The 57,671-nt window shown below is 46.7% G+C and carries 45 protein-coding genes and 1 pseudogene (2 of these 46 cut by a window edge); 21 read left to right on the top strand and 25 right to left on the bottom strand.

All coding sequences use genetic code 11. The annotated features are described in order from the left end of the window. Positions 1-2,305 carry the 5' portion of a glycoside hydrolase family 2 protein gene (locus ACOCLE_RS02110; protein ID WP_419535315.1) on the bottom strand. It extends 161 nt beyond the left edge of the window, so 2,305 of the gene's 2,466 nt are visible here — the first part of the coding sequence; its start codon is at positions 2,303-2,305; the stop codon falls past the left edge of the window. 357 nt (positions 2,306-2,662) lie between these two features. Continuing rightward, the gene (locus tag ACOCLE_RS02105; protein WP_419535314.1) at positions 2,663-3,733 is read right to left on the bottom strand and encodes a hypothetical protein; all 1,071 of its coding nucleotides are present in this window, start codon (positions 3,731-3,733) and stop codon (positions 2,663-2,665) included. 260 nt (positions 3,734-3,993) lie between these two features. Between ACOCLE_RS02105 and ACOCLE_RS02100 the strand changes: the two genes are divergently transcribed. After that, positions 3,994-5,250, top strand: coding sequence for an IS66 family transposase (locus tag ACOCLE_RS02100; RefSeq protein ID WP_419533436.1), 1,257 nt, complete (start codon positions 3,994-3,996; stop codon positions 5,248-5,250). Here ACOCLE_RS02100 and tnpC (ACOCLE_RS02095) read toward each other — a convergent pair whose 3' ends face one another. Further along, positions 5,251-6,756, bottom strand: coding sequence for an IS66 family transposase (tnpC, locus tag ACOCLE_RS02095; protein WP_419532963.1), 1,506 nt, complete (start codon positions 6,754-6,756; stop codon positions 5,251-5,253). It abuts the gene before it with no gap. A gap of 74 nt (positions 6,757-6,830) precedes the next feature. Here tnpC (ACOCLE_RS02095) and ACOCLE_RS02090 point away from each other — a divergent pair, with 74 nt between their 5' ends. Then, entirely contained in the window at positions 6,831-7,106 is a 276-nt protein-coding gene (locus ACOCLE_RS02090) for an IS66 family transposase (protein ID WP_419535313.1), read from the top strand. A gap of 80 nt (positions 7,107-7,186) precedes the next feature. Here ACOCLE_RS02090 and ACOCLE_RS02085 read toward each other — a convergent pair whose 3' ends face one another. After that, positions 7,187-8,617, bottom strand: a complete 1,431-nt coding sequence (locus ACOCLE_RS02085; RefSeq protein WP_419535312.1) for an NAD-dependent succinate-semialdehyde dehydrogenase — start codon at positions 8,615-8,617, stop codon at positions 7,187-7,189. 300 nt (positions 8,618-8,917) lie between these two features. On the opposite strand from ACOCLE_RS02085, the gene tnpC (ACOCLE_RS02080) reads away from it, so the two are divergent. Further along, a complete protein-coding gene (gene tnpC, locus ACOCLE_RS02080) occupies positions 8,918-10,423 on the top strand; it encodes an IS66 family transposase (protein ID WP_419532963.1) in 1,506 nt (501 codons plus the stop codon). A gap of 45 nt (positions 10,424-10,468) precedes the next feature. After that, positions 10,469-11,488 carry an alcohol dehydrogenase AdhP gene (adhP, locus tag ACOCLE_RS02075; RefSeq protein ID WP_419535311.1) on the top strand — a complete coding sequence of 340 codons (1,020 nt, stop codon included), beginning with the start codon at positions 10,469-10,471 and terminating at the stop codon, positions 11,486-11,488. Positions 11,489-11,560: 72 nt separating this feature from the next. On the opposite strand, the gene ACOCLE_RS02070 is transcribed toward adhP, so the two are convergent. The 3 genes from ACOCLE_RS02070 to ACOCLE_RS02060 form a co-directional block, all read right to left on the bottom strand. After that, a complete protein-coding gene (locus ACOCLE_RS02070) occupies positions 11,561-12,991 on the bottom strand; it encodes an MBL fold metallo-hydrolase (protein WP_419535310.1) in 1,431 nt (476 codons plus the stop codon). Positions 12,992-13,281: 290 nt separating this feature from the next. After that, positions 13,282-14,058, bottom strand: a complete 777-nt coding sequence (locus ACOCLE_RS02065) for a ferredoxin--NADP reductase (protein WP_419535309.1) — start codon at positions 14,056-14,058, stop codon at positions 13,282-13,284. Continuing rightward, positions 14,045-15,829 carry a cytochrome P450 gene (locus ACOCLE_RS02060; protein WP_419535308.1) on the bottom strand — a complete coding sequence of 595 codons (1,785 nt, stop codon included), beginning with the start codon at positions 15,827-15,829 and terminating at the stop codon, positions 14,045-14,047. The genes ACOCLE_RS02065 and ACOCLE_RS02060 overlap by 14 nt, the downstream gene beginning before the upstream one ends. Positions 15,830-16,008: 179 nt before the next feature. On the opposite strand from ACOCLE_RS02060, the gene ACOCLE_RS02055 reads away from it, so the two are divergent. Continuing rightward, positions 16,009-16,653: a TetR/AcrR family transcriptional regulator gene (locus tag ACOCLE_RS02055; RefSeq protein WP_419535307.1), complete on the top strand. Its 645-nt coding sequence runs from the start codon at positions 16,009-16,011 to the stop codon at positions 16,651-16,653. Between the two features lie 21 nt (positions 16,654-16,674). On the opposite strand, the gene ACOCLE_RS02050 is transcribed toward ACOCLE_RS02055, so the two are convergent. The 5 genes from ACOCLE_RS02050 to ACOCLE_RS02030 all read right to left on the bottom strand — a co-directional run bounded on the left by ACOCLE_RS02050 (position 16,675) and on the right by ACOCLE_RS02030 (position 21,470). Next, positions 16,675-17,355 (bottom strand): hypothetical protein, encoded by a 681-nt coding sequence (locus tag ACOCLE_RS02050; protein WP_419535306.1) that lies wholly within the window; start codon positions 17,353-17,355, stop codon positions 16,675-16,677. Positions 17,356-17,600: 245 nt separating this feature from the next. Further along, entirely contained in the window at positions 17,601-18,776 is a 1,176-nt protein-coding gene (locus ACOCLE_RS02045) for a lipid-transfer protein (RefSeq protein WP_419535305.1), read from the bottom strand. A gap of 3 nt (positions 18,777-18,779) precedes the next feature. Then, positions 18,780-19,256, bottom strand: coding sequence for a MaoC family dehydratase (locus tag ACOCLE_RS02040; RefSeq protein WP_419535304.1), 477 nt, complete (start codon positions 19,254-19,256; stop codon positions 18,780-18,782). Next, entirely contained in the window at positions 19,253-20,392 is a 1,140-nt protein-coding gene (locus tag ACOCLE_RS02035; RefSeq protein ID WP_419535303.1) for an acyl-CoA dehydrogenase family protein, read from the bottom strand. Before ACOCLE_RS02035 ends, ACOCLE_RS02040 begins: the two co-directional genes overlap by 4 nt. Before the next feature lie 97 nt (positions 20,393-20,489). After that, complete coding sequence (locus ACOCLE_RS02030) at positions 20,490-21,470, bottom strand: bifunctional MaoC family dehydratase N-terminal/OB-fold nucleic acid binding domain-containing protein (protein WP_419535302.1); 981 nt, start codon at positions 21,468-21,470, stop codon at positions 20,490-20,492. A gap of 322 nt (positions 21,471-21,792) precedes the next feature. Here ACOCLE_RS02030 and ACOCLE_RS02025 point away from each other — a divergent pair, with 322 nt between their 5' ends. From ACOCLE_RS02025 to ACOCLE_RS02010, 4 genes are all read left to right on the top strand, one after another. Next, positions 21,793-22,347, top strand: a complete 555-nt coding sequence (locus ACOCLE_RS02025) for an AraC family transcriptional regulator (RefSeq protein WP_419535301.1) — start codon at positions 21,793-21,795, stop codon at positions 22,345-22,347. A 63-nt stretch (positions 22,348-22,410) separates the two neighbouring features. Next, positions 22,411-23,454 carry a transposase gene (locus tag ACOCLE_RS02020; protein WP_419533005.1) on the top strand — a complete coding sequence of 348 codons (1,044 nt, stop codon included), beginning with the start codon at positions 22,411-22,413 and terminating at the stop codon, positions 23,452-23,454. A 23-nt stretch (positions 23,455-23,477) separates the two neighbouring features. Then, the gene (locus ACOCLE_RS02015; RefSeq protein WP_419535300.1) at positions 23,478-23,621 is read left to right on the top strand and encodes a helix-turn-helix domain-containing protein; all 144 of its coding nucleotides are present in this window, start codon (positions 23,478-23,480) and stop codon (positions 23,619-23,621) included. Between the two features lie 111 nt (positions 23,622-23,732). Next, on the top strand, positions 23,733-24,686 hold the full coding sequence (locus ACOCLE_RS02010; protein WP_419535299.1) for a DMT family transporter: 954 nt from the start codon (positions 23,733-23,735) through the stop codon (positions 24,684-24,686). 46 nt (positions 24,687-24,732) lie between these two features. Here ACOCLE_RS02010 and ACOCLE_RS02005 read toward each other — a convergent pair whose 3' ends face one another. From ACOCLE_RS02005 to ACOCLE_RS01995, 3 genes are read right to left on the bottom strand one after another with little or no spacing between them, the layout of a single operon-like run. Next, the gene (locus ACOCLE_RS02005) at positions 24,733-25,596 is read right to left on the bottom strand and encodes an SDR family NAD(P)-dependent oxidoreductase (protein WP_419535298.1); all 864 of its coding nucleotides are present in this window, start codon (positions 25,594-25,596) and stop codon (positions 24,733-24,735) included. Beyond that, the gene (locus tag ACOCLE_RS02000; protein ID WP_419535297.1) at positions 25,580-27,364 is read right to left on the bottom strand and encodes an FAD-binding protein; all 1,785 of its coding nucleotides are present in this window, start codon (positions 27,362-27,364) and stop codon (positions 25,580-25,582) included. Before ACOCLE_RS02000 ends, ACOCLE_RS02005 begins: the two co-directional genes overlap by 17 nt. 53 nt (positions 27,365-27,417) lie before the next feature. After that, entirely contained in the window at positions 27,418-28,194 is a 777-nt protein-coding gene (locus ACOCLE_RS01995) for an SDR family NAD(P)-dependent oxidoreductase (RefSeq protein ID WP_419535296.1), read from the bottom strand. A 284-nt stretch (positions 28,195-28,478) separates the two neighbouring features. Here ACOCLE_RS01995 and ACOCLE_RS01990 point away from each other — a divergent pair, with 284 nt between their 5' ends. The 3 genes from ACOCLE_RS01990 (at position 28,479) to ACOCLE_RS01980 (ending at position 33,547) form a co-directional block, all read left to right on the top strand. Then, positions 28,479-29,612, top strand: a complete 1,134-nt coding sequence (locus ACOCLE_RS01990) for a helix-turn-helix transcriptional regulator (protein WP_419535295.1) — start codon at positions 28,479-28,481, stop codon at positions 29,610-29,612. 135 nt (positions 29,613-29,747) lie between these two features. Then, on the top strand, positions 29,748-32,228 hold the full coding sequence (locus ACOCLE_RS01985) for a ubiquitin carboxyl-terminal hydrolase (RefSeq protein WP_419535294.1): 2,481 nt from the start codon (positions 29,748-29,750) through the stop codon (positions 32,226-32,228). A gap of 275 nt (positions 32,229-32,503) precedes the next feature. After that, a complete protein-coding gene (locus ACOCLE_RS01980) occupies positions 32,504-33,547 on the top strand; it encodes a Rieske 2Fe-2S domain-containing protein (RefSeq protein WP_419535293.1) in 1,044 nt (347 codons plus the stop codon). A gap of 65 nt (positions 33,548-33,612) precedes the next feature. Here ACOCLE_RS01980 and ACOCLE_RS01975 read toward each other — a convergent pair whose 3' ends face one another. Next, entirely contained in the window at positions 33,613-34,092 is a 480-nt protein-coding gene (locus tag ACOCLE_RS01975; protein ID WP_419535292.1) for a BLUF domain-containing protein, read from the bottom strand. Positions 34,093-34,692: 600 nt separating this feature from the next. On the opposite strand from ACOCLE_RS01975, the gene tnpC (ACOCLE_RS01970) reads away from it, so the two are divergent. Beyond that, the gene (tnpC, locus tag ACOCLE_RS01970; protein ID WP_419532963.1) at positions 34,693-36,198 is read left to right on the top strand and encodes an IS66 family transposase; all 1,506 of its coding nucleotides are present in this window, start codon (positions 34,693-34,695) and stop codon (positions 36,196-36,198) included. Next, complete coding sequence (locus tag ACOCLE_RS01965; protein WP_419535291.1) at positions 36,188-37,384, top strand: hypothetical protein; 1,197 nt, start codon at positions 36,188-36,190, stop codon at positions 37,382-37,384. Before tnpC (ACOCLE_RS01970) ends, ACOCLE_RS01965 begins: the two co-directional genes overlap by 11 nt. Before the next feature lie 159 nt (positions 37,385-37,543). On the opposite strand, the gene rplT is transcribed toward ACOCLE_RS01965, so the two are convergent. The 4 genes from rplT to thrS all read right to left on the bottom strand — a co-directional run bounded on the left by rplT (position 37,544) and on the right by thrS (position 40,841). Continuing rightward, the gene (rplT, locus tag ACOCLE_RS01960) at positions 37,544-37,900 is read right to left on the bottom strand and encodes a 50S ribosomal protein L20 (protein WP_419535290.1); all 357 of its coding nucleotides are present in this window, start codon (positions 37,898-37,900) and stop codon (positions 37,544-37,546) included. A 35-nt stretch (positions 37,901-37,935) separates the two neighbouring features. Then, positions 37,936-38,127: a 50S ribosomal protein L35 gene (gene rpmI / locus ACOCLE_RS01955; protein WP_066018013.1), complete on the bottom strand. Its 192-nt coding sequence runs from the start codon at positions 38,125-38,127 to the stop codon at positions 37,936-37,938. 143 nt (positions 38,128-38,270) lie between these two features. After that, on the bottom strand, positions 38,271-38,813 hold the full coding sequence (infC, locus tag ACOCLE_RS01950) for a translation initiation factor IF-3 (protein WP_066018012.1): 543 nt from the start codon (positions 38,811-38,813) through the stop codon (positions 38,271-38,273). Positions 38,814-38,918: 105 nt separating this feature from the next. Continuing rightward, positions 38,919-40,841, bottom strand: a complete 1,923-nt coding sequence (thrS, locus tag ACOCLE_RS01945; RefSeq protein ID WP_419535289.1) for a threonine--tRNA ligase — start codon at positions 40,839-40,841, stop codon at positions 38,919-38,921. A gap of 530 nt (positions 40,842-41,371) precedes the next feature. Here thrS and ACOCLE_RS01940 point away from each other — a divergent pair. Then, a complete protein-coding gene (locus ACOCLE_RS01940) occupies positions 41,372-45,922 on the top strand; it encodes a hypothetical protein (RefSeq protein WP_419535288.1) in 4,551 nt (1,516 codons plus the stop codon). Positions 45,923-45,964: 42 nt separating this feature from the next. Here ACOCLE_RS01940 and ACOCLE_RS01935 read toward each other — a convergent pair whose 3' ends face one another. Together ACOCLE_RS01935 and ACOCLE_RS01930 are read right to left on the bottom strand one after the other, a co-directional pair. Continuing rightward, positions 45,965-47,239 (bottom strand): HlyD family type I secretion periplasmic adaptor subunit, encoded by a 1,275-nt coding sequence (locus tag ACOCLE_RS01935; protein WP_419535287.1) that lies wholly within the window; start codon positions 47,237-47,239, stop codon positions 45,965-45,967. A 62-nt stretch (positions 47,240-47,301) separates the two neighbouring features. Continuing rightward, on the bottom strand, positions 47,302-49,038 hold the full coding sequence (locus ACOCLE_RS01930; RefSeq protein ID WP_419537278.1) for a type I secretion system permease/ATPase: 1,737 nt from the start codon (positions 49,036-49,038) through the stop codon (positions 47,302-47,304). A gap of 235 nt (positions 49,039-49,273) precedes the next feature. On the opposite strand from ACOCLE_RS01930, the gene ACOCLE_RS01925 reads away from it, so the two are divergent. After that, a complete protein-coding gene (locus ACOCLE_RS01925) occupies positions 49,274-49,420 on the top strand; it encodes a hypothetical protein (RefSeq protein ID WP_419535286.1) in 147 nt (48 codons plus the stop codon). A 264-nt stretch (positions 49,421-49,684) separates the two neighbouring features. Further along, positions 49,685-49,876, top strand: a pseudogene (locus ACOCLE_RS01920) (hypothetical protein); the annotation flags it as partial. Positions 49,877-49,882: 6 nt separating this feature from the next. On the opposite strand, the gene tnpC (ACOCLE_RS01915) reads toward ACOCLE_RS01920, so the two are convergent. Beyond that, entirely contained in the window at positions 49,883-51,388 is a 1,506-nt protein-coding gene (gene tnpC, locus ACOCLE_RS01915; RefSeq protein ID WP_419532963.1) for an IS66 family transposase, read from the bottom strand. A gap of 85 nt (positions 51,389-51,473) precedes the next feature. Beyond that, entirely contained in the window at positions 51,474-51,923 is a 450-nt protein-coding gene (locus ACOCLE_RS01910) for a hypothetical protein (RefSeq protein ID WP_419535285.1), read from the bottom strand. A 262-nt stretch (positions 51,924-52,185) separates the two neighbouring features. Between ACOCLE_RS01910 and ACOCLE_RS01905 the strand changes: the two genes are divergently transcribed. The 3 genes from ACOCLE_RS01905 to ACOCLE_RS01895 are packed head-to-tail and all read left to right on the top strand — an operon-like array spanning position 52,186 to position 54,754. Then, on the top strand, positions 52,186-53,592 hold the full coding sequence (locus tag ACOCLE_RS01905) for a TolC family outer membrane protein (RefSeq protein WP_419535284.1): 1,407 nt from the start codon (positions 52,186-52,188) through the stop codon (positions 53,590-53,592). Beyond that, entirely contained in the window at positions 53,534-54,094 is a 561-nt protein-coding gene (locus ACOCLE_RS01900) for an OmpA family protein (protein WP_419535283.1), read from the top strand. Before ACOCLE_RS01905 ends, ACOCLE_RS01900 begins: the two co-directional genes overlap by 59 nt. 12 nt (positions 54,095-54,106) lie before the next feature. Beyond that, a complete protein-coding gene (locus ACOCLE_RS01895) occupies positions 54,107-54,754 on the top strand; it encodes a hypothetical protein (RefSeq protein ID WP_419535282.1) in 648 nt (215 codons plus the stop codon). Here the strand turns inward: ACOCLE_RS01895 and ACOCLE_RS01890 are convergent. Beyond that, a protein-coding gene (locus ACOCLE_RS01890; RefSeq protein ID WP_419534371.1) for an IS1 family transposase occupies positions 54,742-55,445 on the bottom strand; the annotation gives its coding sequence in 2 pieces (ribosomal slippage) (positions 54,742-55,202 and positions 55,202-55,445; 705 coding nt in all). The two genes, ACOCLE_RS01895 and ACOCLE_RS01890, sit on opposite strands and share 13 nt — an antisense overlap. 95 nt (positions 55,446-55,540) lie before the next feature. Between ACOCLE_RS01890 and ACOCLE_RS01885 the strand changes: the two genes are divergently transcribed. Continuing rightward, positions 55,541-57,671, top strand: the start of a protein-coding gene (locus ACOCLE_RS01885) for an Ig-like domain-containing protein (protein ID WP_419535281.1). The gene runs 3,221 nt beyond the window's last position; the window shows 2,131 of its 5,352 coding nt (coding positions 1-2,131); its start codon is at positions 55,541-55,543; its stop codon lies off the right edge, out of view.

The following is a 57,671-nucleotide window of genomic DNA, read 5'->3' as shown; positions in this document are numbered from 1 at the left end:
CACCACCCACCAGTGAAATACTTTTCGGGCCAATCACATCAACCGGCCCTTCGGTTTCGATATTAAGCGTATCGCTGGCGTAGGTCAGCACATTATCTCCCTCATCAAGGCAGCGAATTACAAAACGTGTTGTGTCGTAGGTTTCATCTTCCAGAAGTTCAACATCATCAACCTGAACATCCAGTCGCTGCTCAAAGGATTGCTGACAGCTTTGCGTACATACCAGCTCACTGCCCCGATAGCCTTCGATACGGAAAGTGGTTGCTGAATCCCCCCAGCCACCGACGTATTTGCCATAGAGGGCAACCCCATCACTGAGCTTCATACGGTTCTTTTTCAACAGATAGAGCATCTTCAGCTTGCTGAACAGCGAAAGTCCTTCCAGCCCAACCCTGCTGACCTCAATTAACAGTGACTTCATCAGGCGACAATCCGATTTACTGAAAGACTCATTCTCTTCAATCAGGTTACCAATAAAGTTATCAATGATAATGGGCGGATTAGGTATATGGGGATACTGCTCCCTGGACGGATAAAAAGTCTCAATATAGTGATCGTTTTTATACAGTTTGATGTAATCGCAGTTCGTAAACACATGAACATCGCTGAGCTCGCTGCCTGGGTAGTCCCCCATTCGCATATTGCTGAGTACTTTCAGATACGGTGTTTGACTCTGCTGGGAAGCGTAGGTGGCCGCGGCATATTTTGGAATACGGAACATATCCATAACGCCGTGATAACAGATCCGGTCACCACTGCCAAAATCTTTGTGGGTATTGTAATCAAACATACACCAGCCAATGGCCCCACCAATACCATCATCCCCATACATGGCATCCAACACCCTCAGGTGTCGGAGCGCATGCTCAAGACGGTGCTCCTGGGAGTCAAACTGCTTGGTGGGAAACATATGGCCGTTGTGCTCTGTCACCAGATAAGGCGCATCGAAGCCAATAACGTCTTTTGGCCGGTCGAGGCCATGGGCTTTACCGTTATGCACAAAATCGTTGAAGGTATAGACATCCTCGATCAGATTACTGTCTTTACGGCACCGTACACCGCCCGTTGGCCGGGTATCATCCAGTGATTTAGCCAGACGATTGGTTGCCTGATAAAGCGCGTCACAATCCTCTGACTCATTGATCCGGACGCCCCAGATAAAGATACTGGGCCTGTTCCAGTCCTTTTTTATCATCTCCTCAACATGCTGCAGGGTAATATCCCACCACTCGCCTTTCTCACCAATGTGCTGCCAGCCGGGAATTTCATCAAACACCAGCAAGCCCAGTTCATCGCACCGATCAAGAAAGTGATTGCTTTGCGGGTAGTGAGAAAGACGAACCGTGTTCAGCCCCAGTTCCTGCTTGAGTATCTCAGCATCCTTCTGCTGCGCACGTTTGGGCATGGCATAGCCAACATAAGGGAAAGACTGATGACGATTAAGACCGCGAATTTTCAGACGGTTACCATTCAGGAAGAAGCCGTCATTTTTAAACTCAACCTGACGAAAACCAAACCGGAAAGACGATTGATCAATCAAGTGACCATGGTCATTTATTTTAACGTCAAGCATATAGAGATTAGGGTTTTCGGTATCCCATAGCTTCACACCACTAATAGCCTGCTGAATATTGAGCTGTTGATAACTGTCCTCCGTCAGATCAACCGTTTCCTGAAACGTCAGAACGGGTTGATCTTCTTTGAGTACCGAAAACTCCAGATTAACCGTGGAGGTGCGTTGAGCAAAGTTGGTCAGATAGAGGTCTAGATCAAGAAGTTTCTCTGAGCTGAGCACATGACGGGTACGGACATGGCAGTTTTCTACAATCACCTGTTCAGTAAATTCCAGCCAGACCTCCCGATAGATACCGCCATACGTCAGATAATCCACCACATAGCCAAAAGGAGGAATTTCCTTTCTCTCACTGGAGTCAACATAAACCACCAGTTGGTTGTCTGCGCCGTACTTCAGGTATCGTGATACATCGGCTTTAAAAGGGGTATATCCACCCTTATGCTCCATCAGCTGATGGCCATTCAAAAAGACCTTTGCGTAGGTCATCACCCCTTCAAAGTGGAGAATGGCAGGCTTGCCCTTAAGCTCACTCTCAACATAAAGCGACTTTCGATAGCAGCTCTCAAACTGGTAACGCTTTTCATCAAAGTTGTTATAAGGCAGCTCTGTATTGGCATGAGGAATCTGAACAACCTCAAATTTACTGTCGTCAAAGCCAGAGTCGACAAATTCCTGCCTGAACTCGGGACAGTACTTCCAGTCAAAGTTAAGGTGTCTCACTTCTCTCATGGTACAAACCTGCCTTGGATTTATTCTTATTACCTGTCCACTGACGGACATACCTTTTGACCATCCACTTCAGTTGAAGTAAACAACGTCGGTCAGTACGAACCCACACTATTAGAGCCGAGTGCTCGTTAAAGCTCGAAGCTCTTATTGAACAGGGCTTTAATATCAGGGATAAAAGCAACGAGATCAACCAAAACGTGAATTTTTTTCACGTTTTGGTTGAATAAGTAATAGCAGAGGGATTAATGAAAGACTCTGGTTTTTTCGCTTAAAAGGTCAGTTTTTTGTTTAACAGAGAAATACTTCTTTTCAAAAATAAGCACCGAGAGTACTGAAAAATTTGATACTCTCTATTGCTTATTTCTCTCTGAACTCTTCCTTTAACCGCACGTTTAATCTGAACTTACCATTTAATTGCAATGCCTCAAGGCTCATGGAGAGATTATCTCCAGTGAAAGGCACACGAGGGAACCCGTTAAATATATCCCACTCTGTTGGTGGGAAATTTTTGCTATGAATGTAGTTCACCACGTCAGCCGCAGTATGCGTAGGCAAAAAGTAACGTGCAGGCAGCAGATTTGGAGCGGTACCACCCGAAATTTGAAAGTGAATTTCCACTGCTCCCGGAGTATCAGGGGGAACATCATCTTTTACTCTCTCAGAAGCCACTCTTAAAGCGTTTTCGGCCTCTCTTCGAGCGTTTTCGGCCTCTCTTCGAGCGTTTTCTTGGGCGTCTCTGATAAGTTGCTGCGCATGTTCACGTTCTAACTGCAGCCTACGCTCTTCAGCTTGCCTTTCCTCCATCACTGGAACCATATGAGTTCTAAAATCACGGACCAGACCAAGTAAGGCTTCTTCATCGCGAGAGCGAATATCAAAAAATGTCCTCGTCGAAACAGTCCAGGTTTCAAGGAATCGGGAAAATTCAGGACCATTGATATCTGATTTTTCTTGTTGACTGAGCCCCAAACCATTAGCCTCTGTAACGTTTATGGCTACTTGCTCAACCGTAAAGCCTATTTCATTCCCCTGCCGCAATTGCTCGGTTACAATGTGGTCGTTAATGTTAAGCCTGAGATTAAAATCGATTTGAGGACGCGCTGGCTGATCAGAATTTACAGTCCTCCCAGAAGTTGGAGTTGAGTTTGCCAAAACGCGCCTAAGCGCTTCATCCTCATTAACATCCTGAAATCTTTGAAGACCCGCAGCATTGGGGTTTACACGTGGACGAACCACTGGCTCTTCACGAGTATTGCGCGCAAAAAGGCAGGTATTAATTTTATTGCAGACAAAAGCACAAGCATGATAAGTGGCTGAGCCAACAGTACAGGCAACTTTCCGAGTCGCCCATAATGCTATTAATGGCAGGTTACAGAACCCCAAAGGAGGTCTTTCTGGTGGAAAAACGGTATCGAAAGCTGCTTGCACTGTGAGTTCCCTCTATTAAGTTATTTATTCCACGTTTTGACCCATCCGCATTCCTCAAGTTCCTTAATCAGATAAAAAAATAGACATCCGTACAAGATAAATGAACATTCGGCTGGCACTCTTAAAGCCAAAGGGTTCCCACTCCTCTGGAACATCCTGAGAAATATCTTTGTAACTATTCAGCACCCTTCATATAAATCTGGAATTTTCTGATTTTTCGACCATCATCTTATACTCAATTTTTCTAACAAATCTCCAGTATGGAACCAGACTTCCCAGCTACTCCGTTTACCGAAGCTCTCCTTAAAGAGAATGAAGAGCTTCGGACCGAGAATGCGCTTTTACGGGAACGTTGCAGCGAACTGGAAGAAAGGGTTAATAAAAACAGTCAAAACAGTAGTAAGCCACCATCGTCAGATGGTTATCAAAAGCCCAGTAAAAAAGGGAGTGATAAAGGTGATACATCTTCCAAAGAAGCCCCCTGCTCCTCACAGGAAACACCGAACCCCAAAAGCCTTAGACCATCTTCAGGCAATAAACCAGGTGGCCAGAAAGGTCATCAAGGCTCTTGTTTGAGACGTGTCGCCTTACCCGATTATGTCAGGCATCTGAAGGTTGAAAAATGTTGCTGTTGCCAGTCTTCGCTTATCGATATTAAACCCACCAAATACATTGAGCGACAGGTTTTTGATCCAGGTAGACCCGGAGAATTTGAAGTTACCGCGTACTGGGCAGACGTTAAAGTATGTCCTTGTGGTAAACGGAACACCGCTGAGTTTCCCCAAGGAGTGAAAGCCGCTGCTCAATACGGAGAAGTGACTCAGGCAATGGCTGTTCATTTAAACCAGTATCACTTCATCCCATATCACCGGGTGTCTGAGTATTTCAATACTATTTATTGCATGAGTGTCAGCGCAGGCTCTGTTGCCAATTTTGTTGCCTATACCCATGAGAACCTGGCCTCTACTGAGCAGAGTATCCGCGATGCTTTACAAGAAAGTCCGGTTGCAGGAGCGGATGAAACTGGCATGCGGGTTGACGGTTCACTGTGGTGGTTACACATTATGCGAGATGACCAATGGACGCTTTACTACCTCTCAGAAAGGCGAGGTTGTGAAGCAATGGATGCAATGGGCATCCTGCTGACTTTTGCAGGCATTCTGGTTCACGATCATTGGAAGTCCTACTTTGCCTATGCGGCAGTGCATGTGCTTTGTAATGCCCATCATCTGAGAGAGCTTCAGGGAGTTGTCGATAGGGATGCGAATAAGCTGGCTCTGCGGCTGATGAAATTGCTTACGCTCTCCTGGCACTTCTGCAAGAAATACAAAGCAGCCGGTCTGACTCAAATGCCTGGTGCAATACAGCTTCGCATTGAGACGATATACGACCAAATCCTTCAAAGGGCTCTCACGAAGGAAACCGCTTATATGGAAAAACAACGACAGGTGCTTGGACGTAAGAAGGTCAGGAATACCAAGGCCTACAACCTGTTCAAAAGGCTTATTGAGTTGTAACTATTCAGCACCCAGCAAAGGCGTATTGTTGTAATTTCGAACCGCTTTAAGAAGCGCCTGAAATATGTTCAACCCCTGCTTTTTAGCAGATGATAAATAGCTTCGGATTCGGGTAAACATGGTACCTCCGTCTTCGCTTCTGAAGCAGCCTGAGATCTTCTGCTTAAGTTTGGCCATCCTGGCATCACGTTCACTGCCATTGTTATCGAAGGGAATTGAAAAGTCCGACATGAAGCGCAACGTTTCAACCTTAAACTCAATAAGCCTTTTGAACAGGTTGTAGGCCTTGGTATTCCTGACCTTCTTACGTCCAAGCACCTGTCGTTGTTTTTCCATATAAGCGGTTTCCTTCGTGAGAGCCCTTTGAAGGATTTGGTCGTATATCGTCTCAATGCGAAGCTGTATTGCACCAGGCATTTGAGTCAGACCGGCTGCTTTGTATTTCTTGCAGAAGTGCCAGGAGAGCGTAAGCAATTTCATCAGCCGCAGAGCCAGCTTATTCGCATCCCTATCGACAACTCCCTGAAGCTCTCTCAGATGATGGGCATTACAAAGCACATGCACTGCCGCATAGGCAAAGTAGGACTTCCAATGATCGTGAACCAGAATGCCTGCAAAAGTCAGCAGGATGCCCATTGCATCCATTGCTTCACAACCTCGCCTTTCTGAGAGGTAGTAAAGCGTCCATTGGTCATCTCGCATAATGTGTAACCACCACAGTGAACCGTCAACCCGCATGCCAGTTTCATCCGCTCCTGCAACCGGACTTTCTTGTAAAGCATCGCGGATACTCTGCTCAGTAGAGGCCAGGTTCTCATGGGTATAGGCAACAAAATTGGCAACAGAGCCTGCGCTGACACTCATGCAATAAATAGTATTGAAATACTCAGACACCCGGTGATATGGGATGAAGTGATACTGGTTTAAATGAACAGCCATTGCCTGAGTCACTTCTCCGTATTGAGCAGCGGCTTTCACTCCTTGGGGAAACTCAGCGGTGTTCCGTTTACCACAAGGACATACTTTAACGTCTGCCCAGTACGCGGTAACTTCAAATTCTCCGGGTCTACCTGGATCAAAAACCTGTCGCTCAATGTATTTGGTGGGTTTAATATCGATAAGCGAAGACTGGCAACAGCAACATTTTTCAACCTTCAGATGCCTGACATAATCGGGTAAGGCGACACGTCTCAAACAAGAGCCTTGATGACCTTTCTGGCCACCTGGTTTATTGCCTGAAGATGGTCTAAGGCTTTTGGGGTTCGGTGTTTCCTGTGAGGAGCAGGGGGCTTCTTTGGAAGATGTATCACCTTTATCACTCCCTTTTTTACTGGGCTTTTGATAACCATCTGACGATGGTGGCTTACTACTGTTTTGACTGTTTTTATTAACCCTTTCTTCCAGTTCGCTGCAACGTTCCCGTAAAAGCGCATTCTCGGTCCGAAGCTCTTCATTCTCTTTAAGGAGAGCTTCGGTAAACGGAGTAGCTGGGAAGTCTGGTTCCATACTGGAGATTTGTTAGAAAAATTGAGTATAAGATGATGGTCGAAAAATCAGAAAATTCCAGATTTATATGAAGGGTGCTGAATAGTTACATTGAGTTTAAGGTTGAAACGTTGCGCTTCATGTCGGACTTTTCAATTCCCTTCGATAACAATGGCAGTGAACGTGATGCCAGGATGGCCAAACTTAAGCAGAAGATCTCAGGCTGCTTCAGAAGCGAAGACGGAGGTACCATGTTTACCCGAATCCGAAGCTATTTATCATCTGCTAAAAAGCAGGGGTTGAACATATTTCAGGCGCTTCTTAAAGCGGTTCGAAATTACAACAATACGCCTTTGCTGGGTGCTGAATAGTTACATATCTTTTATAAAAATCAGAGAGTTAAAACCGACGCAAGATGAACGCACCTCATGAAAGAGGTGCTTTTTTGTAATTAGTTAACATTGCCAAAACAGAGATACTTAGTCTCCAGATACTCTTCCAGGCCTTCCTGTCCACCTTCCCGGCCAAATCCAGACTGTTTAACCCCTCCGAAAGGTGCCAGCTCTGTGGAAATAATGCCTTCATTAATGCCTACCATGCCATATTCCAGAGACTCGGCCACCTTCCAGATACGGTTAATATCCCGGCTGTAAAAATAAGCTGCCAGACCATAAATCGTATCATTGGCCTGCTGAATCAGCTCTTCATCAGTACTGAAGCGTACTATTGGGGCAACCGGACCAAACAACTCTTCCTGGATAAAGCTCATGGAGTGCTGAACATCGGTCAGAACCGTCGGCTCAACAAAACAACCATTCAAAGCTTTACCACCGGTTGCGACTGTCGCTCCCTGCTCTACGGCGAGGTTAACTTTCTCAAGAATCCGCTCTTTTGCCAGTGAATCAATAACCGGGCCAATCTGGACGCCGTCCTCCAGGCCATTACCAACCTTCAGACCTTTCACTGCCTCAATAAACTGGCTGACAAATTGATCATAAATACCATCATGCACATAAAACCGGTTAGCACAGACACAGGTTTGCCCGGCATTACGAAACTTTGAAGCCATTGCCCCCTGAACGGCCTGATCGATGTCCGCATCGTCAAAGACGATAAACGGGGCATTTCCACCCAGCTCCATCGAAGTATTCTTAATGGTTTCTGCAGATTGTGCGATCAAATGCCGCCCGACACGGGTAGAACCCGTAAACGACAACTTTCTGATCGTGGGGTGGTGGGTAAAGAGATCACCGACCGTTTCCGGCGAATGATGAACAACAACCTGCAACACAGCTTCAGGAATACCTGCCTGTCTGGCCAGCTCAACAACCGCGTAAGCAGAGAGCGGCGTTTGATTGGCAGGCTTGACAATAAAGCTGCAGCCGGCAGCCAGTGCAGGCGCTGCCTTACGGGTAATCATGGCAATAGGGAAGTTCCAGGGCGTGATGGCTGCGGCCACACCGACAGGCTGCTTGATGGTCATCAGCCGCCGATCCTCCGTATGCCCGGGAATCGTCGTGCCATAGGCGCGCTTGCCTTCTTCAGAAAACCACTGAATAAAAGACGCACCATAGGCCACTTCCCCCATAGACTCAGACAATGGTTTGCCCTGCTCAAGGGTCATCAACCGAGCCAGGTCGGCCTGATTCTCCATCACCAGTTCATACCATCGGTACAGGAGAGTTGAGCGCTCTTTTGCGGGTCTTTTCTGCCAGGCCTTCTGAGCCAGGCGTGACTTTTCAATACATTCGTCGATCTCTGACTCAGACTGCACAGGGATATAACCCACCACCGTACCATCAGCAGGGTTATCAACGGCCAGAGCATGATCTCCAGGTTCACACAGAATACTGAGCAATGATTTATTCTTGATTTTATCCATCAGCCAGCACCTCTCTACTTATACGACAAATTACGGTAACAGGAATAATTCACAATCCTTCCCATAGTAAACTAAATATCACCCAGAAGCAGTGACAAGCAGAGATGGTTTACCGATTTCATGAATCTGTAAACCTGAAGCTATTGTTCTGGTTTCCCCGCCTATTTCTCGTTAACATCTGTCTCCAAAGCACAGCACTCATAAGACAATTGTAACTATTCAGCACCCTTCATATAAATCTGGAATTTTCTGATTTTTCGACCATCATCTTATACTCAATTTTTCTAACAAATCTCCAGTATGGAACCAGACTTCCCAGCTACTCCGTTTACCGAAGCTCTCCTTAAAGAGAATGAAGAGCTTCGGACCGAGAATGCGCTTTTACGGGAACGTTGCAGCGAACTGGAAGAAAGGGTTAATAAAAACAGTCAAAACAGTAGTAAGCCACCATCGTCAGATGGTTATCAAAAGCCCAGTAAAAAAGGGAGTGATAAAGGTGATACATCTTCCAAAGAAGCCCCCTGCTCCTCACAGGAAACACCGAACCCCAAAAGCCTTAGACCATCTTCAGGCAATAAACCAGGTGGCCAGAAAGGTCATCAAGGCTCTTGTTTGAGACGTGTCGCCTTACCCGATTATGTCAGGCATCTGAAGGTTGAAAAATGTTGCTGTTGCCAGTCTTCGCTTATCGATATTAAACCCACCAAATACATTGAGCGACAGGTTTTTGATCCAGGTAGACCCGGAGAATTTGAAGTTACCGCGTACTGGGCAGACGTTAAAGTATGTCCTTGTGGTAAACGGAACACCGCTGAGTTTCCCCAAGGAGTGAAAGCCGCTGCTCAATACGGAGAAGTGACTCAGGCAATGGCTGTTCATTTAAACCAGTATCACTTCATCCCATATCACCGGGTGTCTGAGTATTTCAATACTATTTATTGCATGAGTGTCAGCGCAGGCTCTGTTGCCAATTTTGTTGCCTATACCCATGAGAACCTGGCCTCTACTGAGCAGAGTATCCGCGATGCTTTACAAGAAAGTCCGGTTGCAGGAGCGGATGAAACTGGCATGCGGGTTGACGGTTCACTGTGGTGGTTACACATTATGCGAGATGACCAATGGACGCTTTACTACCTCTCAGAAAGGCGAGGTTGTGAAGCAATGGATGCAATGGGCATCCTGCTGACTTTTGCAGGCATTCTGGTTCACGATCATTGGAAGTCCTACTTTGCCTATGCGGCAGTGCATGTGCTTTGTAATGCCCATCATCTGAGAGAGCTTCAGGGAGTTGTCGATAGGGATGCGAATAAGCTGGCTCTGCGGCTGATGAAATTGCTTACGCTCTCCTGGCACTTCTGCAAGAAATACAAAGCAGCCGGTCTGACTCAAATGCCTGGTGCAATACAGCTTCGCATTGAGACGATATACGACCAAATCCTTCAAAGGGCTCTCACGAAGGAAACCGCTTATATGGAAAAACAACGACAGGTGCTTGGACGTAAGAAGGTCAGGAATACCAAGGCCTACAACCTGTTCAAAAGGCTTATTGAGTTTAAGGTTGAAACGTTGCGCTTCATGTCGGACTTTTCAATTCCCTTCGATAACAATGGCAGTGAACGTGATGCCAGGATGGCCAAACTTAAGCAGAAGATCTCAGGCTGCTTCAGAAGCGAAGACGGAGGTACCATGTTTACCCGAATCCGAAGCTATTTATCATCTGCTAAAAAGCAGGGGTTGAACATATTTCAGGCGCTTCTTAAAGCGGTTCGAAATTACAACAATACGCCTTTGCTGGGTGCTGAATAGTTACTTTTCATTTAAATCTCTTCCATTCACAAACCGGAGTGAGTGATGAAAGCAGCCGTTGCCCATGAGTTTAATACACCACTGACCATCGATGATGTTGAAGTGCCGACCATTGGTGATAATGAGATTCTGGTCAGTATAAAAGCGTCAGGTGTCTGCCATACCGACATTCATGCTTGCCACGGTGACTGGCCGGTTAAACCCAATATGCCATTAATACCAGGCCATGAAGGGGTTGGGGTCATCACTGAAATTGGTGGTAACGTTAACCATTTAAAAAAAGGCGACCGGGTTGGCATTCCATTTCTCTATACCGCCTGTGGTTATTGCGACTATTGCCTTGAGGGTAAGGAGACATTGTGTCCGGACTGCCTTTATACCGGTTACCATATGAATGGCGGTTATGCAGACTTCTGTCGAGCCGATGCCCGTTATGTGGTTAAAATACCGGATGAACTGGGGTTTATTGAGGCCGCACCACTGTTCTGTGCCGGTGTGACAACCTATAAGGCGCTGAAAGTAAGTAATACAAAACCCGGTGACTGGGTTTCCTGTGTCGGTGTCGGTGGGCTAGGCCACCTGGCCATCCAATACGCTATCGCAATGGGGTTGAATGTGGTTGCGGTGGATACCGGAGAAGAACGAAAAGCATTATCTCTGAAGCTGGGTGCGAAGCACTTTATTGATTTCAAAAAGGATAAGCCGGAAGAAAGAATCCGTTCTTTACTGCGAACCGGTGTTCATGCAGCCATCTGTACCGCTGTATCCAAAGCAGGTTTTGACAGTGCCTATGCGTCGGTACGTCGAGGTGGAACAATGGTTCTCGTTGGGTTGCCTCCTGATGATATGCCTGTCCCCATTTTTGATACGGTTATTAATGGTATTACACTGGTAGGCTCTATCGTTGGGACCCGCAGAGACTTGGAAGAATGCCTTGATTTTGCAGCCATGGGAAAAGTGAAAACGGATATACAGATTCGAAAACTCGAAGAGATTAATCAAATCTTCGACGAGCTTGAAAAAGGTGAGGTAACCGGGCGTATTGTTATGGACTTTGAGTCCTGACAATGACTGCTGATAAAGGGGAACCAGTGATTAGCCTCCTTTATCAGCCCCCCTCGATCAATTAGATTTGCACTACAATGCTGCAATATCTTTTTCTGTTGTCGCTATACGAGCCTTCAGCCAGCCAGTTTCACTGAAGTTACTGCCATTCTCATAAGCATGAGCCAATAGCTGTTTCAGCGCCTGTAAACGCAGCTGGTAAGCAGATTTATGGTTTGGCTCACTGGCAAGCACCATTTCAATATAATGGAGCGCCTTAACAGGTTGGTTACTGCTTACCTGCTCTTCAGCCTTTACCATCAGAGGCTCAGCTCCACCAGCAAGCTCAGCCAGTTCCGGATAGAGCTGTCTTACTGGGGTCGTATATAGTTCAGTGGTGGACTCAAAATGAAACCAGGTGCTGTAGTACTCCCAGATACTGCGGACATTCCAGGAAACCTTGCCATGCCCCTGACTGATGTTGATTTCATCAGGCAGCTGAACCTCATCCATGAGTTGCCACAGGGTTTTACCCGCATTCATTCCGGCAATGGTCGCATCATGGATATAACGGGTGGCTTCCCGCATTTTCAACAGATCGCTCTGTAATTGCGCAGCATCCGTCAGAGGATCAAAGTGGCTGGGCAGAATAATTTCCGGCTTAAGATCAACCATGGTATCCAATGAGTTGATATAGGCGACAGGATCACGGAAACGCTCACCACGCAAAGTAAACAGGTTGGGAACCATCGGGAACAGCGGGCCAAATACATCTCCGGTAAACAGTGCCTTCTGCTCTGGCACCCACATCACCAGATTATCATCCCCTTCTGCACCGGGTGTTGGAATTACCTGAAACTGAACGCCACCCAGCTCAAATTCGTAGGTACTGCCATCTTCCACAACGATATCGCCAGTAATACCACCGTAGGCAAACATTGAGCCCTCTTTTGGCGGCTCCTCTGGCATAAAGGTATACAGCGTGCGATTCCGGTTCCAGAAATACTGTTCCAGATCTTTCAGATAACGCTGACCTTCCGAGAATCGTTCATGAACAATGACTTTGGCACCCGGGTATTCCGCCTGCCAGAATTTCAAACCGCCAATATGGTCGCCATGGGAGTGAGAGAGAACAATATAGGCAATATCACCACCGGCGGCTTCCTTCAGCAATCGTTTATGTTTTACCGCCTGAGTTGGAAGACCGGTATCAAACAGGACATTACCTTCTGAGGTTTTAATCAGAAAGGTGTTGGCAACGCCACTGGCCCGAAAGATATTCTCCTGAAAACGATCCACCTCAATGGGAATGTGATGCAATTTCGCAACTGTTTTTACCTTCAGGTTCGGATCATGCTCTGATTGTGATGCAATAAACTTGCTGGCCAGGTTACCAGCCACCTCCGCCTTACGTTCATCAATCATTCTGCCCGCATCAGTACCACTGATTCCCAAACCGATACCAACACCAATCAGCGCTGACAATGTGACCGTGAGCAAAAATTTTGTACTGCTTTTTTTCATAATGTGATGCCCCCAAAACAAGAGCTATTCGCTTTCTGATTATTGTTATGTTGTCAGGGATCTACCCAATTCCCCCTGAACTGGTAGGTATTTGATCATAACCAGCCAAATCAGGCTTACCAGCCGATCTTTCTGGTGTCTTTTTTTCTCCAAACGGATTGGATAGCACAAGAAAAACGATATATCGCTCAAAAAACGCACAAAAATACAGTTCGGGAAGTAATTGGCCAGAAAGAACTGGCCAATTCAGAGGAGGGAGTATTTTTCTGTTTTATTTGCTATTTCTCCAATTACTTCTCAACAAAAGCTCTCTCAATGACATAGTCAGCCAAATCACCGGTATGAGCCGATGCTGTAAAACCCAAACTGTCCAGAATGTCACAGGTGTCATTCAGCATGGCCTGACTGCCACAAATCATGGCCTTATCGGTTACCGGGTTCAGTGGTGGAAGATCAAGATCATTGCACAACTGGCCACTGGTAATCAGGTCCGTCAGCCGGCCGGTATTTCTGAATAACTCACGGGTAACGGTTGGGTAGTAGATCAGCTTTTGACGGATCTCTTCACCCAGGTATTCATGGCTGGGCAGGTCATCCAGCAGGTAGTCGTGATATGCCAGCTCACTGATGTAGCGAACCCCATGGACAAGAATGACCTTCTCAAACCGCTCATAGGTTTCAGGGTCTTTGATAATGCTCATAAACGGGGCAAGACCGGTTCCGGTAGCAAAAAGGAACAGGTTCTGGGCCGGCTTCAGATCACCTACCACAAGCGTCCCAACTGGCTTGCGACTGACCAGCACCGAATCCCCCTGCTGTAAATGCTGAAGCCTGGAAGTCAGAGGCCCATCAGGTACCTTGATGCTGAGGAACTCAAGGTGCTCCTCATAGTTGGCACTGGCGATACTGTATGCCCGCATCAACGGCTTTCCCTCAACCTCAAGGCCCAGCATGACGAAATGGCCATTATGAAACCTAAGCGATGAGTCACGGGTGGTGGTGAAGCTAAACAGCGTATCGTTCCAATGCTTCACGGTTAACACGGTTTCTTGATTAAATGCTGACATACTCTGCTTCTTTTTCGTTGTTTGCTTCCTTACCCAAGACGATTTCGGAATCCCTATCCGACTGAGGAGCCAGATCCTTTTTATCAGCGACCTCAAAAGCCAAGGGTAACTTTAGCAAAGTACGGGCAAAGATGCTGGCCTCATAAGGACTATCCCCCACAATGGCAAACCGACTGGTTTTCTCAAGCAGCTTCTTCAATACGATACGAATCTCCATTCGCGCCAGTTCCCGCCCGATACAGGCATGCATACCAAAGCCAAACGTCAGGTGTTTCTTCACATTCCGCCGGTTCATATCAAATACGTCAGGGTTATCCCAGAACCGCTCGTCCCGATTACCGGAAGCCCACATCAGAAAGACCTGAGCACCTGCTGGCATGGTGACGCCATGCATCTCCACTTCCCGTGTGGTAACCCGGAAGTGCCCCTGGAATGCCGACTCCGTCCGGAACACCTCTTCAATAAATAGCGGAATCTTATCCGGCTCAGCCCGGAGCTCCTTCTCCAGCTCAGGCTCCCTGGCCAGCACCCTGACCGCACTGCCCATGGAGCTGGCAGAGGAGTCACTGCCGGCAATCAGGAGCTGCAGAATAATGGCGATTGCCCTCTGATCATTGATAATGCTGTCCGGGTCAGCACTGTTTTTGATCAGCGTTCCGGTAAAGTTCGCGGGTGGATTCTTTTTGGCTTCAAGATAGTGCTTCCAGAGATAACGGGTAAACTGTGCACTGCTCACACCGATTTCAATCAATTCCACCCGGCTGGCGGTGCCGCTCAGAGAACGAATACCCTGCATACACCAGTATTTGATCTGCTCAAAATCGTCTTCCGGCAATCCCAGTAACCGGATAATCAGGCGCATAGGCAGACGCCAGGCAAAATCCTGCACAAACTCAACATTCCTCCTGGGCAGGAATTCATCCATCATCTCATCGCAGAGGTCTTCCACTTCCTTTTCCAGACTTTTCACAAAGTGCGCATTAAAACCACTGTGGCCAACCTTTCGCTCTTCTTTATGAATGGGTGGATCCTGCAAAGCCAGGACATCGACAGGTACCACACCCAGTTCACCAAGCCGTTCTGCCAGCGTTTTTCCTTTTTTATCCGGATTCCGGGAGCGGCCCCTGACCAGAATTTCCATTAGCTTGGAGGAAAAGGCTGCAGTGTCCTTACTCACAGCTTGAATATCTTCAAACCGGGAAATACAGTAAAAATCTTTTCCCGGCATTTTATAAACCGGATAGTGATCCCGAAGCATTCGATAATATTCGAACGGCTCCGTAAAATTACTCTGACTCAGAGGCTGAAACTCTTCCGGTGTTTTCGGATTCAGAATGGGCAATACTTCCCTTTTATGCTCCTGATCCCGCTGCTTCTGACGTTGTAAAACAGTCACAGTCTGATAAAACAGCAGGGACTCAATTACGACCAGTACACCATGAATGCTCATGACCGGCGCACCCTGAATAAAACCGATAATACGCCCTGCCGCAGAACCAATGGCAAAGCCGGCAATCACCATCAGTGCTACCCGTCCACCGGTTTCAGTTTTGCAGGCTGCCGCCAATACCACGCCCAGTGCAATGAGCATGGTTCCGTAATAGGACTGAATATCCGTTCTGGCAACCGCATCCAGATTATTGAAATGAAAAACGGCGGCCAGCGTATCCGGCCACACCGTAAAACCGATGCCACAGAGGATGCACGCCATGGAAAAATAGAGCACCAGCATAAAGGTTTTTTTAATACTTAACGCCCAACTCAGTGACATCAGGAAACCCTGATAGAGATAAGACAACAGAAGTCGTCGGCTATGAAAGAAAAGGGATTGCATTGGTAGACCCATCCGGAACCGTTGTTTTTATTGTTTTCGAATACTCTTTTCAAATTATAAGTATACACTGTATACAAAAACAAAGTTTACACCGTATACTTATTTTTGCAACACTTATGGAAAGCGTTAACGCAGTCAGGAAAACCATGAAAAGAGCAGCACTGAGCCAACAGCAAATTGTCGATATGGCTCTGATCCTCGCCTCCGAAGACAGTGTTCACAATGTCAGCTTTCGCAAACTTGCAGACCGCCTGTCAGTGACTCCCATGGCCATCTATCGCTATTTTGATGATAAAGAAGCACTTCAGGCGGCGATGCTGGATCAATTCATTATCAATGCCCGGGTCTTACCCGACAGCCTCCTTAACTGGGAGCAGTGGCTTTTGCACACATCGGATAAAATGTACGCGGCACTTTGCAGTGAGCCGGGCTGGATTACGCTCTTTGGTCAGATCCAGTTAAAACCCGGTGCGCTGGCCGTTATGGACGAATGCCTGATGACGTTGGAGAAAGCCGGGTTTTCCATAGAAACCGCTATCGAAAGCTTTTTTATCCTGTTTCAAAATCTGCTGGGTGCTGTTTGCCTGAATACGGCGTTTAACAATAGCAATGGTCAGGGTATAGTGATCGAGATGGAAAGTATTCAGCCATACACTTTAGTAAAAGACAATCTTATACGTCTGAATAAAGTGGATCATCAAGAAACGTTAAGAAGCAGTATCACACTGCTTGTTGAAAGCCTTAAAAAGAAAAGCCACTGAATCAGTGGCTGTAAAAAACAATTAATCCGATACGATATTCGAAGGTATTAAAATATTGGCAGGAGTGTAATATTCTGACCTAATGGAATGAACAAACCAGGTTTGATCATCACGTTCGGATTGTCGAATAAAATAGGGTAAATCAATACCATCTAAAAACTTCATTTTTACTTTACCCAATTGAACCGCATTACAGGTTCCTTTCTGAACCCGATATGTCGTTTCATTCGCTCCATCAATCTGAACGAGAGTTACGTCAACATCAATAGGATGAGTAAATACATAGGTCCTCGCAGTATCCGTGTACCCAGTAGCCTGTTTTACCTGAATAAAGCGGGTATTCTCAAATTTTGGTTTAAACGTTGAACGCCCATTGTCTCTGAATTGGAATTGATTCTGGATGGTTCCTTCATGTACTTTAACTGATTTTATTTTCCAGTCACCTTGAACCTGAATATTAACAGAACCACATACGTAGTCATTCGCATTGATAAGGTCTTGGGTTACCCTGAACAAGCCATCAATAATACGAATCTGATCTTCTTTATTATCTGAATCTGAGTCACTTTCGCTATCACGAGTTTCCAGAATCACCTCACGATCATTATCTAAGCCGTCATCACCTATGTCTGCATGCGCTAAAAAAGCAATAAAATGACTGGCTGTAATAATAGTGAAAAATTTGAGAATTTGTTTCATCATTAAATCCTTTGGTCTTTCAGGTCATCGTCCATAACATGGATGTGTGGCCGATAAAATATTTGAAACTATGGTTTCACAAAATGATAGACCAACTTATTTCCAAATGGTTCCCAAAGGATAAAATTCAGCAACCTTATTTCTCAGAGCATTTATTCACCACACCGTTTTTTAATGGAAATTAAATGATAGAAATTAATCATTTACCTTTTCCGGCAGAGCAGGTAAATGATCAATTTCACGGTCTTCTACTGACCCAGTATCAAGCCACTTGTTGGTACTCCAGTACCAGCTGATACCAACACATTATTCACCTGATCAACCTGGTTCACCGCACTGCCGCGAACCTGACGCACAGCCTCGGCAATACCATTCATGCCATGGATATAGGCTTCACCAATCTGCCCGCCATGAGTATTGATAGGCAGCCTTCCTCCCATGGTGATCTGACCATCACGGATAAAGTCCTTAGCCGTTCCCTTATCGCAGAACCCGAACTCTTCCAGCTGAGGCAGCACAAACGGTGTGAAGTGATCATAGATCACCGCCGTCTGGATATCGTCCGGAGTTAGACCCGCCTGGCGGTATAGCTGCTTGGCAACCAGCCCCACTTCGCTCAGTCGGGTGATATCCTTTCGGTAGAAATGAGTCATCATCTGGGGATCATCACAGGCACCCTGTGCCGCTCCCTTAATCAGGGCAGGCTTATGATTCAGCTTTTTCGCCCGCTCCGCAGAAGTAATGACCAGAGCCACACCTCCATCACTCTCCTGACAGCAATCGAGCAGACGCAGTGGCTCACAGATCCAGCGGGAGTTCTGATGATCATCCAGGGTGATGGGCTGTTCATAGAACCACGCATTGGGATTAGTAGCAGCAAATTGTCGTGCAGCAACCGCCACCCGCCCAAAGTCCTCTGTCGTGGCACCCGTTTCATACATATAACGCTGTGCACACATGGCTACCCATGAAGCAGGAGTAACCAGACCATGGGGGATATACCAGCCATAATGCGCCGTTTCAAAATCGGCCTGAGCCTGGGTATCCTGCATGCCGGCGCCGAAACGGTATTCCGAGCGCTCATTCATAGCACGGTAACAAACGACAACCTCACACACTCCACTGGCCACCGCCATCGCCGCCTGCTGTACGGTTGCACAGGCTGCGCCACCACCGTAGTGAATCCGACTGAAGAACTTGAGTTCTTCCCCACCGATCTCACGAAATATCTCTATTTCAGGGTTATTATCCAGAGTGAAGGTAACCAGACCATCCACTTCGGAGGGATGAATACCGGCATCTTCCAACGCTGAAGTTACGCATTCCACGGCCAGCGTCATTTCACTGCGGCCGGAGTTTTTGGAAAATTCGGTTGCACCAATACCGACAATTGCGGCCTGGCCACTGAGAGATCCTGCTGCCATTTCTTATTCTCCCTGGTCTACTGCCGGCAAGGCGACCACTACGGTACCCGTGACATGATTACCCATGCTGTTCTTACCAGTCACTGCAACTTCTACCAGGTTTTCTCCTGATACTTCCCGCTTGTCCTGCACCTTGCCCACCAGCTTCATGACATCACCGGCATAATTGGGCACACCCAGCTTTATCTTGACCGACTTCAGACGCCCTTTTGGTCCGGTCCAGTCCGTAATAAAACGGCCAACCAGACCATTGGTGGTCAGAATATTCATAAAGATATCCTGAGAACCCAGAGCCTGAGCCTGATCCCGGTCATGATGAACATTCTGATAATCACGAGAGGCCAGTGCCGCCGAAACAATAAGCCGCGTTGTAACGTCTATCTCCTGAACCGGAAGCTTCTGGCCAACGTCTACCTGATCGAAACACAGATCATTAAACTGCTGCGTCTTGTCCTGATTAGCAATCACGAGCCCGCTCATAATACATTGACCTCTGCTGATTCATCCGCCAGCAGTGCACCCAGTGTCGCCTGCTGATAGGTACCACCACCCAGGCTCAGCTCCAGCTGCTTGGCCCAAAGGAAGTAACGGTGGAGTGGATAGTCAATATCGGCACCAATACCACCATGCAGGTGCTGGGCGGTATGAACCACACGACCACCACCGATGCAAGCCCACCATTTAGCAGTGGCAACGGCCGGTGCAGCTGCCTTTTCTTCTTCAAGTTGCCAAAGCGCCTGCCAGTATGTGGAGCGCATGGCTTCAATATCGATGTAAGCGTCTGCACAACGCATGGTAGTGCTCTGGAATCCAGCAATGGCCTTACCAAATTGCTTACGCTCTGTCGTGTATTCAGCAGTACGCCGTAAAGCCTCTTCAGTCACACCAACCATTGTCGCAGCAGCAGCCACCTGACCTCGGGCAATGATCCACTCCAGTGCTTCTTCCCCACTCTCAGCACCCACCAGAACATCCTGTGGTCTAACAGCAACGTCGGCCATTTGCACGGTATAAAGGGGTTCGCCATGAGTACTGTTCTGCGGGGTCAGCTCAACACCCGCCGCCAGGGCATCCACCAGAAGCAATACCGTTTTACCTGAATCATCCGTTGCTGGCATCAAAATAGCCCTGGCTTCACCTGCGTACGGTACACACTCACGAGTGCCGTTCAGAAGCAGGCTGTCGCCATTGGTGGAGACTGTCGCTTCAGACCTGATGGCCTCAGGCATGCTCTGCTCGGCAAGTGCCGCTGTAAGAATGTGTTCACCACAGGCGAGTGGCTGCAGGTATCTTTCCTGCTGCTCTTTTGTGCCAAAGCGGGCAATCGGCAGCGCGGTCAGCACCAGGGAAGGAAGCAGTGGCATAGGGGCAACATGCCGCCCCTGCTCTTCAAGCATCAGGCAGAGCTCTGTTAAACCAAAACCACTGCCGCCTGACGATTCAGGAATGGCCATCCCCAGCAGCCCGGATTCTGCAAACTGGTACCAGAGGTTTTTATCAAACCCTTCACCTTCCGCTTTCAGCTGGTTCAGGCGGGTCTCGGTTGCCTGATCAGACAGAATCTGTTTTGCCAGATCCCGAATCGCTCCCTGATCTTCACTAAATGAAAAATCCATTACACTGACTCCACTATTCTCTTTTTATTCTTATAAAATGTTGCCTCAATCTCCGACCAACCATCGGAGCAACAACACCTGATCATGCTTTCCAGATTTATTCTGTTACCGGACTGAACAGAGCCAGTGTCAGCTCATCATCACACTGGGTAATTTCAGCCTTCACCGGCATACCAATACGGACGTCTTCCGGCTCAATATTGATCAACCCTGCGACCAGTCTTGTGCCTTCTTCCAGTTCCACCAGGGCAATAGGGTTCGGATCATCAAAGGCAGGCAGCGCCGGATGATGCAAATTGACAAAGCTGTGAATAACCCCCTTACCACTGGCTTCTACCACGTCTTTTTCCAGAGACTGGCAGCTTGGGCACATTGGGGAAGGCGGGTGTCTCAGAGTCTGACAGGAAGTACAGCGCTGGATTAATAGCTTGCCCTGCTTTAAGCCTTCCCAGAAAAATGCGTTGTCACGATTCAACCCTGGACGGGGGCGCTGGGGAGCCTTAGGCTTATTGCTCTGGCTGTCGGCACTTGCCGGACGCTGAGCCTGTTGGGGAGCTTTGAACTTCAACAGACGGAAGCGCATCTCTGCAACTTTTTCATTGTCCTGATTAATAAACGTCCACAGTTCAGTAACAAAATACCCTTCCCCCAGGGCCGTCTGTTTCAGTTCGGAGATCGACTCGATGGTCATGGTATGGGAGATATCATCACCGGGCTTTACGTAACCGAAATACTCCTGATCACAGTTAACCGCTACAACAGAGACATAGCCCGCTTCGTCCAGCATATCAAGAACATATGGCTGTTCTTCAGTTCTGGGAACAGAACCCGGTGCCGGCATTTCCGTCACACCTTTCATGGTCCAGGCCTGAATCATGGTGGGTGGTGCAATAATTGATCCCTGGTCGGATTGCTCTGCATATTCCAGATTGGTGTACATGGGGTTATCATCGCCCATGGCCTGACACCAGTGACGGATCATTGGAAGATTGACGGGATCCCAGCTTCGCTGTGGACCCACCTCAACACCAATCGTGGCAGCCATTCGGGCTTCCAGTTCTTTATTGTTATTTTCCATGAAAATACCGCTTTTCTGGCTTGTTCACTGTATCCAGGATTCAGGAGATGGTCTGAAAATAGACGACCCTGCTGAATCATTACTGTTTATCTGATCAACCAATTCGAACCGCGTCTTTAAACCCAAAAAGAAGCCGGATCTCCGATATACACCATTCTACGCAGCCAATAACAGCCCTCAATTACAAAAACCGGCCATTGTCGGCTATCAATATGCGGCCTCTCCATGACCTCAAATCGCTAACTGATACCTTGCTCGGTTACTTTCTGTTCTAATATCAGCAAGGGAATAAAGCGGCAGCCACTGGAGTTGGACGAAATCCATGGAAAACAGTCTGAGCATTCGCTCGTATACCAGGACAACACAGGCACACACTCACGACTTCCATCAATTGGTTCTGCCTATTCAGGGAACCATTGGCATTGAGCTTCATGATTACCGGGGGAAGGTTGCTGTTGGTGAATGCGTGGTTATCAGGGCCGGTGTGGAACACCATTTTAATGCCGATGAGGCGGCACGATTTATCGTCGCAGATTTATCGGAACTGCCTGCCAACCTGATGGCACTTGAGTTTGTGATTTTTGCCATTTCCTCACCATTAACCAGTTTTCTGCACTTCGTTGAAAAACAACTGGAGCGGCAGGTGAATAACAAAATAGAGTCCGCAATCCTTGAGGTTTTTGTCGGTCTGCTGGAACAGGAAAGTGGCAATAAGTTCCTGGACCCTCGTATCCGCCCAGTCCTCGCTTATATTGTTGACCATCTGGAAACGGAGCTAACGATAGACAGTCTGGCCAGCATCGCCTGCCTGAGCCCTACCCAGTTCAAAAAGCGATTTAAAGAAGCCGTCGGTTGCACTGCTATTCAGCACATTTAGGACTTTCGCATTGACAGGCAGCTGTAAAAATTGCTAGATCAGCAAAAAATAGCGGATGTCGTCGTGCGTAGAAAGATAACAAGACCTACAACAGCTGGGTGTGATTTGCCGAAATATACAGGGTTTCTATTGTGTGAGCCGAAATCAGCAACCTGTACTCGCCTTAGTGAGATCGGAGATATGTCACACCACAGCGTTAACCGTTTTCTACAACGTGAAGACTTTGCTCCCAATGACCTTTTCATGGAAGTAGCCGCAAGGCTGATTCTTGATGGGGGCACGCTATCGGTTGATGATACGGTGCTGGATAAGCCGTACAGTAACTACACGGCATTCATCGGCTATCATTACTCGGGCAAGCATCATAAAGCCGTCAAGGGCATTAATCTCATAACGCTCTATTACACCGATATCAAAGGCTATAGCCTTCCTGTCAATTTCCGTATCTATGACTCTGCGGACGGAAAGTCCAAAAATGATTATTTTCTCGAGATGCTGAAAGAAGTACTTGTATGGGGCTTACGACCTGCATTTGTTACGGGGGATTCCTGGTATAGCAGTGCCGCAAACCTGAAGACTGTGAAAAACAACGGTCTGGGTTTTATGTTTGCCGTTAAAAGCAACCGTACTGTTTCTATCCAAAAGGGTGACTACCAACAAGTGCAGAGCCTGGAGATTCCTGAAGAGGGAATAACCGTTTGGCTACGTAATTTTGGTTCTGTGCGTTTGTACCGGACGCGGCTAAAAAACGAGCTGCGCCATTACGTCGTCTACACACCCCATGCTGGATCAGAGGTATCACCACAGGTAGGCTTTAATGAACTTCACCTGCACCATTGGGCGATCGAAGAGTATCACCGGGCGCTGAAACAACTCTGCAGTATTGAGCGCTTTCAGGTGAGAGGAAAGCAGCAGGTCAGGAACCATATTTTTGCCTCTATCTTTGGGTATGCCTGCCTTCAGGCCAAGAAAGTATCTGAATCTCTCAGTAGCATCTATCGCGTTAAGAATGATGCGCTCAAGGATGCTATTTGGGACTTCATTAAGAGCTTCTCTGATGGTAAAGACTGGCTGAGACCATCTTTTATCAGAGCTGTCAATGCGTAAGTTCTAACATTATTAAGAAACGCATGGAAAAGGCCAAGGCATTGCTGACCCATACCGACCTACCCATCCAGCTAATAGCAGAACGTGTTGGCTACAACGATGTTTCTGCCTTCAGCCGTCGTTTCACCTCCCATTTCGGCCTGTCTCCAAAAGCGTTTACCTGCTAGCCCCTGAAAAGCGCCTGATCAAACAACCACAGCGTCTTTTCAGCAAAGTGCATGCTGAATCTCTCCTATACCCTTAGATACTAAGAAGATGACCACTCAGGGAGCAGGGAAATGAAGTATGCTTTGAGAAATATCAATACCAGCAGCCAGAGCAGCATTGCAGTGCTGTTATCTGCTTTACTGTGGGGAACCACTGGTGCTGCAGCCAGTTTTATATCGGATGTAAACCCCATGGCGGTTGGTGCTTTTTCCATGGGCATAGGCGGCATATTACTGGCCCTTACCGCCAGAAAAAAATTGATAGAAGAGTGTCTATTACTCAGTCATTCCTGGCGAATAGTACTCATCGGTTCTCTCTCTTTAACGGTGTATCCGCAAGCCTTTTACTCATCGATGCACTTCGCCGGCGTCGCTGTTGGCAATGTGATTTCCATCGCCAGCGCTCCTTTTATGACCGTGATTATTGAGCGCCTGCTGCTGAACAAAAAGCAGATCACCTTTCGCTGGCTATTCAGTGCGGTGCTTGGAACAGCAGGCATTGTATTACTCACCTTATCAGAGGATTACAGCACCCAGGCTATCACTGAGGATTCAAGCAGACAGATAGGGGTACTGCTTGGATTGCTGGCGGCACTGACTTATGCCGGGTATACCTGCGCCGCCAAGAAATTAATGGAACAAGGAGCACATTCAACATCAGCCATGGGGAGTATTTTTTGCTGCGCCTCACTCTTCTTATTACCAACACTTCTGTTTACTGGTGAACATTTGTTCTCAAGCATTGAGAATACAGTAGCTGTCTGGTATCTGGCCTTAGTCCCTATGTTTCTGGGTTATCTCTGCTTCGGTTTTGGCCTGCGATTCATACCGGCCAGCAAGGCAACCTTATTAACCTTGTTTGAGCCGGTGGTTGCAGTTTGTCTTGCAGTAATTATCGTCAAGGAAGTAATTGCACCAACTGGATGGCTTGGCATGGGATTGATTATGGTTTGCCTGATCATCCAAGCTAGCGAAAAAGATGAAACGAGAAAAGGATTAATAAAGGAATACAGTAAAGCAGGATAATGACGGCCTCACCTTAATGAGGCCAGACATTTTAGACAAGAGAGCACTATTCAATAACCGCAGGGTTAGGCATTGCCGGCCCACCCAGGAATGCCCGATGTGAAGGGGGCTGTGCACCATTCACATCCTTTACTCCGAGTTCTTCTGCCAGCTCTGCGCCAACCCAGATGCGCCCGGTTCTCTCCAGCATATCATCACTGTTTGCCAGAGCGGCAATCACACGTCCGCCAAACTCGGGAGATTCTGCAGTCGCGGCCAGGTCTGCGTATTTTTCAGGTTCAGCATCAAACACACGCTGGGTACGCTCTGTCAGAACCAGGCCTAACCAGAGCGAAATACAGGCGACATTATGAGGCTTGAGATCAACCCCCATATCCGCCGCAAACTTATCTACCGCGGCCTTGCCACCGCCATAGGCAGGACCATGCATATAACAGCGCCCACCAAACGACGATGTATGAACAATCAGTCCCTGCTTCTGCTCTGCCATTATTTTTGCACCGTAATAGCTGGCAACATAGGTAGAGCGCATTCCTACATCCAGGATATCCAGAAGAGAGAGGCTTTTCTCCCAGAATGGACCTGTCTGGGTCAACTCGTCAGGAACGGCAGTGGCATTATTTACCAGCACATCCAGACGACCAGACTCTTTCTGAATCCGCCCAAACAGTTTCTCAACCTGGGCATCATCACTGTGATCACAGACCACCGCAATGCCTTTGCCACCACGCTCATTGATTGCTGCAGCAGTAGCGAATACCGTTCCCGGTAAAGGGGCATCCCCTTCCTGCTGGCTTCTTCCCGTGACATAAACCGTGGCGCCACTTTCCGCCAGTGCCAAAGCGATACCCTTACCAACTCCACGGCTTGCACCAGTCACCAGAACAACCGATTCAGGCTTCAACAGCATTTTTATTCTCCTGAGTATTCTCAGCCGCTACGTCACCCGCTTTAACCGTACGGGCATCCACCTGACGCTGCGCAATATGGTTTGCCGAAAGATAACCAAAGGTCATGGCTGGTCCAATGGTGGAACCGGCACCAGGATAGGTTTGCTTCATGACCGAAGCAGAGGTATTGCCGATCGCATAAAGTCCAGAGATTGGGGAGCCATCTTCTTTAAGTACCTGACCATCGACGTCGGTAACCAGGCCACCTTTGGTTCCAATATCACCGATATTAACTTTCACCGCATAGAATGGGCCTTTCTCCAGAGGCCCAAGGCAAGGATTAGGCGTTGTATTTGGGTCACCGTAATAGCGATCAAACAAAGAATCCCCTTTGCCAAATTCAGGGTCTTTACCGTCTGCCGAATACTGATTGTAACTGGTAACTGTTTCCTGCAAACCAGCAGCATCCACTCCAATTTTTTCTGCCAGTGCCTCAAGGCTTTCCGCTTTCTGGAAGAAGTTTTTATATCGCTTCGGCACCGCTTTATCTGGCACAGCGTAGCCTGGCAATAAGGCTCCACAAGGGTATTTATGGCGATATTGAGCATCAAAAACGAACCAGCATGGTACAGATTCGGTACCATACATACCGTCTCCAAAGTCGTTATAAGGGGCGGCTTCATTCATAAAGCGCTTGCCGTCTTTATTGACCAGAATACAGTTGGGTAAAGCACGCTCTACAAACATGGCTCTGGAGCGTGTTTCACCCTCAACATGACTGGTCGGCGCCCACCAGCTGTGCTCCATTAATGCCGTTGCAGCCCCAAGGTTCTGGCCTGCCTGAATGCCGTCCCCGGTATTAATGCCTTCTGGTGCAGCACTCCAGAGACTCTGTGATGGTTGAGGATGGTATTGATCCCGCATGGCCTGATTGCTTTCAAAGCCTCCGGCACCAATGATCACCCCTTTCCTGGCCTTTACCCTTACCTGTTTGCCATCACGGTTAACCACCACACCAATGACCTGACCGTTCTCTTCCACCAGTGACTCCATTGGGCTGTTCAACCACAGGGGAATACCTCGATCCAGCATGGAGGCACGCAAAGCGGCAATCAGTGCATTTCCCAGGGTAAGAAATCGGTCCCGTTTGGATTTCAGCCGCCAGAAAATATCACGGTAATAGCGCCACATGATTCTCATATTGGTCAACAGAAAGCCTTTACCACGACAGAGCAAGACACGCGCCTCTTTCATGGTCATGGCCATTCGCCCCAGCATCAATGTGGCAGGTGTCGTTGGTCTCAGATTTTCAAATTCACTGCCCAGCTTGCTGGCATGGAAAGGCATGGGATCCATGGAGCGATAGCCCGGCATTCCGCCTGGCAGTTCCGGGTAGTAATCCGCATAGGCAGACTGGGCTTCATAACGAACCCGGGTGTTCTCTTCGAGGTAACGGAGCATTTTCTTGGCATTGGCCACATAGGATTCAATACGACCATCACCCGGCTCTTCTCCAATAACCCGTTTGATGTAATCGACGGCTACCTCATCAGAGTCTTTTACTCCCATGGCCTGCATCTGAAAGCTGTTTGGTATCCAGATACCACCACCGGAGATGGCTGAAGTACCGCCATATTGTTCTGTTTTTTCCACGACCAGCGTTTTCAGGCCCAGATCATGGGCACGCAGTGAAGCGGTTAATGCACCTGCACCAGATCCCACGACCACCACATCAACAATGGTGTCCCAGGGTTTGCTCCCGCCTTTTTTATTATTGCTGCTGTCCAAGTTAGTTTCCCCTTGTCGTTATTATGGGAATCGTTGTTAGGGATATTGATGACTTAAACGTGGTACCCGCCATCTACACAAATAATCTGCCCAGTAATATAACGTGCCCGGTTGGAAGCCAGGAAGCCCACGGCATCGGCCACTTCTTCAGCCTGACCAAAGCGCTTCAGACAGAGGTTCTGCAATACCGCATCTTCCCACGCCTGATCAAATGCCGTGCCTTTCAACCTTAAAAAGATACCGGTCTCGATCACGCCAATAGCGACACTATTGGCCCGCACGCCATAAGCACCTTCTTCTTTTGCAATCCCTTTTATCAGGCTTTCAATAGCAGCCTTTGGAGCAACGGAAAGGACATCCCGGGCAGGGAAACGGAACAAACCCGCAGAGCTGATATGAACAATGGAGCCACCGCCCTCTTTTCTCAGGTAAGGAATGGCCGTATGGGCAATATTGAAAAAGCCATTCACATCCGACTGGATAATGTCCTGCCAGAGCTCCGGTGTTGTTTCTGAAATAAACTGCTGGGGGATATCGTAGCCGGTAGCAAGCACTACGGTATGAATATTGCCATACTGCTCGGCAAGGTCAGCAAACAGCTTCTCTGCGCTCTCCCTGTCCCCCATATTGAGCTGAAAAGCCTCGGCCTGCCCACCAGTTTCTGCCAGAGAAGCAACCACTTCCAGCGCTTTATCCCGGTTTTTGTTGTAGGTCAGTGCAACGGTTGTGCCCTGCTCTGCCAGACGATGACAGACTGCAGCACCAACACCACCGCTGCCACCAACGACCAGCGCCACACCTTGAGAAAATTCGTTTTTATTATTATGCATAGCCTTGTCCGGGAAGTCAGAAGGTTACCGGTATCGCCATGATTGTGGTAACACAACCCTTTTCCAGTCTTCTGCTGAAGCTGTCCATAAAGGCAGGCGAAGTCAATGATGGATTCTTGCGGCTGCCCGGTAAACTCTCATCGTCTAAAGAGACTAACGAGCCAGAGCCACTGAAATAGAAAGCAACTGTAAACGACCTTGGTTTTTCTCACTGAATCGGGCGATAATCACGGACAAATGGATCTTCCGATTACCATTCGGATCATAAAACGAAGAAAAGCCTAATGAGCAAAACCATCAGTGTTGAAGCATTCAGTGATTTGGTGGACAAGCTGTACGGGGGGTTACAAAGCAAAGTCCCCTGGAAGCTGTTTCTGGAATATCTGGAACAGCAGATTGGCGCCAGCTTTTCTACTTTAATCCTACGCCCCCCGTCTCAGGATACCGAAGGGTTGATTCTCAGTACTGGCGGTGCCCACCATAATGAAGCGCTAACCTCCTATAATGATCACTTTTTTGCACTGGACCCTTTTGTTGATCTACCCAGTGGGCAGGTGGTCACACTGGATGAATTCATTCCGGAAGATGAACGACACCAGTCCGAGTATTTTCAGCAATTTCTGGCACCTATTAATGTTCACCATATATTAGGCGCTGACATCCACACACCTGATGGCGCCAAGTGCAGTTTAAGAATCAGCCGGGGAAGTGAAGAGAATCGCTTCAGTGATGATGACAAATGGCTGATTAACACCCTGATTCCCCATCTGATGCGGGCTGTTCAACTGCATATGCAGCTGAATCGGATGGAAGCCGAACGTAACCTCTATGCCGGAGCAGTCGACCAGCTGGCAGTGGGCACCATCATTCTGGATGATGAAGGTAAAGTACTTGAAATCAACCAGGTGGCCAAAGAACTGGAAAATGAAGATGATGGCCTTAGAGTCAGTAGCCGGACACTTCATATTGGTACCCAACAGGATACCCGCCGATTCCGGGAACTGATCAAAGAAACACTGGCTCATCAGCGAAATAACACGCCATCCATTGTTCAGGCCATGCGGGTTGCACGACTGTCAGGCAAGCGGGACCTGGGCATCATCATTCGCTCTATTCCATCTTCCCAATGGTCCGGTACTGGTAAGCGCCCTTGCGTTGCCATCTTTGTCAGTGATCCGGAAAGACAGTCCCAACCAGCACAGGACATTGTTAAAACCCTTTTTGACCTGACGCCAGCAGAGGCCCAGCTGGCTATGCACTTAGCGAATGGCCTGACTCTGGACGAAGCATCCGAGACTCTGTTTATCAGTCGAAATACCGCTCGTGCCCACCTGCGTTCAATTTTTTCCAAAACCGGGGTTACCCGGCAGACTATGCTGGTCAGATTGATTCTGAAAAGTGTTGCCCCTTTGGGGTGACACTTACTTCTCAATAATTAATATCAGAATAATTTACATTTCATTTTCATATTAATTACAGCAAGTCGTTATATTCATCATTCTCATTACAGAACTACACTGGGGGACTCTTATTTCAAAAACAGTGTATTTTCTATGGATTACAGCGCTTCATCATCTGATCTTCGCCAGACTTACCAATTAAATAAAAATTTATTAAAAACCAGAGGGCTCAGTACGCCAGCAACTTTTGGACCATGGGCACTAGAACCTAGCGTTTTTTCTTCAACAAATATGGAAAGAGCGATGTCTACCCCAACAGTTGGAGTAGAGGTGCAAGCAAGAGCAATTAGAGTAGTTCAGAGCACAAATGAACCAGATCAGCCTCCATTTTCAAGGGATGAGCTTACCACACCATTACTTCCAGGGTCAGAATATCAAGACTATGCTTCAGATACGCATTCTACTCAGCCAGAATCTGCCAAAGCTTTAGTATGTACCATACAACCCTGCACCAAAGAGCTACAAGACATTAAAGCAGTAAGTGCTCCAGAAGATTTAAAGGACAGGTTCAAACCAGATACGATTTTAACTTTACTTGAGCAAATTAAAAACAGAGATGGTTGCTGGGGAAAAATTTCTGTATTCTGCGCACTTCGTACTCATAACCACCGCAACAATGATCCTAGATTTCGAACCAGTGATTACATTGATTCTGAGTGGATCACTCATTTGCAACCCTATTTAGAAGCGATAGAACGAAATCTCAATAGACCCTATCCACACCGAGATGAAGTCACTTTAGCAATACAGCTGTTAACTTTTACAACTATTCAATTCAAAAGCCATTACTACTCTAAAGACAGTGATGCAAGTAATGATGCACTTTCCAACCTTGAGAATGAGATCAATCATATTATCAGGTATTTTTACCTGCAATTTGATAACACATGGATTAAAGAGTTAATAACCATTAAAAATTATTCAAAATCACCCTTGCATTTTAATTTCTCCCCCCAAATTAACAGCTGGAATCTCACTATAGTAGAAAAAAAACTATGCTCTCATTTTTCCCCAACTGCCTCAAAGTATCTTCCCGGATATCTTATGGTACTTAAACATACAGAACTAACAGAAATGAACCTGGATGAAATATTTGATGTTAGCGAAAAAGAAAAAGAGGAGGCAAAAGAAAGAAAAAGGCTCAGAGACTTATATACTTATCATGATCTGAAGAAATCACTCATACCCGCCGAACATATGTATGGATACCCTAACTTTCGAAGGACTTGCTTTGTTTCGGCTACGCTTGCTGGTTTTATGCCATTTTATTTTCCAAGACTTCGTATTCAACGGGATGATCTTAAAGTGAGGTTAGAGGAACTGGGATATAAACCGGTAAAAGTGAATCCTGTTAAAGATGAACAATCAACATCATTAGACTTAGACATCGGGAGTTTTCTGAAAGCTGAAGGAAAAAGATTGCAGGATGAAAAAAACAAGATGCAGGAACAATTTGAAAATCTATTGACCCACTCAGATATACCTGTCAACGAGGAAGCTATCCAGGAGCTTCAGGATGAAGCATCAAAAGTAGAAAGTAGCCTAGACTGCCTTCTTTCTACGGTGCTTCAGCACTGCCTACTTTCAATTAATGATGAGTTCTCTGAAAAAGACCATATTGATGAGATTCCTGATAAGGAACATATTAAGTTTCAAAAAACATGTAAAACTATGATTCAAGTTCTTATTGAAGCCTCTAAACTGCATTTATTTTCAGGCATTGAAACAATTGCTAAAGTCTCCGAACCCAGCCACTTAAGGTCACAAGATTGCGCTGAGTTTTTACTACCATTTTTAGACATACTGGCTGAAAGCTGTCTCCCTCAAGAGCTTTTGTATCATGAAATGATAGAAAAATGTGTAACTAAAGAGGGAAAAAAAATCACGATTGTTACATATGATGAAGTAATAAGTAACGTATCAACAGATGTAAGACCAGCAGAAAGTCGAATTTATATGCCTGCTATTTCTTTAGAGCAATCATTGAAAGCAGGCTTTTCTCTCCAAATGATACTGGATGATCACATGTCTCCCACTAACTCAGGAGACCAGCAAATCATAACCGTTGAGCCAAAACATTTTTTGTATGCAACAGACAAACAAAGCAGCTGTGTAGAGATTGCGGTAGATATTGAGTTAAATAAGGAGAGTAGAAAAAACTGGCTTGTTGAAAACCAAAGAACGGTACTGGTTGCATCCAACCCTCCTGAATTAGTCACAGTTCAACTCAGATTCCCCGGTGATTTTTATCAAAGAGCGTCTATTGCAGATAGGTTGCTGAAAGATGACAGTACAAAGGTTTCACTTACATTCCGAAATAAAGACACCCTAATTGATGAAAGGCATGAATACGAAAAAGTATGCACTGTTTTTCATGCTGAAGAGAGTGATGAATTGGATCGGCATTACAGGGCATCTATCAAGCGAGCAGATGGGAAATGGATGCTCTTTGATGACCATAAGGTCTATCACATCCCAGAAGAGAATGACATAAATTTAGAGTGTGGAGCACCTTCATTGTACATACTTAAAAAAGTAGCAATACCATCTGATCAATTAATTCCTTGTGGCTAACCTATTCGTAGACATAATAGGAATACAATTTAGTAGATCCGGTCAGGCTTTCATCAAGCGCAGGTGTTACTGCACCAAAAAACTGACCTGGATCAATAGACTTCTCTGGCAATCGTCCACTTAGACGATGATGACCAGCGACTCCTCACTAGACAATCGCAACATGAGGATTTTGCAAGCCTTCTGCCCTGACGATGTTCGATGCTTTTAAAGGCTTGGGAAAATCGTTTTGAAAGTGGCAGATCGCCAGAGCATGCAGCGAGGAGAACAATAATATGAGCAAGTTGCACCTGATTGAGACGAACCCGGTACCCGACCGTTACGCCCGTGGCTGGCACTGCCTTGGAAAGCTGGAAAACTACAAGGATGGCAAAGCCCATACGATTGAAGCATTTGGTACGAAGCTGGTCGCCTTTCAGGGAGAAGATGGTAATGTTCATATACTGGATGCTTACTGCCCTCATATGGGTGCTGACCTGAGCAAAGGCTGTATTGAGGGCAACTCCATTCGCTGTCCATTCCACGACTGGCGCTGGAATTCAGAAGGCGTTTGTGATGATATTCCTTACGCCAAGCGTATCCCCCCCAAAGCACGTATCAAGTCCTGGCCTGTCTGTGAAGAGAATAACCTGCTGTATGTCTGGAATGATCCGGAAGGCAACCCTCCAATCGAAGAACAGGCCATTCCCCGCATTGAGGCCTGCTTTGATGAAGAGTGGTCTGACTGGGAGATTGCCGAGATGCATATCGGCACAAACTGCCGCGAGCTCGTCGACAATGTCGCCGACAAAGCCCACTTTGGCCCGGTTCATGGTGCCCCCATCAAACTGTTCTCCAATGTTTTTGAAGGTCATGTCGCCGAACAGACCATGATTGGCAAGAGCGAGCGTCTGGCTGAGGAAGGTGAACTGAAGACAGTCGCCACCTACTACGGCCCTTCTTATCAGATTACCGACATGTCGGGTGAAATGAACGGCATGCCCATTCATTCAATCCTCCTGAATTGCCATGTACCTGTTGATCTGAACAGCTTTACCCTACGCTACGGCGTTCTAGTAAAGAAGATTCCTGGACTGACTGACGAGCAGAATCGTGAGGTTGCTCAAGCCTACATTCAACAGGCACAGGAAGCATTTTATGAAGATGTGGAGATCTGGGACAACAAAGTCCGGATTGATAACCCACTGCTCTGTGATGGAGATGGTCCTGTCTACCAGCTTCGTAAGTGGTATGACCAGTTCTATACTGATGTTGCAGAACTGAAAGATGAGCTTAAAGAGCGAAAAGTCTTTAAGACTGAATCTTCTGAAGCAGTTTAAGGCAACAAGTCAATCACTCAGAACAGGCGCAATAGGCGCCTGTTTGCTTCTTAATTATTCAATTTTCAAAAACTGGCTGAGCAGGTACACGATATGTGTCCGCGACTCCCATTGGAAGATCCAAGACAGGTATTGCTGTTCTTGAAACTGTACAATAATTCAACGACAGCATCCCGATAGAAAGCGAACTCATCAAAATCCATATTCCTTACCAGAAACTCTGAAAAGCCTGCTACCCCCATTAGGTCATTTCTGCACAGTACTTTAAAGCCCATGGACCACTCGGGAAAGTTACGCCGGACAATCTGAGACTCAATTAATACAATATTTCCATTATTGCGGCTATCGCAGGAAATTGAATGGTAAATCTCTTTAACGTCTTTCTCTTCACCTTCCAGCACCTGAAAGAAGTTTCCATCGCAGTAGATCAACATTCCTGTGACATTTTGTCGAAGATTACGATCCCTGCTTTGCTCCAAAAGAGCGGTCAGTTGCTGTTCATCCATCATCCTGGAAGCACTGCTTACGTAAACCAGATTTATCATTTCTTTTCTATGCTGTTTTCTGAAGTAATCAAAGACAGAGACTCCCTTTCCCTTGCTAGTTGAAGAAAAAGGAAATGAGCTGGCGATGAAGGGAGCTATAATCGAAACCCAATATACAAATAAATATTTTATGTATTTTTATCATACATTTATTGCTTCAGATCACTGCTTACTTTATTTCCAAAGGCCTATTTCACTAAGGGCGATTTACTTTAAGGTCGATAAAGTTTTATTGAGTTCATGAGGTACTGCACCAAGCCTGACAGACATAAGTGATGACAAAAATAGAGTCATATTAAGTTACGCACATAGGGAGCCCCCAATTACATGATAAGCAGTACTTCCCCCCCCAAAGGCCGACAAAAAGCTATGCGATGCTTTGTAGAATGTGAGACTGATGGCATGAAACAAGCTTAATTACTAGGGCTATCCTCCATTAAAAAATAATTTTACTATGTCGTACATATTACGACCTATACTTCGAGCCCAGCTGATTCAATTGTGCTTATTCGTAACTATTCAGCACCCTTCATATAAATCTGGAATTTTCTGATTTTTCGACCATCATCTTATACTCAATTTTTCTAACAAATCTCCAGTATGGAACCAGACTTCCCAGCTACTCCGTTTACCGAAGCTCTCCTTAAAGAGAATGAAGAGCTTCGGACCGAGAATGCGCTTTTACGGGAACGTTGCAGCGAACTGGAAGAAAGGGTTAATAAAAACAGTCAAAACAGTAGTAAGCCACCATCGTCAGATGGTTATCAAAAGCCCAGTAAAAAAGGGAGTGATAAAGGTGATACATCTTCCAAAGAAGCCCCCTGCTCCTCACAGGAAACACCGAACCCCAAAAGCCTTAGACCATCTTCAGGCAATAAACCAGGTGGCCAGAAAGGTCATCAAGGCTCTTGTTTGAGACGTGTCGCCTTACCCGATTATGTCAGGCATCTGAAGGTTGAAAAATGTTGCTGTTGCCAGTCTTCGCTTATCGATATTAAACCCACCAAATACATTGAGCGACAGGTTTTTGATCCAGGTAGACCCGGAGAATTTGAAGTTACCGCGTACTGGGCAGACGTTAAAGTATGTCCTTGTGGTAAACGGAACACCGCTGAGTTTCCCCAAGGAGTGAAAGCCGCTGCTCAATACGGAGAAGTGACTCAGGCAATGGCTGTTCATTTAAACCAGTATCACTTCATCCCATATCACCGGGTGTCTGAGTATTTCAATACTATTTATTGCATGAGTGTCAGCGCAGGCTCTGTTGCCAATTTTGTTGCCTATACCCATGAGAACCTGGCCTCTACTGAGCAGAGTATCCGCGATGCTTTACAAGAAAGTCCGGTTGCAGGAGCGGATGAAACTGGCATGCGGGTTGACGGTTCACTGTGGTGGTTACACATTATGCGAGATGACCAATGGACGCTTTACTACCTCTCAGAAAGGCGAGGTTGTGAAGCAATGGATGCAATGGGCATCCTGCTGACTTTTGCAGGCATTCTGGTTCACGATCATTGGAAGTCCTACTTTGCCTATGCGGCAGTGCATGTGCTTTGTAATGCCCATCATCTGAGAGAGCTTCAGGGAGTTGTCGATAGGGATGCGAATAAGCTGGCTCTGCGGCTGATGAAATTGCTTACGCTCTCCTGGCACTTCTGCAAGAAATACAAAGCAGCCGGTCTGACTCAAATGCCTGGTGCAATACAGCTTCGCATTGAGACGATATACGACCAAATCCTTCAAAGGGCTCTCACGAAGGAAACCGCTTATATGGAAAAACAACGACAGGTGCTTGGACGTAAGAAGGTCAGGAATACCAAGGCCTACAACCTGTTCAAAAGGCTTATTGAGTTTAAGGTTGAAACGTTGCGCTTCATGTCGGACTTTTCAATTCCCTTCGATAACAATGGCAGTGAACGTGATGCCAGGATGGCCAAACTTAAGCAGAAGATCTCAGGCTGCTTCAGAAGCGAAGACGGAGGTACCATGTTTACCCGAATCCGAAGCTATTTATCATCTGCTAAAAAGCAGGGGTTGAACATATTTCAGGCGCTTCTTAAAGCGGTTCGAAATTACAACAATACGCCTTTGCTGGGTGCTGAATAGTTACGCTTATTCTTTTTGCACCTTTGGAGTACCGAAGATGTCGCGGCTAAGAAGACCCCTCCTTGTCATAATTTCTATCGTTTCGGCATTGAACCTTTGGCCTGTATTGTCTGCCAGTATTGAACTGAATACCTTACCTGATGACTATTTGTCCGATACCTATACAGAGCTGATACGTGAAGCCAAACCCGGCTGGTGGGGGAACTGGAGTCTAAGCAAAAGTGTAGAAGTAGGTGCTATCGGCGTTGTTGGGCATGATTCCACATTTAATCCCTCCGGGCTTCGCCTTAACAACCTGAGTATAACTGTCAGTCCATTATCAGAAAAACTAAAAGTATCGACACAGCATGTGTTAGGACCGAATGTGTTTTCTACAAATACAGCTACCGGGTCTGCAGAGGCCAGTGCACAGGTCACATTAAAGTGGGAGTTTTCTGCCAAGGGAGCCATGTCGGCTCAGTGGATTCTTGCTGAAGAGCAACATTTATCTAATAGTGCTGACAGCATCAATACAAATATGGAATTTCTCAAGTCAGTTGCCCGAGAAATGAATATGCTTAACCCATTGACCGGTGAAATCAGTCAGGGCTTTGGCATCATTACTGCCGTTATATTGGCAAAGAGCGGCGTTAATCTTGCCTCCGTTTCCGACTCAGCTGAATGGAGTATTTCGGGGGAGGGAAAAGGCCTTCAAAGTATGCTTGGAAACGCAAAGGCTTCAGCAAGTTATTCCAGCGCAGAAAGCAGCAGCAATATTGTCTCAATTCTCTGGCCTGCGACACCTAACGAAGTGACTGATGAACTCGTTCCCGTTGCTTACACATTTGCCTCAATCCATGGTGAGACCGTTATTCCGCTCTGGGTTGAGAAAATTAATGATTTTGAGCTTATTTTTAAAAACCATAGCAGCTATATAGTGATTGCTACTGCCACTTACCACACACAGGGAGGCAGGGAGGAGAAGCAGACAAAAATATCTGGCTTTCTGCAAGGCTCAATTGGTGATATTCCTCTGGATGCTACCAGCTTGGAACTGAAACTGGAGTTCATTGGAAGTCTGCCATATACCGCTCTGCACAACAGTTGGAATACCCCATTAGGAACCTGGCTAACAGGAAAACGTCATATAGATATTTGGGGCTTGTGGCCAGACCATCCGAGCTTCACAATTCAGGAAGAAGAATAAACAGGCTATTTGTCATGGTTGATGATAAAAACACATGAAGGACTGATGCACTAACCCATTTTTATCAATCAGTGCTAATTTTTCCAAAAATATGATTAGCAAATAAAAAAAGGGAGGCCTGCAAAGCAGATCTCCCTTTTACAAAACCGGTATAAAAACTTAAGCCAGAGCAGCTTTAGCCTTTTCAACCAGCTGGCCAAAAATCGCCTTGTCATGAACGGCCAGATCAGCCAGAACCTTACGGTCGATTTCGATAGCCGCTTTCTTCATACCAGCGATGAAACGGCTGTAAGACAGACCATTCACGCGAGCACCGGCATTGATACGGGCAATCCACAGAGCGCGGAACTGACGCTTACGCTGACGACGGTCGCGGTAAGCATACTGACCAGCTTTGGTAACTGCCTGCTTGGCTACACGGAATACACGTGAACGTGCACCATAGTAACCTTTAGCCTGCTTCAGAACTTTCTTGTGACGACGGCGCGCAATGACGCCACGCTTAACACGTGCCATGAGTTATCTCTCCTAAAAAATGATCAAAAAAGCGATTAGTCGCGCAGCATACGCTTAACGAGACCCTGATCGGCTGGAGATACCAGGGAGGTACCACGCAGCTGACGCTTACGCTTGGTGGTCATCTTGGTCAGGATGTGACTCTTGAAGGCACCTTTACGCTTGTAACCGGAAGCAGTTTTCTTGAAACGCTTCGCGGCTCCACTGTTGGTTTTCATCTTTGGCATGAAAAACACTCCGCATTCGCGATCATTGAGCAGAACCCAGAGGTCTGACAATGTCGGGATAGTTTAAAAAACAGTAATTCACGAAAAAACCGGCAACGATCCTGTACTTCGTGCAGGAAGCCACCGGTTTCTGCTAAAACGAATTACTTCTTCTTTTTAGGGGCAATCACCATGATCAGTTGACGGCCTTCCATTTTTGGATGCTGTTCAACGGTTCCGATTTCTTCCAGGTCGTGTTCAACCCGTTTCATCAGTTCCATGCCCAGCTCCTGGTGAGCCATCTCACGACCACGAAAACGAAGGGAGACCTTCGCCTTGTTGCCCTCGGTAAGGAAACGTATCAGGTTGCGCAGTTTTACCTGATAATCCCCTTCTTCAGTACCCGGGCGAAACTTGATTTCTTTCACCTGGATCAAAGTCTGCTTTTTCTTGGCCGCAGCCTTCTGCTTTTTCGATTCGTACTGGTGCTTACCATAATCCAGGATCTTACAGACCGGCGGCTCACTGGTCGCATTGATCTCAACCAGATCCAGCCCCGCTTCCACGGCCATGCTTAACGCATCTTGTATATCAACTACACCGACCTGTTCTCCGTCGGCCCCAATGAGGCGGACCTCTTTCGCACGGATATTTTCATTAATCGGAGCCTTTACTGGGCGACGATCACGGAAGCTGTTGCGTCTGATGGTTGTATCTCCTGTGTAAGCAACATAGTACGTCCCTGAGCTGCCAGACCATCAGGCAACCCGGGACAGTTTTCTCGAAACGTATCAGAAACCAATTTTAGCCGGTCAGGCAGTGCGACCACGCTTAAGTACATCTGCCTGCAGGCGTTCCTGGAACGCTTCGATGGACATTACGCCCAGATCTTCACCGGTACGGGTACGAACCGCAACGGTATTGTCTTCCATCTCCTTATCACCGATCACCAGTAGATAAGGAACCTTCATTAAGGTGTGTTCGCGGATTTTAAAGCCGATTTTCTCGTTTCTCAAGTCCGCTTTTACCCTGATACCCTGTTCAGACAGGTTTTTTTCCAGTTTTCTGGCATAATCTGCCTGACGATCAGTGATATTGAGGATAGCAGCCTGCGTAGGAGCCAACCAGACCGGCATTGAGCCCTCATAGTGCTCAATCAGAATTCCGATAAAGCGTTCGAAGGAGCCCAGGGTTGCGCGGTGAAGCATAACGGGTGTTTTGCGCTCTCCGTGCTCATCCACATACTCAGCGCCGAGTCGACCCGGCATGGAGAAATCCACCTGAATGGTGCCACATTGCCACACCCGGCCAATACAGTCTTTCAGGGAAAATTCGATCTTAGGTCCGTAGAAAGCACCTTCACCAGGCAATTCTTCCCATGGAAGTTCCTTGGCATCCAGGGCTTCTGCCAGTGCCTTTTCGGCTTTATCCCAGATTTCATCAGAACCTACGCGCTTTTCAGGACGGGTTGAGAGCTTGTAAATCAGGTTCTCGCGATCAAAACCGAAATCATCGTAAACACTGTGCAGGAAGTCGATGAACTCACAGACTTCTGACTGAATCTGGTCCTCAGTGGCAAAAATATGGGCATCGTCCTGAACAAAGCCACGGACACGCATCAACCCGTGCAGAGAGCCGGAAGGTTCATTACGATGGCAGGAGCCAAACTCAGCCAGTCGCAGTGGCAGATCACGGTAGCTCTTCAGCCCCTGATTAAAGACCTGGACATGACAAGGGCAGTTCATTGGCTTGATGGCCATGTCCTTGTTTTCAGAACTGGTAGTAAACATGCCATCCGCATATTTATCCCAGTGTCCGGACTTCTCCCACAGGCTCCGGTCCACCAGCTGTGGTGTCTTGATCTCTTCATAACCGGCCAGGCGCTGCTTGTTGCGCATGTACTGTTCCAGTTCCTGATAGATCACCCAGCCATTTGGATGCCAGAACACCATGCCTGGCGCCTCTTCTTGCATATGGAACAGGTCGAGCTTTTTAGCCAGTTTACGGTGGTCACGCTTTTCCGCTTCTTCCAGACGATGCAGGTAGGCCTTAAGGGCTTTTTTGTCTTCCCAGGCGGTACCGTAGACGCGGGTCAGCATTTCATTATTGGAATCGCCACGCCAGTAGGCACCCGCAACCCGCATCAGCTTGAACGCTTTCAGTTTGCCGGTAGAAGGTACGTGTGGGCCACGGCAGAGGTCCATCCACTCACCCTGACGGTATATAGAGATCTCTTCACTGGCTGGCAGGTCGTTGATGATCTCAACTTTGTACTCTTCGCCCATGGCTTTAAACGCGCTGATGGCTTCTTCGCGGCTCATCACCACTCGCTCAATTGAGAGATCCTGCTTGGCCAGCTCTTCCATGCGTTTTTCAATTTTGGACAAATCGTCCATATTGAAAGCGCGTTCATAAGAGAAGTCGTAATAAAAGCCATTTTCAATCACCGGCCCAATGGTCACCTGAGCACCAGGAAACAGGTCCTGCACGGCCATGGCCAGAAGGTGTGCGGTGGAGTGGCGAATAACATCCACACCCTCTTGATCTCGGGTGGTGATGATGGATAAATCAGAATCTTCGGTAATTTTGGCACTGGCATCCACCAGTTCACCATTTACCCGGCCGGCGAGCGTCGCCTTGGCCAGCCCTGGACCGATGTCCTGGGCGACTTCCATTACGGATACTGCATCAGCAAACTCGCGCTTGCTGCCATCGGGAAGCGTAATAACGGGCATGAAGGAGTCCTTACATTGTTTTCACTGTTTCAGTGGCAACCCGTACCGGAGGCTGCTTGTTCTATGACTCTTGCCAACCCATACGCAGGGCTGAGAGCCGGAAACCAGTGGCAATCCATACCAGGGATTGCATGAATTTTCTCAACGTTCATTAGGAACAATTGTTTCGTAAAACAGGGGGAGAAAATTGCAGGTTTAATGAGATATAATTTCTTGATAATACCGTCCTGTCAAGTGTACAGCTCAAATCACCCTTTCACAGTAAGTTCTACAGGCCTGTCATATCATTGAGCAAACCGTTGAGTTTGTGGGTCTATGAAAGGCTCATTTAATGGCAATTTAGTTCTTGGATGGAAGGAACAAAAAGGAATTATCAGGGTCAAAGTGACATATAGCAGAAGAGAAGTCATCTCAAAGTGCTATTAATGGTAAATCTTTTTCTGAGCAGTTCTTTTTAAATCATGTATTCGCATAATAATGAGCTGGTTGTTGGAAAAAGTTGGCAAATCAATAGCTAGATATGAATAACAATGCCAAGAAGTACGCTTGAAAAGCAAGGTATCAATTCTCTCATTGCCCCAAATGACAAACCAGTTCTACTTTCTCCCGAACTCGAAACAGGCTCAATGGGTTTCCGAGAGGTAGGCTTATCATGCGGATCAGAACCACAACAAACGTTAAAACATCAGTTTCATGACACAGGGGACTCACAAGAACCCGAGCTCCCAATTTCTCCAGGTAGCATGAAGGTAAAAATCTACAGATCCCTATCAGGCAATTTTATAACTCAGCCGGTTGAGCCAGACCCAACTATCGGTGACAATTTTTCCGAAAGCGATATCACCGAAAAAGGGAGATTGATAGCTAGCCCAACTGAACCAGAAGTAGTGACTGACTACTCAGAGGAAAGCCTGGAAAAGTTACAATTTTTAACTGTAAAGTGCGAACTAGAAGAACAAAAACTACCACTTCCAGGAACAGAAGCATATGTCTCTGACCACTATATTGACCTCAAGCGTGAGAGACAGAACATAAATCTCAAAACAGGCACCTATCCAGACCTACGCATAGCAACAACTGAATTAGAAGTAGATACTGACGACACAGAGGCAAGCCTCGAAAAGTTACAAGCTTTAGCTGTAGAGTGCGAACTAGCAGAACAAAAACTATCACTTCCAATATCAGAAGCGAATGACACTGACTGCGATATTGATCTCAAGCTTGAGAGAAAGAGCAAAAACTTAAAAACAGACACCTACCCAGACCTTGCCATAACAACAACTAAAACAGTCACTTCCAACTTTGGGGGATTACCTAAAGAAGATAACGCTGAACCTCAACTCGCCGAAAACACATCGCCTAAAACAAATAAAGATTTTGATGTACTGCCACCATCCTGCAGACCGAAACATGGGAAGAGGCGAGGCAAAACAAGCAACCACTGTCACGCCCAACCTGAAACTAAACAGATATTGAGACGCAACAACCCTCAGGAAGCAAAACCAAGTGATAATGAAAGAAAAAGTCCCCAAAAAGCGGGCTCTAATAAGACACTTGCTACTAGAAAACTCATACCTTCAGGGAGTCTTCAAGAGTACGTTCTTACATCAGGTTTAAATGAAATTCACGCTTTTCAAAACGCTGTCTATGCAAAAAGAGCAGAATGTGAACCACAACGTTTTCGTTTTCCATCGCCGGATTTCAATAGTCGTATTCAAGGCTCAATTAAGGAACTTGAAGCACTGGGTGCTCGCTACCATGAGCTGTGCTTCAGCAACCCCCACATTGGTCATCAAATAAATGAACTGAGTGATGCTCTGTCACGTTCACATGAACCTACCTTAATAACACAGTGCCAATTCCCAAGCAGCGATAGAGGTAAAGCTGCATTCATACTGGGAAGCTATTACCATAATATCCGAGATGCCCTATGTGCTTACTTTAGCCATAGAGATACCCAAGATTTCGAAATAGCAGCCATTTTATCAACGTTTCTTAATAGCCACTTAAAGTTTCTTCAATGGCTGATTGAAAGTCGGCTTAGAGACTTGGACGCTATCAAGAATGTTGATTTCACTCCACCTGCATCAAAATCCAAAGGTCGGCGTCATAAAATCAAAGGCATACCTCAACCCGAGATTAAAGAGCCAAGGTGTCGTCTTTTTTTCCTGAACGAAGCCGTTGATAAACTGTGTACGGCACTTGCTACAGTCACACTTTTTTTTCAACAGCGTTCAAAGCCCGAAGCTGAATATATTACTGACACCAGACGACAGTTATTTCAACTGATCAGTCGCTACAGAGAAGAAGCCACTACCACTGATTTCGATCTTTTTCTTAAAAAAGATAGCCTTATTGAGCAATATCTCTTCGAGGCTGAACTGATACATGCGGCGGTGTCCGCGGAACAATGGGAAATAGCAACAACGCTCCTCACAGAGATTTGTCAACGCTTTGCCCCACCAGATCCAACAATAAAATCGGTTATTGATGCTGTTGTCGCTGACGACGCGACCGTACAGGAAATTACTCGAGTGTGCGCTCAATGGAAAATAGAGAGTCAACAAAATCGCCGATTTTCCCTTGCTCATCATTTAGCACTTGGCCTTGACGCTACCATTCACTATTTCAGGCATGCGATTGAACAAATTGAAGCAGAAACTCTGGTACAAAATCAATTGATGAAAACTGGTGAGCTTCAGACACTTGCGAGTAATTTACACATCTGGGTTGAGAAAGTAGATAATGCCGGCATGCTTGGCGACCAGAAGCACTTACTTGACAAAAGCTTCTTCACCCTTCTGGATATCAAACAGCAGCTAATACAGATAACCCAAAAAAATGAAAAAAGACTGGCCGAGTATTTCGAAGAGATCGAAAACCCGTTCCCTGAAAAGCAAAGTGGTAATAGTAAAAAGCGGCAAACCGTCACAGGACAAAAATGTTCTAATGATGTCAGATACAGTGATAGACAGAAATCGTCTACCGCCCCGAATGTGTCGACACCCCAACAGTCTATCCCGACTGTAACCGACGACAAAGAAAACGACTCAATGAGCTTGCAGGGAGCTGCCCGTTCCGCGAGTTCTCATGTCGCAGTCGATATACAAGAAGTGGCAGGAATAGCAGCAGAAAACCCTCCCTCTCCCATTCTAAATGAAACAGAAGGCGAGTGGCTCCAGATCCGGAGAGGAGTCACTCTTAGAAATGATGAGATTTTATTAGCAAAAATCAATGAGGGACTGGACAAGTGTGAGCTGATGCTTGTCAGCACAGAACTCACGCTTCGAGAACAGGAAAGAGTCATTCATATACTGGAAACCCGTGTATCCAAATCCCATCGTGAGCTTTTATGTCTGGCATATGCCAGATGCAGCTTTTCCAGCGCAAGAATGGTGCAATGTCTGAATGACTGCAAAGCCTTGATTGCACAAATAAAGCCCTACATGACGAAAATTCTTGTGGAAAACACATTATCCTCTCATGAAGAGTCTCATGAGTTTAAACGTCACGTAGATCAATTTAATGACTCGAACAGGAGGGGACTGACTGAGTTTAATAAAATTCATCAACAACTCGCTCGATTAAATGAACAGCAGTGTAGCTCGGAAGATATTACTTTAAGAGACAATCTTTACAGAGTCATACAAGAAACGCTGTCACAAACCCATGAAGCGCTTAGCCAGCTTGGTACAGCTCTTTTAGCTGTTTTTAAAAAACGTCTTCAAATGATTAAAAGTGCATACCCCGAGCTTAGAGAAAGAGAGAAAAAGCATGGTCATGATGCATGCGTTCAACAATTGAAAAAGAATAACCAGTCGCTGGAAAAACAAAGAAAGAGACTAGAAAAGTACCAAGAGCCTGCAGTACGGCCATCATCCAACCCAACATCAGAAGGGCAAATAGTTACTGAACAACAAATGCCAACCTGCCTCCAGCTTCCTCCAACGGTTTTCATGGAACCTTTTCAACCAAGGTTACTCTTACAGCCAGATAGAAGCCCAGCAATTAATCATCCACATTGCCTGATTCCCTGTGTCCAGACAGCCATAAAAGAGCAACTCACAGGCACCACTCTCGTGGATTATCTTGTGGATCAATTAAAAATACAGGTATCCACTTATGATACCAGGACAAAACTTCTATATACCCGCGCCTATCACGAATCTGAAGAGCTGAGGCCAGAAAACCCTGAGACATTGGCGTCAAAATTCGCTTCCTATACCTACATTGAGCCAGAATGCGATGAAAATGCTGCAGCGAGAGAGGATTGCCATGAAAAAGTATCTTTAGCGGCCAGAACCTTGTGTGATATGAGCGTTTTTACCGCTTATACAGGCAGTCGTGCTTATCAGAAACAAATAGAAAGGTATTGGGGAAATGAGCGTTCTCTGCAAATGGATCACAGAGAATACCTGCCGGAAGTAATAACTCCCAATTGTATCCATAGAGCCTTAACCCCAAGAGATACTGACCTTATCGCTTTGGGCAATGAGTATTTCTATCAGATCGTACAACACCTTTCTGAACGACTGCATCAAATCGCTCAAGAAAGAAGTACCTCACAGGTTCAATTTGAGTTAGTGACTCACTTTAAAGAAAACGACTATTTATACAACGCGTCATGTTCTTCCTCCCACCTCGTCGTGCGAAAAGCAGGAACCGACAGGCCTAAGGACTGGCTCTATGTTGTTGACCTTGCTGCTTACCATTATCCAGATCAACACATATTGAGCTTATACCGTGACCATGACCCTTCAAATAATGCTTACATAAAATGTTGTGAGGCAATCATCATGGATGAACTTAACTTGGTTATGTCCATGTCAGCAGGCCCTGAACGGGCACTTAGAGCCGTTATCCGTATCTGCCATCTTGCACAACTGGAATCTTCAGAGCCAAAGCTTGATAGTTTGTCACGAATGGCGCTGATTCATGCTCTGGATACGATAAACCAACGTTATCCGGATCCCAAGCTGGAAACACTGTTAAGTAAGTTGCGGGACAGAGTATTTAACCTGATAAGCCACGAAAGGCTGTTCTGGGGTGTGAGTCAAGTGTGGTACAAACAGACAAATTAATGACCTGATTCATTTGGCTTTTGGCTTTATAAAACGCTTCACCTATGTTCTGAAAGCCTTCAAAACAGGGCTTACCAAATACGCCATAACTCTTTTTTCTCCAGTCACAATATCAGCAACACCGGTCATTCCTGGTAGCAGAATGACTGAGCTATGATCTTCTGGAAGCACTATTCGAACCCGATAATAAGGCTGCCCTTTTTCATCATCCAGCGTATCCGCACTGATCGTATCCACACGTCCTTTTAAACTCCCGAAGGTGGCAAATTCATACGCCGTTAACTTTATCAAAGCGCTTTGTCCTGACTGCAGGAAAGCTATATCCGCCGGTTGAATACGTGCTTCAAAAATAAGCGCGTCTTCTGCTGGAACAATCTCAACAACAGTACTCCCTGGTTGAATGACACTGCCTTCCGTATGCACCTTCACTGTTTTAACCAATCCATCCACTGGTGAATGCAAAGCCGCCTTTCGAACTCGATCCTCCAGGCCTGTCTGCCCCTCCTGTAATTTACCTAAACGATCCCGCGTATCCTGCAATTCTTTTTGCAGATCTGCACGGTAACGAATAACCAGGTCATTACGGCGACTAATGGACTCTTTCAATGCAGACTCAAGACGAATCACCATTAACTTTGCATTAGTCAGGTCTCCCTTAAGTTCATTTGCCCTTCGCTCAAGGTTAATAATCTCTACACGGGTAATAACACCATCATCGGTCAGGGGTTTCTTTAACGATAACTCCTCTTCTACAAGCGCTAAGCTTCTTGCCAGTGTCTTTACCTTCTCTCTTAATTCATTCAGTTCATGCTGCTTCTGAATGACCTGCTGGTCGAGAATGGTCACCTGACTTTTCAATGCTGCCATTCGTTCATTCATCAGTGTTTTTTGCTGAAGCACCTGTTCCGGGAACTGCTTTTTGTACTGTTCAGGGAAATTGAGATCATGATTGTCATCTATAGACAATGTACTTTTTTGAAGTCCTACCAGTGCGGATAGCTCTGACTCAATCCTGACAACAGAGCCCTGCAGACTTTCCTGTTCAGACTCATTCACCCGAAAAGAAGATTGATAGCGCGTTTCATCAATCTGCAAGAGCAAGTCCCCTGCATGCACAAACGCACCTTCCCTGACATGCACAGATTTCAAGGTTCCACCGTCAAGGCTCTGAACCTCTTGAACTCTACTGGAAGGGATAATGCGTCCATGGCCCGTGACGGTATCATCCATCATGGCCATAGAGCTCCAGACCATCAGTGAAACAACAAAAAAAACCATCACCCAGACAAACCAGCGTGAAGCGACAGTGATGTCCATGAGCTGAGCCTGTTGCCGATTACTGGCGTTTAACCGCAACCATTCTGGCCATGATTTAGCATTCATACTGGCTGTTCTCTGGCATGAACAGGCTGATCGGATACCAGCTTCCCTCCATCCAACATAATGACACGCCCAACAACGGACAACAGGCTACTTCTATGAGTGATGATAATCAGAGTTACATGTTCCGGCAGGCTCTTAAGTGTCTTCTGAACACGGGCGTCCATCAGACTATCCATATGAGCAGAAGGTTCATCAAGAATCAGGATGTCTGGTTTGGATAGCATGGCACGAGCCAATGCAACAGCCCGCCGTTGACCACCAGAGAGCTGTCTTCCACCTTCACCTACCGGGTATTCCAGTGCAGCCAGAGAGTCACCAGTGAAGAGGGTCACACCACAGTTTCTCGCGGTAATCAGCAGATCTTCCTCAGAAAAGCTGGAAGCCCCCATCGCGATGTTATCCATTACTGAACCATGAAATAACCAGGGGTCCTGAGCCAGAAAGCCTATTTTTTTCCTCAGGGTTGCTGGATGAATATCCCCCTGGACAATACCGTCCAGAAATACCTGCCCATTGTCAGGCAGGTACAGTGCTGCCAGAATACGGGCTAGTGTCGATTTCCCCGAGCCAGAACGGCCTACCACAGCCACTCTCTCACCTCTGCTAATGGATAGAGATAAATCATAAAGTGCAGGAGTGACACTATCAGGGTAAGAAAACGACAGCTGCTTTAGCTCGATATTCCCATAAAACTGTTTGATTCTGCGATAGGTCGTTTGCCTACTCTGCTCTTCAGGTGCCCCCATCAATTGATTTATCACCATAAAAGCACTACGAGCCTGGTGATATCGCGTGCCTAGCAGTGCCAGTTGCATAAAAGGCGCAACCGCCCTGCCAGAAAGCATCATAATGGCTATCAATGCCCCCATGTTCACTCTGGCAGTGTTGATGAAAATCACGCCGAAATAAACAATGCCCACGGTTGCCAGTTGCTGAAGCCAGGTGGCTACTGCAGTAACATTGCCGGTAATTGCACGGGTTTTAAGCCCCCAGGTCGCCATATGCCCTGTTGCTTGCTCCCAGCGTTGCTGAAAACGACTTTGTGCTCCAGCAAGCCGCAGGCTTTCAAGGCCGGTAATGCTTTCCACCAGATCCCCATGCTTGCGTGCCGAGAGTCGCTCACTCTCTTCTATGCTCTGACGGAGCGCGGGTTGGACAGCGGCACTGATAAGCGACATAACAATAATAACCAGTATGGGAATCCATACCAGCTGACCTCCCATAAGCCCTATAACGATCAGAAACAGAATGGCAAATGGTAAATCAACCATTGCTGTTAGCGTGGTAGAAGTCATAAACTCCCGAATAGCCTCAAAGTCCTGAACTTGCCGTGCAAATGAGCCCACGGCAGCAGGAGTGAATGACATTCGGATTCCCATAATTTTGGCAAAGAGCTGACTGGACATCAGCAGATCGGACTTTTTGGCAGCTATATCAATAAACCGGGTGCGCAGCTGTCGACAGATCAGTTCGAAAGAAATGACAATAACGACACCAGTTGTCAGCGTGTTCAGCGTAGTGAGTGCCATACCTGGAATAACCCGGTCATAGATCAGGCGAACGAACAAAGGCACCGCAAGAGCAAAAACGTTGACCAGCAGAGACGCTAATAATACTTCCCGATAAATACGTCGCCCTTCCAGTAACGAACCCCAGAACCAGTGATTTCGCCAGTCGGGTGGATAGTTGGGATCACGATCATCCTCAAGCCTTGCCCGACTGAAAAAAACAATTCTATTTTCGTATCAATTCAGTTATTACCCAGACATGATGGACCGTAGAGAGATAGTCATACCGCACATTCATTGGAGTGAGCTTTTCGACGAGATCGAAAAAATCAGAAAGTGGGTTGGGGAGGCAGCAAGCCCGGTTAAAACAATAAAGGAGAATATCGCCAAAGCCGGAGGCTATGTGCCAGGTGCATTAGTTTTGTAATCAATAACCCACGTAGACCAATGGAGAAAAAGAATGTCAGATGAGTATCAGGTTCAATGTGCAGAGTGTTTTTGCACCCTATATTTCGTAACTGGTGGACTCTATGGTATTACGGGCGAACTCTGTGATGCCTGCCAGTCAGCTAAAGATGAGGAAGACTGGGACGATGATGATGATTAACCTGTAACCCAGAACAAGCGCCCTGTCCGTTTTAAAGGGCGCTCAAAACCTCTTCACCACCCCATCTGGAACACATCATCAATTACTTTCAGACAGGCCCGCTAACAAAGCACATTCAGCAGCAAGCTCGTAAATTTTCTTTTTGCATGATGGCTGGATAAACCATATAAAAGCCACCTGCCGATTCAGGACAGACACCTATTTATCAAGGCTCAGGTTGTGCGACAATGACCGAATGCCAATGCCGTGACCGGATGCACCGCCATGCCCATCGACAAATCCAAGCTCACAGAATCCGACATTATTTCCAAGTTTATCCTTCCTGCGATCAAAGACGCTGGCTGGGATGATATGACCCAGATCCGGCAGGAAGTGAAGCTGCGGGATGGAAAGGTCGTGGTTCGTGGCCAGGCAGCGGCTCGCAAGAAAGTGAAGTCGGCAGATATCGTTCTCTATCAGTAACTATTCAGCACCCAGCAAAGGCGTATTGTTGTAATTTCGAACCGCTTTAAGAAGCGCCTGAAATATGTTCAACCCCTGCTTTTTAGCAGATGATAAATAGCTTCGGATTCGGGTAAACATGGTACCTCCGTCTTCGCTTCTGAAGCAGCCTGAGATCTTCTGCTTAAGTTTGGCCATCCTGGCATCACGTTCACTGCCATTGTTATCGAAGGGAATTGAAAAGTCCGACATGAAGCGCAACGTTTCAACCTTAAACTCAATAAGCCTTTTGAACAGGTTGTAGGCCTTGGTATTCCTGACCTTCTTACGTCCAAGCACCTGTCGTTGTTTTTCCATATAAGCGGTTTCCTTCGTGAGAGCCCTTTGAAGGATTTGGTCGTATATCGTCTCAATGCGAAGCTGTATTGCACCAGGCATTTGAGTCAGACCGGCTGCTTTGTATTTCTTGCAGAAGTGCCAGGAGAGCGTAAGCAATTTCATCAGCCGCAGAGCCAGCTTATTCGCATCCCTATCGACAACTCCCTGAAGCTCTCTCAGATGATGGGCATTACAAAGCACATGCACTGCCGCATAGGCAAAGTAGGACTTCCAATGATCGTGAACCAGAATGCCTGCAAAAGTCAGCAGGATGCCCATTGCATCCATTGCTTCACAACCTCGCCTTTCTGAGAGGTAGTAAAGCGTCCATTGGTCATCTCGCATAATGTGTAACCACCACAGTGAACCGTCAACCCGCATGCCAGTTTCATCCGCTCCTGCAACCGGACTTTCTTGTAAAGCATCGCGGATACTCTGCTCAGTAGAGGCCAGGTTCTCATGGGTATAGGCAACAAAATTGGCAACAGAGCCTGCGCTGACACTCATGCAATAAATAGTATTGAAATACTCAGACACCCGGTGATATGGGATGAAGTGATACTGGTTTAAATGAACAGCCATTGCCTGAGTCACTTCTCCGTATTGAGCAGCGGCTTTCACTCCTTGGGGAAACTCAGCGGTGTTCCGTTTACCACAAGGACATACTTTAACGTCTGCCCAGTACGCGGTAACTTCAAATTCTCCGGGTCTACCTGGATCAAAAACCTGTCGCTCAATGTATTTGGTGGGTTTAATATCGATAAGCGAAGACTGGCAACAGCAACATTTTTCAACCTTCAGATGCCTGACATAATCGGGTAAGGCGACACGTCTCAAACAAGAGCCTTGATGACCTTTCTGGCCACCTGGTTTATTGCCTGAAGATGGTCTAAGGCTTTTGGGGTTCGGTGTTTCCTGTGAGGAGCAGGGGGCTTCTTTGGAAGATGTATCACCTTTATCACTCCCTTTTTTACTGGGCTTTTGATAACCATCTGACGATGGTGGCTTACTACTGTTTTGACTGTTTTTATTAACCCTTTCTTCCAGTTCGCTGCAACGTTCCCGTAAAAGCGCATTCTCGGTCCGAAGCTCTTCATTCTCTTTAAGGAGAGCTTCGGTAAACGGAGTAGCTGGGAAGTCTGGTTCCATACTGGAGATTTGTTAGAAAAATTGAGTATAAGATGATGGTCGAAAAATCAGAAAATTCCAGATTTATATGAAGGGTGCTGAATAGTTACCTATTTTCAATACTCTGAAGAAATACATCTGGAGGTAAACGCTCAGCTGCCATCCCAACTTTTGGTTGCCGGAACTCAACATACTCTTTAGTGATCTCTACAACAACGATGGGTGACTGTTCAAACCAGACAATACAGGGAAGGCACGACGGTGGGCAGTTTTCTTCCAGTGATTCGTGAGGGACAAGCGGTCTGGTGAACATACTAAGCCCTGCATTCCCAGCTGCTCGCTCCAGATATTGATCAGCGAACTCATCTGATTTAACGGGCAGCCCCGTCAGAACGCTTTCTGCGATGACTCTGACTCCATGAAACCTGGCAATCCAGATCAAGCTGGTTAATAAAGGGCTTTGCGCCATGGCAACTCCATAGAGGGGCAGGTTCTGTTTAGCAAAGACAGAGCCTAGAGTAGAAATCTCCCCCCCGCCATTCTCAGTCAGACACAAAAAAATCATCTATTCTTAGTCAGACTTTTATATCACGGGTTCTTGTCAGTTTTTAATTCTCAGATAGTTCTTATTGTTTTCCTGAACCTCACCCCCCCATTGCGGGAAAGATCATCCCCGGAACATTTTCAACACTGTTATGAGCATGAAGCGTCTTTCCTGTATGAATCACTTTCGGTTATGGCTATCAGCATTCCTAATCACGTCGACTATTTCGTCATTGAAAGCACAAAGCCTTGAGGAGGCAGTCTCCACTGCACTGATGACTAGCCCTAAACTCCATCATGCAATTCAGAAAGTACAAACCCGCCTTCATGAGGAAAGCATTGCCAAATCAGGATTTCTGCCAACACTGAATGTTCAGGGAGGCTCCGGCTATGAGTGGTCCTCCAACCCAACAACCCGTGCCGGTGGGCCTAACAGTGATGACAGTCTTCACCGGTATGAGTCTTCCATTGCGCTTCGCCAAGTGCTTTTTTCCGGTTTTTCAACAGTACACGACAGTAAAAGATCTGAAGCGTCAACACGCTCTGAACAGTACCGTCTGATAACGACAGCTTCCGAGATGGCGTTAAAAGTCGCCCAGACCTATCTGGCGGTAATCATGATGGAGAGGGCACTGACCATGTCCGAACAAAATCTGAAGATTCATCAGGATATCTACTACAACATATTTAAACGTTCTGAGTCCGGCGTGCAGAGCACGGCAGACCTCAGCCTTGTCAGCGGCAGGCTGGCCAGGGCTCAGTCTAATACGATTTCCGCTGAAAATAATTTGCAGGATGCCCGTTTCCAGTTAATGAGACTGGTTGGGGTTCCAACTCATTCTCTGCACGAGCCTGTACCTGATTCTGACTTACTGCCAGATACGATGGAGCAGGCAATACTACTGGCTGGCAAAAACTACCCATTACTCAAATCGGCGCTCCAGGACAATCACGCAGCAGAAAGTGAGTACCTGGCCAGCAAGGGACGCTTCTACCCAGAGATTTCCTTTGAGGCGACCCGATCATGGAACTACAACATGAATGGCGTGATCGGGCGTGATGATGATTACAATCTGATGTTCCATGCCCGTTACAACCTGTTTAATGGCGGTGCTGATTCTGGCCGGATGAAGGTCTCTTTGAGCCGTTGGAACGAAGCGAAAGATATATACCATCAGGCATTTCTGGACACCCAGGAAGAAGCCCGTCTTGCATGGGAAGCCCATACTCAGCTAAACAAACAAATCCCCCAATTACAGAAACACGTCGGCTACAGCCTGGATACGGTATCCGCTTACCGAAGACAATTTGCCCTGGGAGAAAGATCGTTACTGGATGTATTGAATGCAGAGAATGAAAGCCTTGAAGCTGAACTGGCATGGAACCGGGCATGGGCTGCACAGCTTGATTCATGCTACCGGCTTCTCCACATAACCGGTCGACTCCTTGATTCATTCAGACTGACGCTACCAGCAGACTGGCATCCAGAAAGTTCTTCAGGGCACAGTCTCGGGCGGAAAACTCATACACAGACTCACAGGGAAAACAGGTTTGATGATCAGTCCCAACTCCTTACGCAACCTGATACTAACGGTGCTAATACCGGTTTTGATGAACGGCTGCATGAGCCAAAAAACCGGAATCACGTCATATCATCAACAAATACTCGATATACACGATGATGATCTTGATGGTGTAATTAATGAAAGAGATCACTGCTTAAATACCCCTGTCGGTGCATCAGTTAATAATGTCGGCTGCCCGCAATGGGAAACGGTTCTGAACCAGTATGCACAGACGATTTTTTTCTCCAGAGATTCATCCTCTCTCTCAGATCCTAAGGCGCAAAAGGTTCTGCAAGAAATTGCCTCTGTAGTTATAGATAACCCCCAGAGCACAATCATACTCACCGGATATAGCAGTCAACCAGCATCTGATGACTACAATCTGAAGCTTTCACAGAGGCGAGCAGAGCATGTCCAACAGCAGTTAATCCAAAACTTTGGACTGAGTACTGACCAAATCAAAGTTCGCTGGAAAGGTGAACAAAATCCAATAAAGTCAGGCAATACTCCTCAAGCCAACCAGGCAAACCGAAGAGTAACCGCTCTGGTCATTAACGAACAAAACCGTCCAATCAAGAAATGGTCTGCTCAAACATTTCCTCAACCTGTTTTTCAGTGATTGGTGGAGGCCATGAAAAAAATCATTCAACTGGACAGCAGTAATATTGTCACAAAAGTTTTGGGAGATGCCTGGAAATTATTACCTGATGGAACACAGCGCCCTTTGTTGGAGGGGGAGCTACTCATTACCGGAGATCGAATTGAGCTTAATGACAATAGTCATATTGAGCTTACCCCTGTAGACAGTATTTCTGGTTCTGGTGCTGACGAAGTGCTGTTAGGAGGATCAGAGCCTTCGGTTGCCAGTACTGATTCGCCATTTCAAGGTACTGAAAAATCGGATGACCTGACAATTGATAGCCTGATAGAGCCCTGGTCTGTGGAACTCATACCACTTCAGGTTATACCAACAGCCGGTTACGCAACAGGAATAGATAACCACTCAGAAAATACTGAACAACGATGGATAACCCCGGAAGAGCGGCAATATATGGATGACCGGGCAGTCATTGTGATCAGAGAGCCCATTACTGCTGACAATATCATTAATCACGAGGAGTCTCTGGCATTTGAAATAAGCGGGTTTGTTTATCATGTGGAGGCGGGACAACCGATTACTCTGACATTGACCGATAGCCAGGGACAAAGCGTTGAGCTGAACACCGTTGTCTTTCCCGATGCCCTGAGCTGGAAAACGGTGATGTATCAAAACTGTTGATAGTGGTTTCGCGAGATAAATTCCCCGATAACCTTATCATGAATGTCTATTGATCTTGAGAAGCAAATAGTCCTTCTGGATAACCGTTTCAAGCAAGTTCTCAAGGTCAGATTCTGCCGCTCAATCCGCTGAGTAAAGTGCTTTCCAATGATATGTTTATCTTCTGGTAAACAGGATGTGTATGGCTGCCAGTCATCTGTGCAGTAAAAACTAACTTTGAAGCGGGCCAGACGCCCCAACAGCTTTTTGAGCGTCTCTGTGCTTCTGGAGCCGAACGCATGGGCAATGATCTTCTTGAAACGTGGCTCCCATGCATAAAACAGCCAGCGTTGCTGCTTCTTGCTACCAACAAATGACCACTGCTCATCCATTTCGAAAATAATCTTGACTTGGGCATTTTCGAAGGGGAGTTGTGTTACTGTTGGCGGGTCGAGTTTTTTAAATGAGCCAATACAGTCGTTGGACTGATCTCAAGGACACGTCCGATATCTCTGACCCCGGAGCCATTCATGGTCATCTTTATGATCTGCTCATGAGTACCAGGCAGATTGCCATTATAGCGATACTCAAGTTGGAAGCTCTTATTACAGTCCTTGCATCTATACCGCTGGTGACCCGTTTCAGCTTTCCCGTTCTTAACAACATTGATCGTTTGTTGACAATGGATACAGGCAACTTGAACTACAGCCATAGATGACTCAAAAAGTTAGGAATGTATCAGATCAACAGCTCTGACACATCACCTGGAAAACACCCGTTGAAAAGCTTGGAGCCGAAGGATATGGATTGATTGACGGTACTGTCACCATCAAAGCTGAAACCATTGACCTTGCCGGTAATCATGCCGAAGACACATCAACGTTCCTGCTGGATACGGTGACAGAAGTCACTATCGATCTCGCTCCTGAAAGCGACTCCTGTGACGATGATCAGGATAATGTGACCAATGACACGACACCATTAATTCAGGGTACCGGAGAAGCTGGGGCATCGATTAATCTTTTCGACGATGGAAACCTGGTAGCTGAAGGTATTAAGGTTAATGACAGTGGACAGTGGTCAACCAGAATACTTACCCCCCTTAAGGATGGCGTGCATAATCTGACGGCATCTGCTACGGACATAGCGGGCAATCAAGCATCAAGCAGTCTGGAAGTCACCATCGATACCTATACCAAAGTATGGGTCAATGATCTGGATACCTTTCAAAAAACAGAGTTTGAACCAACAATTTCCGGTGAAACCGGTGGGGTCGCCAATGGTAAGGTGGTGAATGTCGATGCCTCTGATTTTTCCTCTCTTTTCACAGCGAAACCGGTTGTGCATGACAACCTGTGGAGCACCAACCTTCCTCCTACGCCCATAAAACCCGGCAGCCCTTACCATGTAGTCGCTGTTGTTCGCGATCGGGCATGTAACCTGGCCAGTGACCATGTAGTAACTCTGGGAAATCCGTTACCTGTGACACTGACCGAGAAAGAGAACCTTGGCTCCAGCGTATCCATTGATCCCGTTTCAGATCAGGAGACTCACTTATCCATTGAGACTGGTTTTCTCTCTGACCTTCCTGACAACCTGTCCATTATTGATTCCGGACGTATTTTTCCCATTCGCTGGCAGCTTAACTCACCACAGGAACTGAAAGCTGTTTATGAAATCAATAGCAACATAAAAACAGCATTGGCATTCTCGGTACCAGAGACCGGTAATGGGCTTTCCGCATTAACCCTCTACCCCCCTTTGAAGCACCCTGATGGTGCTGGCAACAACACCATTGAGTTTGATATCCCTTATCAGAAAAGCCGCTATTCCCCGACCTTTTCCCGCTTTCACCACTCAAAGGCTGGCGTTCACGTTACCGTCGTAGATGACACCCCTGAAGCCATCGACCATGAAACAGTGGGTTTAAAGGAAGGAGAACAGACAAGCTGGGAGGACAGTGGCGGAAAACTCTTTCATAAGCAGGATACTGGAGCAGATGGCGGTCAATTATCGCACATCAACCATATTGCACTGGATACCGCTAATGAAGTGCATGATGGCATGCTTGCAGGCTATTACACATTTGACGGCAATTATGGACAACTCTATGTCAAACCTGATGGTACATGGGTTTATCAAGCAAAATTTGATCTTGTTCATAAGCAGGGAGAAACCCTGGATGATACGTTTACCTTTACCCTGACGGACTTTGATGGTGACAACAGTGATGCACACATCACCTTTGCCGTTGCAGATGGCCCCCCTCTGTCCTTCAGTGGTGATTCCGTCAGTGAGATGACCATAGATCAGGAGTGTGACCAGCCAAAGCCTGTACCAGACAATGGCCAGTTACTGATCATTAAGGGATCTGATCCCATACCACCCGAAAAACTTACGTTTGACCTGACAGCAACCATCGAGCAGCTCAAAGCCTCATTAGATAAAAAAAATCCAAACAGTCATGGCATTCCCCTGGATCTGGACAACCTGCACCCTGACCCAGCAATTCAATCACTGACTCTATCAACAGTTGATGGATCTCCTGTTTTCAAGATCAGCCTTATCAATATCAGCACAACCTCTGAAGGCAACCTGGCAGCGACGCTTAATGTAGAGCAACTCAACTCTTTTGATGTCTATGGCCCTGAACCTGCCAGCCTTCCTCTCACCATTACGGCCAGTGATCATGATATCAATACCGTAACGCATCGCGTTGCTCTGACCATTATTGATGGTGGTATTACGCTTCACGATGATTTTGCTGAAGTCATAGAAGGTGAAACGGTTACCGGGAATTTACTGGCCAACGACCAGCTGTGTATGGATGCGGTTACAGTTACACAGGTCACCATTGATGAGACCGCCTTTCGAACCACCAAGATCAACGATCAGTTCAGAGTCAGCTTTTTACCATCAACCCCTATTGATACCCCTT

It is taken from the genome of Endozoicomonas sp., from assembly GCF_965196975.1.
Lineage (GTDB): Bacteria > Pseudomonadota > Gammaproteobacteria > Pseudomonadales > Endozoicomonadaceae > Endozoicomonas.
This window is presented reverse-complemented; position numbering and strand designations above follow the sequence as displayed.

Bases quoted from the DNA above. Each gene is read 5' to 3' on its own strand.
- ACOCLE_RS02100 (WP_419533436.1), top strand. From the start codon at position 3,994: ATGGAACCAGACTTCCCAGCTACTCCGTTTACCGAAGCTCTCCTTAAA.
- tnpC (WP_419532963.1), bottom strand. From the start codon at position 6,756: ATGGAACCAGACTTCCCAGCTACTCCGTTTACCGAAGCTCTCCTTAAA.
- ACOCLE_RS02085 (WP_419535312.1), bottom strand. From the start codon at position 8,617: ATGGATAAAATCAAGAATAAATCATTGCTCAGTATTCTGTGTGAACCT.
- tnpC (WP_419532963.1), top strand. From the start codon at position 8,918: ATGGAACCAGACTTCCCAGCTACTCCGTTTACCGAAGCTCTCCTTAAA.
- adhP (WP_419535311.1), top strand. From the start codon at position 10,469: ATGAAAGCAGCCGTTGCCCATGAGTTTAATACACCACTGACCATCGAT.
- ACOCLE_RS02070 (WP_419535310.1), bottom strand. From the start codon at position 12,991: ATGAAAAAAAGCAGTACAAAATTTTTGCTCACGGTCACATTGTCAGCG.
- ACOCLE_RS02065 (WP_419535309.1), bottom strand. From the start codon at position 14,058: ATGTCAGCATTTAATCAAGAAACCGTGTTAACCGTGAAGCATTGGAAC.
- ACOCLE_RS02060 (WP_419535308.1), bottom strand. From the start codon at position 15,829: ATGTCACTGAGTTGGGCGTTAAGTATTAAAAAAACCTTTATGCTGGTG.
- ACOCLE_RS02055 (WP_419535307.1), top strand. From the start codon at position 16,009: ATGGAAAGCGTTAACGCAGTCAGGAAAACCATGAAAAGAGCAGCACTG.
- ACOCLE_RS02050 (WP_419535306.1), bottom strand. From the start codon at position 17,355: ATGATGAAACAAATTCTCAAATTTTTCACTATTATTACAGCCAGTCAT.
- ACOCLE_RS02045 (WP_419535305.1), bottom strand. From the start codon at position 18,776: ATGGCAGCAGGATCTCTCAGTGGCCAGGCCGCAATTGTCGGTATTGGT.
- ACOCLE_RS02040 (WP_419535304.1), bottom strand. From the start codon at position 19,256: ATGAGCGGGCTCGTGATTGCTAATCAGGACAAGACGCAGCAGTTTAAT.
- ACOCLE_RS02035 (WP_419535303.1), bottom strand. From the start codon at position 20,392: ATGGATTTTTCATTTAGTGAAGATCAGGGAGCGATTCGGGATCTGGCA.
- ACOCLE_RS02030 (WP_419535302.1), bottom strand. From the start codon at position 21,470: ATGGAAAATAACAATAAAGAACTGGAAGCCCGAATGGCTGCCACGATT.
- ACOCLE_RS02025 (WP_419535301.1), top strand. From the start codon at position 21,793: ATGGAAAACAGTCTGAGCATTCGCTCGTATACCAGGACAACACAGGCA.
- ACOCLE_RS02015 (WP_419535300.1), top strand. From the start codon at position 23,478: ATGGAAAAGGCCAAGGCATTGCTGACCCATACCGACCTACCCATCCAG.
- ACOCLE_RS02010 (WP_419535299.1), top strand. From the start codon at position 23,733: ATGAAGTATGCTTTGAGAAATATCAATACCAGCAGCCAGAGCAGCATT.
- ACOCLE_RS02005 (WP_419535298.1), bottom strand. From the start codon at position 25,596: ATGCTGTTGAAGCCTGAATCGGTTGTTCTGGTGACTGGTGCAAGCCGT.
- ACOCLE_RS01995 (WP_419535296.1), bottom strand. From the start codon at position 28,194: ATGCATAATAATAAAAACGAATTTTCTCAAGGTGTGGCGCTGGTCGTT.
- ACOCLE_RS01990 (WP_419535295.1), top strand. From the start codon at position 28,479: ATGAGCAAAACCATCAGTGTTGAAGCATTCAGTGATTTGGTGGACAAG.
- ACOCLE_RS01985 (WP_419535294.1), top strand. From the start codon at position 29,748: ATGGATTACAGCGCTTCATCATCTGATCTTCGCCAGACTTACCAATTA.
- ACOCLE_RS01980 (WP_419535293.1), top strand. From the start codon at position 32,504: ATGAGCAAGTTGCACCTGATTGAGACGAACCCGGTACCCGACCGTTAC.
- ACOCLE_RS01975 (WP_419535292.1), bottom strand. From the start codon at position 34,092: ATGATAAATCTGGTTTACGTAAGCAGTGCTTCCAGGATGATGGATGAA.
- tnpC (WP_419532963.1), top strand. From the start codon at position 34,693: ATGGAACCAGACTTCCCAGCTACTCCGTTTACCGAAGCTCTCCTTAAA.
- rplT (WP_419535290.1), bottom strand. From the start codon at position 37,900: ATGGCACGTGTTAAGCGTGGCGTCATTGCGCGCCGTCGTCACAAGAAA.
- rpmI (WP_066018013.1), bottom strand. From the start codon at position 38,127: ATGCCAAAGATGAAAACCAACAGTGGAGCCGCGAAGCGTTTCAAGAAA.
- thrS (WP_419535289.1), bottom strand. From the start codon at position 40,841: ATGCCCGTTATTACGCTTCCCGATGGCAGCAAGCGCGAGTTTGCTGAT.
- ACOCLE_RS01940 (WP_419535288.1), top strand. From the start codon at position 41,372: ATGCCAAGAAGTACGCTTGAAAAGCAAGGTATCAATTCTCTCATTGCC.
- ACOCLE_RS01935 (WP_419535287.1), bottom strand. From the start codon at position 47,239: ATGGACATCACTGTCGCTTCACGCTGGTTTGTCTGGGTGATGGTTTTT.
- ACOCLE_RS01925 (WP_419535286.1), top strand. From the start codon at position 49,274: ATGTCAGATGAGTATCAGGTTCAATGTGCAGAGTGTTTTTGCACCCTA.
- tnpC (WP_419532963.1), bottom strand. From the start codon at position 51,388: ATGGAACCAGACTTCCCAGCTACTCCGTTTACCGAAGCTCTCCTTAAA.
- ACOCLE_RS01905 (WP_419535284.1), top strand. From the start codon at position 52,186: ATGACTAGCCCTAAACTCCATCATGCAATTCAGAAAGTACAAACCCGC.
- ACOCLE_RS01900 (WP_419535283.1), top strand. From the start codon at position 53,534: ATGAGCCAAAAAACCGGAATCACGTCATATCATCAACAAATACTCGAT.
- ACOCLE_RS01895 (WP_419535282.1), top strand. From the start codon at position 54,107: ATGAAAAAAATCATTCAACTGGACAGCAGTAATATTGTCACAAAAGTT.